Raw genomic sequence first — 55,649 nt, forward strand, 5'->3', positions numbered from 1 at the left:
TCAGGCCGGCTGTCGCGCTGAGCACGTAGCCGCCGAAGCCCACCAGCGTGGCCGCGCAGGCCGCCGCCAGCGCCGGCACCCAGTGCCGTCCCCGGGCCACCCGGCGCCGGTCACCGCCGAAGTGTCCGAGGGTCACCCGTGCGGGTGCTGGTCGGCGGGCCGGTGGTGGGGTGCGGGCCGCCTCGGCCTGGCGCCGAGCCGACTCCTGCGCCAGTGCGGCCTCCAGCCGGCCGGCGACCGCCGCCGGCATGGGTGGGGCGGGTGCGGCGGCGAGGATGCCGGTCACCGAGCGGAGGGCCGCGCTCGACTGCTGGCAGGACGGGCAGTCGGCGACGTGCGTGGCGACCTCGGCGGCCCGCGCCGGTCCGAGCAGGTCCTCGGCCGCGTCGGCCAGGTCGTCGAGGGAGGGATGCTCAGCCATCGAGGTCTCCTCCGGGTCGGGTGCTGGGGGCGGTGCCTGGGTCGGTGGTTCGCCGGTCCGGGGTCATCCGACCAGCCCCCGCACCTTCAGCTGGTCGAGGGTACGTGCGGACCCCCGGTCGAGCTCGGCCTGCGGGGCCCGCGCCAGTATCCAACCGAAAAGGGTCGAGTGGCCGGTCCGCAGCAGGGCCACCGGGGCGACGAAGCTGTGCTCACGGCCGTCGGCGTCGCGGACCACGAGCCGGTACGAGGGCCCGCGCCGGGTCAGGAACTGGCGTACCCGGACCAGCTGTGAGGCGTCGACGGTGTGCATCCGGCGGACCCGGCGGACGGTCAGCCGGGACCCGTCGACGCGCAGGTAGGCGCGGCTGCGGGTCCAGATCAGCGCCACCACCAGGGCCCACAGCGCGACGACGACCGCGACCACGGCCGCCCGGCCCGGGGCGTCGCTGCGCGCGACGCCGGCGACGCAGAGCGCGGCGACCGCGGTGGCCACCAGCGCGGGCGGCTGCCAGGCGTAGGAGAGCACCAGCGGCTGGCCCATCAGGTCCTCCCGCCGGCGGTCGGCGCCAGGTCGGCCAGCAGCGGCACCAGCCGGGCCCGGCCGCGAGCGCAGCGGCTCTTCACCGTGCCGGCGGCGCAGCCGAGAATGAGCGCCGCCTCCTCCACCGAGTAGCCCTGCATGTCGACCAGCACCAGCGCGGCCCGCTGGTCGGGGTTGAGGTGGGCGAGCGCGGCCGAGACGTCACTGCGCTGCTGAGAGGCCAGCACCGGGTCGTCGGGGCTGACGCCGAGGTCGGGGTCGCGGTCGAGGTCCTCGGGCAGCGGCTCGGCGGCCCGGACCTTGAGCGCCCGCAGCCGGTCCAGGCACGCGTTGACCACCACCCGGTGCAGCCAGGTCGTCACCGCCGCGTCGCCCCGGAAGGTCTCCGCCCGCCGGAAGGCCGAGAGGTAGGCGTCCTGCAGGGCGTCAGCGGCGTCTTCGGGATTGCGCATGGTGCGTAGCGCGACCGCCCAGAGCCGGTCGGAATGTCGTCCGACCAGCGTGGTGAACGCGTCCGGGTCACCGGCGACGTGCCGTTGCAGCAGCTCGGCGTCGCTCGGGCCGTCCGCCGGCGGGTCGTCGGGGCCGACCGGGAGCGGGGCGACGGAGGAGATCGGGCGGGAGGGGGCGGTGGGGGGGTGCCCTCCGCTCACCGGCGCACCACGACCTCACTGATCCCGCCGCGGTAGCGTCCGTCCTCCTTCGGCAGGGAGGTCAGGTAGACCAGGACGAACCGCGTGCTGACGGCCTCCTTCGGCGTCAGGCTGGCGGTTCGGCCGGCGTCGGACTGCTTGGCCACCACCTGCCAGTCCCCGTCGGAGCCCAGTGGGGCCTTGGTGGTGCCGGCCGGGTCGTCGTCGGGCACCCGGAGGTCGAGGTCGGTACCGTTCCCGCTCAGCGTCACCGTGACCGAGGTGACCGGCTGCGGCGTGCCCAGGTCCAGCACGAGGCCCACACCGCGCTTGAGTCCGCCGAGCTTCGGGTTGCCGATGTAGGCGACGGTCCGCCACCGGGTGCTCGGGTTGCCGTCGTAGGCGAGCTTCACCTCACCGGGGTTCTCCCGCTTGTCGTCGGCGCCCTGGGGGTCGAAGTCCCGGCCCGCCACGATCGGCACGGTCGTCGGGGTGGACGGCGGTGCGCTGTCGGCCGGCGTGGTCGGCCGGGCGGGGGTGGCCCGCTGACCGGGGTCGGGTGCCGCGCTCAGCTGGTCATCCAGCACCAGTGCCGCCACCAGGCCGATACCGGTGACCAGCACGACCAGCATCACCAGGGCCGCGATCCAGCGGCGCGGCGGGTGCGGTGGCCGGACGCGGTGGGCAGCGGACTGGCTGGGTACCGGGGTCCGGACGGCCGTCGCGGTCGGCGAGGTCGCCGGGGCGGCGTCGGCGGCGGCAGACGTCGGCGGCGTGACGGGACGGCTGACCTGCAGCGGGCCGGCGTCGGCGGCGGCCGTCCGGGCGACGGCGCGACGGACTGCCGTGTCGCCCTCGGCCTCGTCCTGGACGACCGGGTTGGGCTCGGTCGGCTGGTCGAGCAGCGTGGAGACCGGGCCGGTCGGAGCGGGGCGGCTCGCTCCGACTTTGGGGATCGGCTGCCGCAGCCGACGCTCCAGGTCGCCGGACGCGTCCGCGGCACCGAGCACCTTGGTCAGCGCGTTCACCAGCTCGTTCGCCGTGGTGATGGGGGCGGCACGGTGCCGGGGCGGGTCGCCCAGGATCTGGTCGCAGATGGTGTCCAGGGCGGGCGAGACGCCGGCGCGCACCTGGCGCGGCGACATCCAGTGCCGGCCGACGACGGGCGCGTCGGCCAGACTGAACGCCGGGCCGCCGGGCCAGCGGCAGACCAGGGCCGCGTACAGCAGCCGGCCCAGGTCGAGCACGTCGAGCAGCTCGGGGTCGCGGGCCGCCTGCTGCAGCCGGGCGGCCGCCGTCCGGGACGACCGGGCCGGGCGCAGGGTGGCCTCGATCAGCAGGCCGACGATCTTGACGTTGCCGGTGGGGGTGATGATCACGGTCTCGGGGCTGATCCGGCGGTGGTGGAGGCCGAGGCTGTGCACCCCGGACAGCGCGTCGGCGACCTCGCGGAGCACCCAGCCGGCCTCGAGGCCCGACAGCGGCCCGTGGCTGAGGATCGCCTCCAGCGACTGGCCCGTGGCGTACTCGCAGACGATGTAGGAGCCCAGCTCGGGGTCGTCCCCCTGAGCCGCGGCCGTGCGCTGGGGTACGGCGTCCAGTACCCGCAGGAAGCGTGAGTCCGTGGCCACCGAGGCCCGACGGGCGGCGGCCATCAGGTCCGGCTCGGCCTCGTCGCCGGGGGGCAGCAGGTGCACCAGCACGGACCGGGACAGGACCTGGTCGAACGCGCGCCAGGTGATGGCGGGATCGGAGACCGCGAGCAGCTCCTCCAGCCGGTAGCGCGCCGCCAGGACCGTGCCCGCGGGCAGGCTGGCGGCGCGGACGACGGGCGCAGCCGCCACGTCGGTGGCGATCAGCGAAGGCTCCCCCAGGTAAGCCTCGCCGTCTGGGTCCCGACGGAGCACGTCCGTCCGGGTCATCTCGGCCTGAGCCATGCTGTCTGCGCATCCGTTCGTGCCGGTCGGTGGCTGGGTCGCCGGGCCGGCGGTGGGTGGTGGCTCGATCGTAGGTGGCCGCGCACCCCGATCGGCCCCCAAACCGCCGGAGGATGCCGAATCGTGAGGTACCCGGACCCGCCCTCCGCGACGCAGCATGGTCGCGACGATGGCGCTCACCTCGGTGATGTGCAGCAGCCGGGCGGCCACACCGAAGACGACGACGGCGGCGATCCCGGCCACCGCCAGCACCAGGGCCCGGAGCGGCTGGGTGTCGGCGTTGCGGCCCAGCGCCCAGCTGAGCAGCACCGCCACCGCAGCGGCCGGGGTCACCGCCAGCAGCAGCCGGACGCAGTGCTGGACCAGCTCGAACGGCTTCAGCCCCGGCAGCCGGCGGCGCAGCCGGGCCAGCGAGATCGGCACCCCGACGACGTAGGCCAGGGAGTAGGCCAGGCCCAGCGCCGCCGCCACCAGCGACGGTCGGGCGACCAGGGCGACGGCGGAAAGCCCGAAGGCCACGTTGGCCGCGGCGATCACCACCTGCAGGAAGAACGGCGTCCGGGTGTCCTCCAGGGCGTAGAACGCACGCAGACAGAGGTACTGGATGGTGAACGGCACCAGCCCCACGGCCAGGGCCATCAGCGCCCAGCCCACGAAGCGGGCGTCGCCGGCGCCGCGGCCGAAGCCGAACACCAGCTGGGCGATCGGCACCCCGAGGGTGACGAAGGCGACGGCGGCCGGCAGCAGGGCGGTCAGGGCCAGCCGGAGCGCCCGCATCGCCTCCCGGGCCACCCCGTCCAGGTCGCCCGCCGCGGCCAGCGCCGAGGCGGTCGGCAGCATCGCGGTGGCCAGCGAGAGGGTGATGAGGGAGTGCGGCAGGATCCAGACCGCGTAGGCGTTGGAGTAGGACAGCAGGCCGGCGCCCTCGCCCCGGACGGTGGCGCCCGAGGCCAGCTTGGAGACCACGACGACCGCCAGCTGGGTGACCAGCACGTAGCCGAGCGTCCACTTGGCCAGCGTGAAGGTCTTGCCGAGCCCGGTGCCGCGGAAGTCGAAGCGGGGCCGGAAGTGGCACCCCGCCCGGCGGAGGAAGGGGACCAGCACCGCCGCCTGGGCGACGATCCCCAGCGTCGAGCCGAGGCCGAGCAGCAGCTCCTGGCCGGACGTGAAGGCTGCGGCGCTGTCGGTGTGGCCGAAGACGGCGAAGAAGAGTCCGAGCACCGCGATGGAGATGACGTTGTTGGCGATCGGTGCCCACATCATCGGCCCGAAGCGCTCGCGGGCGTTCAGCACCTGACCGGCCAGCACGTGCACGCCGTAGAAGAAGACCTGGGGCATGCAGTAATACCCGAGCATCACCATCGAGTGGTGCTGCGCGGCCAGCGCGGGGGAGCGGTAGCCGTCGGCGGCGTAGAGGTCGATGATCAGCGGCACGGCCAGGGTCAGGCCCACGGTGATCACCCCGAGCGCCAGCAGGCCGGCCGTCATCACCCGGTGCGTGTACGCCTCACCCCCGTCGCGGTCGCCCTTGATCGCCCGGACGATCTGGGGCACGAGCACGGTGTTGAGCACGCCGCCGGCCAGCAGGATGTACATGCTGTTGGGCACGGTGTTGGCGATGGTGAACATGTCGCCCTGCCGGCTCGCGTTGCCGAAGAGGGCGGCCAGCAGCACCATCCGCAGGAAGCCCAGCAGCCGGGAGACCAGCGTCCCGCCGGCCATCAGGGCGCTGGCCGAGACCAGCCGGGAGGTGCGCGTCGGACCGGGCTCCGGCGCGCCCGGCGGTCCACCCTCGACCGGGACGGCGACGGTGGTGGTGTCAGGCATCGACGTTCCCCCGGTCCTCAGGCCGCGTCTCGGCCGTGGAACCCCGCTCGAGAGCGTCGGCGTCGGTCGGCGGGGCCGAGGTCAGGGCCGACGGTGGCCCGGCCTGGCCCTCGGCCTGGGCCTCGGCCGTGGCGGTCCGGGCCCGGCCGACCCGGCGGATCCGCAGCGCCGTCCCGCCCAGGAACACCACCATCGCCGCGCCGGCGATCGCCCAGCCGGTGGTGCCGTTCTGGGTGACGCGGACGTCGATGGTGAGCGGACGACCGACCGGCGTGCCGCTCATCGTCTCCAGCTGCGCGCGGACGGGGACGGTGCCGTTGGCCCGGGCGGTGACCAGGGCGTTCTCGGTCGCGCTCTGCCCGGCGCTCAGCGGGTCGAAGGCGATCGGCTTGATGGTCAGCCGCTGGGGGTTGTCGGAGACGAAGACCAGCCTGAGGTTGACGACGTTGACGTCGTCGTCGTCGGGGTCGACCGGCAGCAGGTTCTTGACCGTGATCGGGAACCTCACGCCCTGCTGAGCGATCGTGCTGACCTTGCGCTGGCTGCGGATCTCCAGCCCGCCGACCAGGACGGCGTCCAGCGCCGACTGCTGCGGAACCAGCAGCAGACGGCGCTGCCGGTCGTCGCCCCGCCACGACGTGCTGGCCGCGGCGGCGACCGCGGCCTGGCCGCTCTCCCGGGCGTCGCCGGGGTGGGCGAGCAGCTCGGCGTAGGTGGTGCTGCTGTGCGCGAAGGTCCGGAGGCTCCTGAGCTGGCCCGCCGTCAGCTCGGCCGCCAGGGCGGCATCGGGGTAGTCGAACGTGGCGTCCCAGGCGGCCGGCGTGCCGTCCAGCAGCGCCCCGAGCGTGCTCGGCGTCACCCACGGGGCCTGGACGCCCGGGTCGTCACCCTGGACCTGCTTGGGGCTGGTGATCAGCCGGACCCGGCCCTGGGTGCTGCTGGAGGTGGCGCTGGCCTGGACCCAGCTGTCGGCCAGGGCCCGCTGCCGGAGCTGGACGGGGGTGGTGCGGGGGTCGGGCCCGGGGCCGCCGCCCCCGGAGGTGGCGCTGCTGTACCGGACGATCGGGGCCGCCTCCCCCGTCGTGCCGTCCGGGGCGGCGAGCAGCGGGTTGTCCTCGGCGACCGAGGCGTCGGAGAGCACGATCGCGGCCGGGTGCAGCCGCTCGGCGGCCTGGACGGTCCCCGCGTCGGCGTAGCCGTTCCCGGGCAGCACCAGCAGCGGCAGGGAGGCGGTGCTGCTCACCCGCCGGCCGGCCTCGACGGCGTCGGTGAGCACATCGGTCTGCCGGGCGTGCACCAGCGCGGCGACGTCGGGAGAGCCGTACAGCAGCCGGAAGCCGTCCCGGGTGGCCTGCACGGAGGCGAAGCGGGCCAGCCACGCGGCCGCGGAGCTGCGGCCGCGTCCGGTGGTGCTGGCGCCGTCCCCCTTCTGGACGGTGTACCCGTCCTTCATCGTGTCCAGCTCCTCGATCAGCGCCGGGTCCACCGCGAAGCTGGTGCCAGGGCTGTCCGCGGCGCTGAGCAGGTCGTCCAGCCGGCCGCCGGCCTCCACCTCGGCGGCCAGGTGGTCATCGACCAGCACCCCGCGACGCATCAGTGACGGGCGTGAGCTGAGCACCACCAGGGACGTCATCTGCAGCCGGCTGGCGGGTGGCTCCTCCAGCACCGGCACGAACGTCCGGGCCCGGCCCACGGCCACCGGCACCCCGTTCTGGAGCACGTGCACGCCCATCAGGTAGATGCCGTCGCTGGGTGAGAGCTGCAGGTCGGCGACCTTGACGCGCAGGGTGAACGCGGCGGAGGCGCCGGCCTCCAGGTAGGGGTCGTCCGGGGCGTAGAGGTCGGTGTAGACCTGCTGCTGGCGGGCCCCGAGGGGGACGTTGGAGTCGGAGTCGAGCGCCTGCTCGATGCCTTCGGCGGTGGTGATCGGGGCCTGGTTGCGCCAGAAGATGGCCTGCAGCCGGTAGAGCCGGTCCTTGGTCACGTTGGTGACGCTGCCCGTCACGGTGATCGTGCTGTCCCGCGTGGGCAGGGCGGGGGTCAGGGAGTCGAGCCGGATCCGGACCAGGGCCTCCGGCTCAGCCGCTGCCGCCGGCGACGCCGGCAGCAGGGTCAGCACGACCGGCGCGGCGACCACCAGCAGCGCCAGCAGCACGCGCAGCACCCTCATGCGCGCAGCCTCCTTCACCTGAGGCATCCTACGGCCGGACACCGTCTGGACCCTCCGTCGCGCTCCCGCCGGTAGAGTGCTTCCACGTGTCTCCGGCGGAACTGAACGCGGCCCTCTCCGAGCTGCTGCGCATCACTCCGGTCGCGGGCCGGCTCGGCCGGCTCTTCGCCGACGCGGGCCACGAGCTCTACCTGGTGGGCGGCAGCGTCCGGGACGCGCTGCTCGCCCGCCTCGGCTCCGACCTCGACTTCACGACCTCCGCCCGACCCGATGAGGTCGAGGCGCTGCTACGTCGCTTCTCACCGGCCGTGTGGACGATCGGCAAGGAGTTCGGCACCATCGGCTGCTCCGTGGAGGCCGACGGCACGAGCTGGGTGGTCGAGGTCACCACCTTCCGCGCCGACGCGTACGCCGCCGACAGCCGCAAGCCGGTGGTCGCGTTCGGCGACACCCTCGCTGAGGACCTGGTCCGCCGCGACTTCACGGTGAACGCGATGGCGGTGTCGTTGCCCCAGCTGCGCTTCTCCGACCCGTACGGCGGCCTGGACGACCTCGAGGCCAAGCGGCTGCGGACGCCGGCGGCCCCCGAGACCTCGTTCAGCGACGACCCGCTGCGGATGATGCGGGCGGCCCGGTTCGCCGCGCAGCTGGGCTTCACGCCGGTACCCGAGGTGGTCGCGGCGATGACGGCGATGGCGGACCGGATCGACATCATCTCCGCCGAGCGGGTGCGCGACGAGCTGAGCAAGACCCTGCTGGCGGACCGGCCCCGCGCCGGGCTCGACCTGCTGGTGGGCACCGGGCTCGCGGACCGGGTGCTGCCCGAGCTGCCCGCGCTGCGGCTGGAGCGCGACGAGCACCACCGGCACAAGGACGTGTACGAGCACAGCCTGACCGTCCTCGAGCAGGCGATCGAGCTGGAGCACCGGTTGACCCCGGCTGAGGCGACCGAACCGGCCGGGCCCGACCTGGTGCTGCGGCTGGCGGCACTGCTGCACGACATCGGCAAGCCCGACACCCGGCGCTTCGAGGCCGGCGGCAAGGTCTCCTTCCACCACCACGACGTGGTCGGGGCCAAGCTCGCCCGCCGGCGGCTGACGGCGCTGCGCTTCTCCAGCGACGACGTCAAGGCCGTGGCCGAGCTGATCACGCTGCACCTGCGCTTCCACGGCTACAAGCCCGGGGACGGTGAGGGTGCGGCGTGGACCGACTCCGCCGTCCGCCGCTACGTCCGCGACGCCGGTGACCAGCTCGAGCGGCTGCACATCCTGACCCGCGCCGACTGCACCACCCGCAACCGGGCCAAGGCCGCCCGGCTGTGGGCGGCCTACGACGACCTGGAGGCCCGGATCGCCGAGCTGGCCGAGTCCGAGGAGCTGGCCGCGCTGCGGCCCGACCTCGACGGACGCCAGATCATGGCGCTGCTCGACATCCCGCCCGGCCCGTTGGTGGGCAAGGCGTACCACTACCTGCTCGAGCTGCGGATCGACGAGGGCCCGCTGGCACCCGAGCAGGCCGAGGCCGCCCTGAGCGTCTGGTGGGCCGAGCAGCAAGCCTGACGGTTTCTGGGTGAGTGAGTGCCGCGACTACGCGGCGCCCACTCACCCAATGTCCCTGAACCCGAAGCCGAGTCACCGAGTGATCGGTGCGGGCCGCTCGGCACGCAGCGACTCGGTGCCCTCGTCCATGCTCAGCCCGCGGCTGACCAGCGCGAAGGCGGCGGCGGTCAGCAGGTAGCAGCCGGCCAGCAGCGCCAGGATCAGCACCGACTTGCCGTCCTCCGGCAGGATGACCGCGCCGATGACGGCGGCCAGCACCAGCGCGACGTTGAAGACCATGTCGTAGAGCACGAAGACGCGGCCCTTCAGCTCGTCAGCGACGTGCGCCTGCACCAGGGTGTCGACGCAGATCTTGACGTTCTGCGCCGTCACGCCGAGGACGAAGGCCGCGACCAGCAGCGGCACCTTCGCATAGATCGCGCCGGGCAGGATCTGGAAGATCGCCGACGCGACCAGGCACAGCACCATCCAGCGGCGGACCCCGAGCCGTGCGGTCACCGGTGGCGTGACGACGGCGGCGACCACGAAGCCCGCGCCGGTGACCACGGCGAGCACGCTGAGGTCCGCCAGGGCCGCGTCCACCTGGTCGAGGGTGTGGAAGTAGTTGCGGTAGACCAGGATCGTGGCCACGGTGACGATGCCGAAGACCACCCGGTGCGCCCCGATGGTCAGCAGCCCGAGCCCGGCTGCGCGCTGGCGGCGCAGGTGCCGGAGTGCTTCGGCCAGACCCGCGAGCACCTCCCGCGCCCGGGTCGGTGCGGTCGAGCCCTGCTCACGCTCGTCCGGACCCAGCTGGTGCCGGCCGATCCGGAGCGCGAGGCTGGCGCTGAGCACGAAGCCACCGGCGGCGACGGCGAACAGGATGGCGTTGGCGCTGTAGTCGGGCATCGAACGGCCGAGCAGCAGCCGCAGGCCGGTCCCGACGCCAACGCCGATCACCGCTCCGGCCGGCCCGATGGTGGGCACCACCGAGTTGGCCACCATGTACTCGTCCTCGTCGATGGTGTGGGGCAGCGAGGCCGAGAGCGCCGCCAGCAGGAAGCGGTTGAGGCTCATGGCCAGCAGCACGCCGCCGTAGAAGAGCGTCTCGACGCCGGGCGTCCGCAGTCCGGTCGCCACCACCGCGGCCAGGCCCAGCGCCAGCACCGAGCGGGTGAAGTCGACCACCACCAGCACCTGACGGCGGGGCACCCGGTCCAGCACCACGCCGACGAACGGCCCGAGGACCGAGAACGGCAGCAGCGTGATCGCCAGCACCACCGCGATCGAGCGGGCGTCGGGCTGCCGCTCGGGGGAGAACAGCACGTAGGAGGCCAGCGCGATCTGCAGCAGCCCGTCGCAGGACTGGGTGGCCACCCGGACCGCGAGCAGCCGGCGGAACAGGCGGTGCCGCCAGAGCCGGCGGAGACTGCGGACGAGCTCCATCGAGGGGACCCGCTAGCCCTTCGGGTACTTCTGCACGTAGTCGTCCATCGTGTCCTTCTGCAGCGCCTTGGCCAGCTCGGCCATCTTCGCGGCGTCCACCACGTCGATGCTCTGTCCGTCGGAGGAGGTGCCGAAACCCGAGAGCGGCGCCTGCAGCAGCTCGATGTTCTGCGACTTCAGCCGCAGCGACAGGGCGGTCTTGCGGATGTCGGCGTCGGTCAGGCTGTTGTCCACGGTCAGGTGCTTGGCGAGGTTGCCGATGAAGGTGGTGAACACGGCGGGGTTGGCCACCACGTCGGCACTGAGGCCCTTGGCCACGATGGCCTTGATCACGTTGCGCTGGTTCTCGGCCCGGTCGAGGTCACCGCCCGGGAGCGCGTGCCGCTCGCGGACGAACCAGAGCGCCTTCTTGCCTGAGATGGTGACCTTGCCCTTGGGGTAGGTGAACCCGTGGGACGTGAAGGCCGTCTTGTTGGTGACGGAGACGCCGCCGAGGTCGTCGGTCAGGCCGATGAAGCCCTCGAAGTCCACCAGCACGACATGGTTCATCCGGACGCCGGTGAGGTCCTCCAGCGTCCGCACCGTCAGGGCCGCGCCGCCGAAAGAGTAGGCGGCGTTGATCTTGTTCTTGCCGTAGCCCGGGATCGAGACGTACATGTCGCGGGGGAAGGAGACGATGTAGGCCTGGTTCCGGGCCTTGTCGAGGTGGACGACCATGATGCTGTCGCTGCGTCCGTTGCCCTCGTTGTCGGGGTCGCGGCTGTCCGAACCCAGCAGCACGTAGTTCAGGGTGCCGGTCTCGGTCGCCGTGCTCGGCCGGGCGGACTCTCCGCTGGCGCTGGGGTTGTCGCTGGGCAGGTCGATGCCCCGGGTGATGTTGGAGGTCAGGCTCCGGTCGATCCGGTAGGCGTACACCGCGGCGGCCCCGACCACCACGACGAGCAGCGCGGCGACCGCGACCAGGACGCGAGGCCAGCGGCGGCGGGCACGGCGACGCGGGCCGACCGGGTCGGGGGCGGCCGAGGAAGGGTCGGCGTCGGACGCCGGCGTGTCAGTCATCGAGGTCCTAGGTGGAGGAGCACAGCGCAGTCTAGAGGCTGCGCCGGGGCGGCGTCGGGCCGTGAGCGACCCGGTGAACGGCACCCCCAGAACGAACCACTGCCCCAGAAGGAGCCCGTCGCGGTGGTCGCGTCGGTCCCGGCGCTACGGTGGGGGCCGTGTCCCGCGCCGAGGAAGCCGCCCGCCGCGCCGAGCTCGCTGCGGCGCAGGAGCGGGGGGAGTCCCAGCGGGCGCAGCTGCTGATCGACGCGTTCGTGCGGGACGCCCAGGCCCGGGGGCTGGCCCCCGAACCGCTCCGCGCCACCCTGTTCACCGGCCAGTCGGTCAAGACCGACAAGGTCGGCTGGTACCTCCGCAAGAACCAGAGCCTGGCGATCGGTCAGGACGGGGGCTACTACGTCCTCACCGTGCCCGGCGGGTTCCGCGAGCGGTTCACCGGCGTCCGGCTGATGCGGAGCCCGCCACCGCTGATCGTGGGCAAGGGGGGCCGCGACGGCGAGTCGGGCTCGCTCAGTGACTTCCTGGCCTGGCGGCTCGCGGCCGGCTGAGGCTCAGATCTCCTCGTCGGTGGTCGCGGACTGCTTGACCTTGACGAAGGCCATGTACTCCTTGACGACCTCGTCGGGGGTGCCCCGCATCATCAGCTGGCCCTTGTTCAGCCAGATGGCGTCGCTGCACATCTCCTTGATACTGCCCAGGCCGTGGCTGACCAGGAACATGGCGCGCGCGCTCTGCCGCAGCTCGGCCATCTTCGCGTTGGCCTTCTCCCGGAACTTCGCGTCGCCGGTGGAGAGGGCCTCGTCGATCATCAGGATGTCGGGCTTCATGTGCACCGCGACGGAGAAGCCGACCCGCGCGGACATGCCGGAGGAGTAGGTACGCATGGGCATGTCGATGAAGTCGCCGAGCTCGGTCCACTCGGCCACGTCGTCGGCCCGCTCCTCGACCTCCCGCCGCGAGAGCCCCGACGCCAGCCCGCCCAGGATGATGTTCTCGCGGCCGGAGAGGTCCTTGTTGAAGCCGACGCCGAGCGCGAGCAGCGTGCTGGCTTTGCCCCAGACCTCGATGGAGCCGCTGGTCGGCGGCAGGATGCCCGCGATCGCGCGCATCAGGGTCGACTTGCCGGCGCCGTTGGAGCCGATGATGCCCAGAGCGGTGCCGTTGCGGATCTCGAAGCTGACGTGCTTGAGGGCCTCGACCTCCCGGACGGCGCGCTGGCCACGGCCGAACCGCACCAGCGCCTGTTTCAGCGTCGGCTTGCGCTCGAAGGTGGTCCGGTAGGTGATCGAGAGGTCGTCGACCCTCACCGCCATCGGACTGAGCGCCGACTGGGTGGAAGTGGTCTCAGGTGAGGCGGACAGCGAACTCACGCTCCCTCGAAATGAAGAACAGGAAGCCGCCGGCGGCCGCGGCCACGGCCCACGCGGCGGCGGTCACCCACATGTACAGCGGGGGGACCTGGCCCTCCTGCACGGACTCGGCGTAGCCGCCCAGCATCGAGTACAGGGGGTTGACCTGGATCAGGGTCAGCGCGGCCTTGGAGAACTTGGTGACGCTGTCGGGCAGCCACAGCACCGGAGACAGGTACATCCAGATGCGGACGAAGTAGGGCAGGAAGCTGGACGTGTCGCGGAAGTAGACCTGCAGGGTGGCGAAGAAGGCGGCCAGGCCCATCGAGAACAAGATCATGCAGCCCAGGAAGTAGATCGACAGCAGCATCGTCCAGCTCCACTGCCGAGGCATCAAGATGATGTGGAAGACAAAGTAGAGCGGGATCGTGGGCAGGAAGCTGAAGAAGGCGGTCCGGACGGCCGAGAGCGGGATCAGCAGCCGGGGGAACGCGGTGTTGATCAGCAGCTTGCCCGAGGTGGTCACCGACTTCGAGCCGGTGTTGATCGAGGTCGACACCAGGTGGAAGGCGAAGAGCGCCAGCAACAGGTGGGTGAAGAACGACGGGTCGTGCCGGTTGCGGATGATCGTCACCAGCAGGTAGTAGACCGCCGCCAGCAGCAGCGGGTTCAGGATCAACCAGGCCTGGCCGAAGAAGGTCGAGGTGTTCGCGCTGCGCATCGAGGACTTGCTCAGCTCGGTGGCGAACTCGCGGCGGGCCCAGAGCTCTCGGAAGTACCGGACCAGCGGGGGCAGCCCGGCCCGGTGGGGGCCGTAGTGGTGGTAGATCGGCTCGAAGTCCGACTCGCTCTCACGGAGAGCCGTCATGGCAGCACCGGGTTCATGGGCGTTCCTGCTCGTTCGGAGTTCTGTGCGGGTCCCGTGCGCGGGTCGGGTCGGTGGCACAGTCTGCCACGGTCAGAGCCTCCGGCCCGCTCACCCGGACGGGTGGCCGCCGCCACGCGCCGTAGGCAGCCGGGTGTCGGGCCTCGGGTCGGGCAGGGCGTCGAGCGCGGTCTCAGCCCCGGCGCCGGGCCGGGAGTCCTGCCGTCGGCGGCCGGTCCGGCGTGAGGGTTGCCGCCCGAGCCGGCGGGTCAGCACCAGCAGCACCACGACCGCGAGCGCCGCCAGCAGGAAGCTGATCGCCAGCAGGGGCAGCAGCACCCGGTCCTCGCCCTGGATCCGAGCTTGCCCGGGGTCGCTCGGCAGGTAGCGGACGGGCACCGGGTCGCCGACGCGCAACCGCTGCCGGTAGCGGCCGTGGGCGGCGGTGTAGGTGTAGGTCCGTCCCCCGACCGTGTAGCGGACCGTCGGCGCGGTGGGCATGGTGCGCACCGTCGGGCTCGGCTCGCGGGCCGAGCCGGCCGCCGCCCGCGGGACCAGCTCGACCACCGTCCCGGTGGTGGTGGCGGCGTGAGCGACGAAGTCGGCGTTGCGGGCCGAGTAGGCCGCGAAGAGCACGCCTGTGGCCAGCAGGTACACGCAGATGACAAGGGCCAGCACCCGGGGGAACCGCAGCCACGTCACGGCGCCATCGTAGGCCGCGGCCACGCCGTGGCGGGACCCCGAAAACGAGAAGTCCCGGCTGCCGGTGGGCCTTTGGTCCCGCATTCCCGCGGGCCTAGGTCACCCGGCGTCCAGGGCCTTCGGGCACGTAATCCGCGCTCGGCCGGGCGAAGGTCCCGAGTGCCCCGACAGGCATTGCCACCGCCCGAAGGCCCGAACGACGCTGGGGGCACTCGGGGTTCGACCGCTCAGCACCCAGCCAGACCGTCAGACGCAGTTCGACACCGCCGGCTCCACGGGCCGGCCCGGAATCCCCCGAGGTACGAGATGAACAAGACCGCCCTCCTGGCCGCGAGCGCCGCCACCGTCGCCCTGATCGCCAGCGCCGGCGCCGGCACCCAGGTCGCCGTCGCCTCGCCGTCGGCGGCCTGCGCCTCCCTGAAGGACGCGGTCTACCAGGCCACGAGCCCCAGCGGGTCCAGCCTCTTCACCCCCTGGAGCTCCGAGGCCACGCAGGCCGTCAAGGCCGGCTACACCGCGAAGGGCACGGCGTTCCTCGCCTCCGACAGCGCGGCCCCCGGCCTGCTCGGCGTGCACCGCCTCTACTCGGGCAAGACCGCCGACTTCCTCTACACCACCAGCACCAAGGAGGTGGCGTCGGCGAAGAAGATCTACGGCTACGTCGACCAGGGCGTCCGCTTCTACGTCGCGCCCGCCGGCTCGGGCTGTACCGAGCAGATGGCGCGGCTGGTCAAGGGGACCCAGCACCGGCTCGCGGCTGATGGTGCCGCCAAGGCCGCGCTGACCTCGGCCGGCTGGAAGGCGGAGAAGGTCTCCTTCTTCGTCGCCCCGGTCGCGGTGACGGACCCGCCCCCGATCCAGCCGCCCCCCTCGACGCCCCCGTCGACGCCCCCCTCGACGCAGCCGAGCACCTTCACCTTCGCGGTGGTGCCGGACACCCAGCTCGAGGTGCTGAAGGACAACGACGTCCGGCTGGCCGCGCGCAACCGCTGGCTGGACACCCAGGACGTCTCATTCGTCGCCCAGACCGGTGACCTCGTCAACTGGGACACCGACACCCACGACCAGTACCAGCGAGCCAAGGCCGGCATGAACGTGCTGACCGAGAACAAGATCCCCTACACCGTGGCCGTGGGTAACCACGACACCGAGGCCACCGGCGTCGGCGGCAGCGCCCGGGGCGGCAAGACCTGGGAACAGATCCGCGACACGACGACGCTCAACCACTACTTCTCCGCCTCCGACTTCGGTGACGTCGGCGGGGCCTTCGAGCCGGGCAAGATCGACAACGTCTACGCCACCTACACCGCCGGCAACGAGAAGTGGATGGTTCTCACCCTGGAGTTCTGTGCCCGCAAGTCGGTCATCGAGTGGGCCCGCGACGTGGTGGCCTCGCACCCGGACTACAACGTGATCATCTCCACCCACTACTTCCTGAACGGCAACGGGACGATCGGGGACAACAACCAGGGCTACGGCGCCACCTCACCCCAGTACGTCTACGACCACCTGGTCAGCCAGTACGCCAACGTCAAGATGGTCTTCTCCGGCCACGTCGGCTACGCCCGCAAGTCCCGGGTCGACACCGGGGTGCACGGCAACAAGATCCACTCCTTCCTGACCACCTTCCACGAGGGCAGGACCAACCCGGTCCGGATGATCACCGTCGACACCGCCAAGGACACCGTCTCCTCCACCATCTACGCCCCCTTCACCAACCGGACCTGGCACGAGTACGACGAGAAGGTCACCGACATGAGGTTCAACTGACCTGATCAAGCGCACAAGCGACGACCCCCACCCCGCAGCGGCAGGCCACCCGGCCTGCCGCTGCGGTGTGCGCCTGTCTCGTGAGGCCCGCCGGGGTGCGGGGCCGTGACATAAAGTCAGGCTCATGACCGACGCGCCCCCCGAGAACGTGGCGGGCGCCCCGGCGGAGCCCTCGGACGGCGTGCTGACCCGGATCGCGAGGCTGCTGGCGCCCTACCAGGCCAAGATGATCCTGGTCGGGGTGGCCGTCGTCGGCTCGGCGGTGCTCACCTCGGTGGCGCCCTTCCTGACCCGGGCCGTCTTCGACGACGCGCTGTTCCCCGTGGACGGCTCCGCGGCGCACCTGGGGCTGCTGGGCTGGCTGGTGCTGGGGCTCTGTGTGATCCCGCTGATGACAGCCCTGATCGGCATCGGCCAGAACCTGCTCACCGCCACCATCGGCAACTCGGCCATGGCCGACCTGCGCAGCACCCTGTTCGCACACCTGCAGAAGATGGAGCTCGCGTTCTTCACCGCGACGAAGACGGGCGCGATCCAGTCGCGGCTGGCCAACGACGTGAGCGGCGTCCGGACCGTCCTCACCGACACCGCGACGACGATCCTGCAGAACTCGGTGACCGTGCTCGCGGCGTTCGTCTCGATGCTGCTGCTCTCGTGGAAGCTGACCATCCTGACCCTGGTCCTGATGCCGATCTTCGTCTTCGTCCAGGTACGGGTGGGGCGGCGCCGGCAGCGGCTGGCCCGGCGCACGCAGGAGTCGCTGTCGGAGATGACCGCGATCACCGAGGAGGCGCTCTCGGTCTCGGGCATCTTGTTGGCCAAGGTGTTCCACCGGGCCGACTCCGAGGTGGCGCGCTACCGCGAGGAGAACGCCCGCCAGACCAAGCTGCAGGTCGAGCAGGCGATGACCGGCCGAACCTTCTTCGCCCTGGTGCAGACGTTCTTCGCCATCACCCCGGCCCTGATCTACCTCTTTGCGGGTTTCATGATCACCGGCCGGCTGGGCGGCGGCGCGGGGCTCACCGCCGGCACGCTGGTGGCCTTCACCACGCTGCAGGCCCGGCTGCAGATGCCGTTGATCCAGCTGATGCGGGTGACCCTGGACGTGCAGACCTCCCTCGCGCTGTTCCGCCGGATCTTCGAGTACCTGGACCTGGAGCCCGCGATCGCCGAGCGTCCCGGGGCCGTCGCGCTCACGACCAGCAGCCAGGGCGGGTCGGTGGAGTTCCGCGACGTCTGGTTCCGCTACCCGGAGCCGCGCGAGCTCAGCGGTGGCCGGGCCGGCGGCCGCCGCTTCTCCCCCGGTGCCGGTTCGGAGCCGGAGCCCGTCGAGGAGGAGCGCCAGGTGGGCGACGGCTGGACGCTCCGGCACCTCAGCCTGACGGTGCGGCCCGGTCAGCTCGCGGCGATCGTCGGGCCCTCGGGGTCGGGCAAGACGACGATGACCTACCTGGTGCCGCGCTTCTACGACGTCACCGAGGGCGCGGTGCTGATCGACGGCGTCGACGTCCGCGAGGCCACGCTCGGCTCGATCGCCGAGACCGTGGGCATGGTGACCCAGGAGCCCTACCTGTTCCACGGCACGGTCTACGACAACATCGCCTACGCCCGGCCGGACGCGACCGAGGCCGAGGTGCACCAGGCCGCCCGGGACGCCAACATCCACGACCGGATCCAGAGCTTCGCCGGCGGCTACGACACGGTCACCGGTGAGCGCGGCTACCGGTTGTCCGGCGGGGAGAAGCAGCGGCTGGCCATTGCGCGCGTCTTCTTGATGAACCCGCGGGTGCTCATCCTCGACGAGGCCACCTCCGCGCTGGACACCGAGACCGAGCGGCTGGTGCAGGACGCGCTGGAACGCGCCACCCAGGGCCGGACCACCATCGCCATCGCCCACCGGCTCTCCACCATCCAGAACGCCGACGTCATCTTCGGTCTGGAGGAGGGCGAGCTGGTCGAGCAAGGCAGCCACGCCGAGCTGCTGGCGCTCGGCGGGCTGTACTCGCGCCTCTACACCGAGCAGTTCGGCGCCGGCTCCGTCGAGGCCCGCTTTGCCGACGGCGTCCGCTACAGCGACGGCAAGACCGTCTGCGACGCCCGCGGCCGGGTCCGCGCGGACGTCGCCGTCTGACCCGTTCCCTTGCGACGTGCCAGCGCCGGTGGTCGTCCGGCAACCACCGACGCTGACCGGTCGGAGATCAGGCAGGCGTGAGGACGTCGTCCCACGTGCCCCGCGTGTAAGCGGCGGGGTAGGGGGCCTCGCGCCAGGTCAGGCCCAGCTCGGCCGCGGCGCGCAGCGGCCAGGACGGCTCCCGCAGGGCGGCCCGGGCCAGCAGCACGACGTCGGCCTCCCCGGCGCCGAGCACCTCCTCGGCCTGCTGCGGGGTGGCGATCAGCCCGACCGCTCCGGTCGGCAGGCCCGCTTCGGCGCGGATGGTGGCGGCGAAGGGGACCTGGTAGTTCGGGCCGACCGGGATGTCGGCCGGCACGTTGCCGCCGGTGGAGGTGTCGACCAGGTCGACGCCGTGCTCCTTGAGCAGGGCCGACAGCCGGACCGAGTCCGCGAGGGCCCAGCCCCCGTCGGTCCAGTCGGTGGCCGACAGCCGCACCAGTACCGGCTTGCCCACGGGCCAGACGGCGCGGACGGCGTCGACGACCTCGATCAGGAATCGGGTGCGGTTCTCGAAGCCGCCGCCGTAGCCGTCGGTACGCAGGTTCGACAGCGGGGACAGGAACTCGTGCACCAGGTAGCCGTGCGCGCCGTGGATCTCGACGACGTCGAAGCCGGCCTCGTCGGCGCGGCACGCGGCCGCCGCGAAGGCTCCGACCGTGGCGGCGATCTCGGCGACCGTCATCTCCTGCGGGTCGGCCAGCCCGGGAAAGGGGGTGGCTGAGGGGCCGACGGGCGTCCAGCCGCCGAGCTCGACGGGAACGGGGCCGGTCGGCTCCCCAGGAAAGCCCCGGTAGGTCGAGCCCTTGCGGCCGGCGTGGGCGAGCTGGACCCCGATCGCCGCGCCCTGGGCGTGCACGAAGTCGACGACCCGCGCCCAGGCGTCGCGCTGGGTGTCGTCCCACAGACCAGTGTCCTGCGGGCTGATCCGACCCTCCGGCACCACGGCGGTGGCCTCGGTGAGGATCAGCCCGAAGCCACCCTGGGCCCGGGAACCGAGGTGCACCAGGTGCCAGTCGGTGGGGACGCCGTCCTCGGCGGTGACCGAGTACTGGCACATCGGGGCCAGCCAGACCCGGTTGGCAACGGTGAGGTCGCGGAGCGTCAGGGGTTCGAAGAGCAGGGCCATACTGAGCCGAACCGACCCGCGCGGACGGCGATTCCGCCGCCCTTGGGTGGTTCCGCTCACACTCCTACGCTCGGTGGCATGGTCGACGACGCTGCCCCGTACCCGGATGACCGCGAGCGCGACGACCTGATGAGCCGCTACCGCCAGCTGGTGCTGCGCGAGCTGCCCCGCCGGGCCGCGGCCGAGCGGTGGGTCGTGCGGTCCGACCACTGCTTCGGCCGGATCGTCCTCGACCACACGGTGGGCCGGTGCTGGTACGACGTCCTGGACCGCACCCGCTCGCCCGCCTTCGCCCAGCTCGACGACGCCCAGCTGCGGTACGCCGTCGAGCTCGCGATGAGGATCGAGGCTGAGGGCGACCTGCTGCTGCGCCGCCTCAACCGCCAGAGCCTGGCCTGGCGCGGCCACCTCGACCCCGCGCGTTGATCCTGTCCGCGCCGCGTCCTGAGCCTGTCGAAGGCCTCGAAGAGGTTGCGCTCACCGGACGGGACCGGACCGGACGGGCGAAGCCTCAGTCCTGAGGGGTGAGCTTGCGCCGCATGGTGACGGTGTCGTCGGTCCAGAGAGCGGCGTCGGTGCGCGCGACGACCACGGTGTCGTCGAGGCGGGCGGTCCGTACCCGGACGTCGCCCCGTCGCGCCAGCCGGCGCAGCTCAGCCCGGACCAGGTCGGCCTCGGCGTCCACGGGCACCCGGCGTACGGCCTGACCGTCTGCGACGCAGCCGGCCAGCAGCTCGGCCGCGAGCTCGGAAGCGTCCATGGGTCGAGCATGGCACGTGCCGCGCCGGCGGGCTGGAGCCATCGGACAACACCTCAGCGAGCAGGACAACACCAGAGGCGGGTCATACAACACGGTGGCCAACACCGGCTCGCAATCCTCGATCCAACGGATCGAGGAGGCGGACATGACAGGCAGCGGTACCAGCGTCGGCGAGGCGCCCTGGCGGATCGTCGACCGACTGAACGCGGACTGGCAGGAGATCCTCGAGAGCGACGGCAGTGGTCAGGGGGTGCTGGTCAGCCGAGCCAGTCGGGGCTGCGACGTGACCTTGCACGCGCTGCTGAGCGCCGCTCAACACGGTGACGCGATGGCGGCCCGGACGGTGCTGCAGTCGATGCTCGGGCGCCTCGTCCAGATGGCGTCCCGTGACCGGCGATCGCCGGTCGACGTCTACGTCGCCGCCGCCTGGTGCGTCCTCGCCCGCTACCCGCTGAGGGCACGCCCGGTCCGGATCGCCGCGAACCTGGCTCTCGACACCCTCAAGGCGGTGAGGCAGGAGGCGTACGGCCGGGGTGGAGCCACGCTCTGGCTGGCCGGCGTAGAGCTCGAGCAGCTGGTCGAGCAGGAGGCGCAGCGGCGTGAGCTCGACCACGGGGTCGCAGCGGGCCTGGACGCGGTCAGCCTGATCGAGGCCGGACGGCGTCTACGGCTGCTCGACGAGCCCTCCGGTCTGCTGCTCGAAACGGTGTATGTCCGGGGCCTCAGCGGCGCCGAGGCGGCTCGGCGCCACGGATCCACGGCAGGCTCGGTCCGGGTGCGCTGCAGCCGCGCCCTCCAGGTGCTGGCCGACCACGCCGACGAGCTGGCCGGCGCGGCCTGACCGGGGGCGAGAACTGGTGGGGTGAATGACATCGGTGGCATTTCCGCGAAGGAAGAGAGATGGGACGCAAGATGCCCGAATGGCAGTACGAATCCCCTCGTTCGGGCGACAGAACCGCTGTTTCCGGGCCATGCTGATCCCCCGTGTGCGGGGGCACCGGTGGCTGACCGAGGTGGTCGCCGACCCCTGCCTGCTTCCTCGCCGGCAGCGTCGCCGGCTCGATCGCCTCGCCCTCGGGGGTTTCGTGATCGTGGCACCGATCCCGAAAGGACACCGGATGAATCTCAAGACCCTGACCCGCACCGTGGTCGGCCTGCTCCTGCTGCTCCGCGCTCCGGCCGCCCGCGACGAGCGGGGCCTCAGCCAGTCGACCGAGAACGCGATCCTGCTGGCCGGGGCGGTGACCGTCGCCGTCATCGTGCTCGGCGTGATCACCGCCTACGTCACGAGCCACCTGCCGAAGTAGCGGTGCCGCTCCCGTCCCGGGACCAGCGAGGCCTGAGCGAGAGCATCCAGCTCGCCGTGGTCTGGCCGGTCCTCTTGCTCGTGACCCTCGGCATCATCCAGGCCGGGATCTGGCTGCATGCCCGCAACGTGGCTGAACGCGCGGCTGCGGCGGTGGTCGACGTGGCCCGCGGCACCGACGGCAGCTCAGGCGCCGCGGCCGAGCTGGGGGAGGACCTCGCCCGCGCCGGCGGCCTGACCGGAGTCACGGTGACGGTCGTGCGCGGTCCTGCGCAGGTCTCTGCCCGGGTGAGCGGCGATGCGCCTCTGATGCTCGATCTCGGCCTGGGCAAGATCAGCGAGACGGCCGCCGCGCCGCTCGAGAGGGTGACGGCTCCGTGACCGGTCGGCTCGGACGCCACGGCGAGCGGGGCTCTGCCACCATCGAGCTCACCCTGCTGGTCCCGGCCCTGGTGCTGGTGCTCGGCATGCTGGTCGCCGGTGGGCGGCTCTGGTTCGCCCGCACTGCCGTGACCGAGGCCGCGCAGTCCGGGGCCCGGGCGGCGTCGCTGGCCCGGACCTCCGGCGCGGCGGCCACCGACGGCCGCGAGGCCGCCCGGGCGTCGCTCGCCACGGCCGGCCTGCGCTGCGACCAGACGTCGGTCGAGATCCGGACGGCCGGCTTCGCCGTACCGGTCGGTACCCCGGCCACGGTCGGCTCGACCGTCCGGTGCCGGGTGCCGCTGGCCGACATCGCCCTGCCCGGGCTGCCCGGTTCCGTGCTGCTGACCGGCGACGGCGCGGCCGCGCTCGACACCTACCGGAGCCGGTGATGACTGCTCCTCCCCGCGACGAACGGGGTCAGACGACCACGCTCTACATACTCCTGCTGATGGGCGCGATCTTCCTGGTGGCCGGGCTCGTGATCGATGGCGGCCAGAAGGTCACCGCAGCCACCCTGGCCGAGTCGGCCGCAGCGGGGGCCGCGCGTGCCGCGGGCAATGCCGCCGCCACCCAACAGCTCGGCGGTCGCGATCCGGCCGCCGCGGCGGTGCTGGCCGCCAAGGCCTACCTGGCGGGCCAACCGTCGGTCAGCGGATCCGTCCAGGTCTCCGCCGGGGTCGTCACCGTGACCACGTCCTCCTCGGCCGACACCGTCTTCCTGAGCGTCATCGGTCTGGACAGCGTGACCGGCACCGGCTCAGCCGAGGCCGACATCGTCGCCACCGGTGGCACCCGATGACCACATCCCAGACCGCTCGACCCCAGACCGCTCAACCCCAGACGAGGTCCTCATGAGCATCGACACCGACGCACGGCCGGGAGCCGGCCGGAGCCCGGCCCTGGACGCTGACCCCGCGGCCCCTCCGGCGACCGAGCTGCCCCGGCTGGCCGGCCGCCGGGACCCGAAATGGATCGCGCTCGGCGTGGTCGCGCTCTGCCTCGGCGCGCTGCTGTCCTACGTCGTCTACGCGAACGTCGCCTCCGAGACCACGGTCGTGTCGGTCGCGCGGACCGTCTACCGCGGCGAGGTCCTCGAGGCCGACGACCTGACCACCGTTCGGCTGCAAGGCGGCGCGCTGCCGGACGCGGTCCCGGCCAGCGGGCTCGACGGACTGGTCGGCCAGCGGGCGGTGTACGACCTACCGTCCGGCAGCGTCGTCGCCGCCACGTCGGTGGCCGCGACGGCGCTGCCCGCCGATGGCCGGTCCGTCGTCGGCATCCTCCTTCCCGGCGGCCACGCACCGCAGGGCCTGCTGCTCCCCTCGTCGCCGGTCCGGCTGGTCGCGCTGCCGCCCGCGTCGAGCAGCACGGCGGCCAAGGACCAGCTGGCCGGCAAGACCTACGCGGCCCGGGTGGTCGACACCGCGCCCGCTCCGGACGGCACCTCGACCATGGTCGACGTGGACGTGCCGCAGGCACAGGCGGCCACGGTCGCGCTGCTCGCCGCCTCGCAGCGGCTGGCCGTCGTCCGCGACGCGGGGCGCTGACCGGATGGCCATCCTGCTGCTCGCGTCCGCCAACGGCGCGCCGGGCGTCACCACGCTCGCCGTCGGGTTGGCGCTCTGCTGGCCCCGACCGGTGCTGCTGGCCGACTGCGACCCCGGTGCCCACCAGGCCGTGCTTGCGGGCTACCTGACCGGCCGGTCCGCCCATGGCAAGGGCCTGCTGCGGGTCGCCGAGGCGCACCGTGACCGCCGTCCGCTGCGGGAGGTCGTGATCGACCAGTGCCTCCCCCTGGTCGACGGGGAAGGCGACCGGCGGCTCTTCCTGCCCGGCTTCACCAAGCCCACCAGCGCGGCGCACTTCGCCGGCGTCTGGGAGGAGCTGGCCGACACCTTCGACCGGCTGGCCGACGTCGACGTCGACGTACTGGTCGACCTCGGGCGGATCGGGCCGCTGGGCCTCCCACCCGCCCTGCTGGAACGCAGTGCCCTCAACCTGCTGGTGCTGCGGTCCGACCTGCGCTCGGTGCTCTCGGCCCGGGTGCACCTGCCGGCGCTGACCGAGCTGCGCACGGCCGCCGCGTCGCCGAGCCGGCCCGGGCTGGTCCTGGTGGGTCCCGGTCAGCCGTACCAGGCCGCCGAGATCAGCAAGGCCCTCGGACCGACGGTGCTCGCCCAGCTGCCGCACGACCCGGCCGCCGCCGCCCACTTCTCCGACGGTGCCCCGCAGCACCGCAAGTTCGAGGCCGCGCCGCTGCTCCGCGGGCTCCGGCACGCCGCCTCCACCCTCGCCGACTCGCTGCAGCGCTCGACCGAGCTGGTGAGGAGCTGAGATGGAGGACACCGCGGTCGCCCCACCCGACCTCGACGGGGTCCCGGTCCTCGCCGACTACGACGACGACTCCCCGTCCGGCCCGACCGCTCCGGCTCACGGGGCCAGGCCGGGGCTGAGGATCGGCGTCGGTCCGGCCGAGGGCTTCGGCAACTACCCCCGCGAACGCCTCGCGGCCCGCCTGGGTGCCGGTCCGGAGGGGTTGGAATGGGCCCAGGTCGCCGAGCTGCGACGCCGCGCGTCGGAGGTGATCACCGAGGAGAGCGAGCGGTCCCAGCAGGCGACGGGACGGCCGTTGGCCGGCGACGACCGGCTGCTGCTGGGCCGGTCGGTGATCCGACGCGTTGTCGGTGACCACGTCCGCGCGCTGCACCGCGAGGGCGCGGAGCTCTGGTCGCCGGAGGCCGAGCAGACCTACGTGGCCGCCGTCGAGGACTCGGTCTTCGGCTACGGCCGGCTGCAGCCCCTGCTGGAGATGGCCACGGTGGAGAACATCGAGATCCACGGCTGGGACTCCGTCTTCGTCCAGTACGGCGACGGGCGGCGGGAGCGGATGCCACCGGTCGCCGACAGCGACGACGAGCTCGTCGAGGCCATCCGGTTCCTCGGTCAGAACAGTCAGCCCGCGCGGCCGTTCGACGACACCCACCCCTCGATGACGCTCGCGCTGGGCGAGCGCTTCCGGCTGCACGCCATCGGTTTCGGCCTGTCCTACCGGCCCAGCGTCGTCATCCGGCAGCACACGCTGACCGACGTCTCGCTGGCCGACCTCGCCGCCGGTGGGTTGATGCCGGTCGAGGTGGCGGAGTTCCTGGACGCGGCCATCCTGGCGCGGCGGTCGATGGTGATCTCCGGCGACCAGGGAGCGGGCAAGACCACCCTGCTGCGCGCGCTCATCAACGCCATCCCGGCGCACGAGCGCTTCGGCACCCTGGAGACCGACTACGAGCTGATGACCCACCTGCAGCCCGGCCGGGAGAACATCCTGGCCCTGCAGGCGCGGACCGGGCACGGCGAGACCAGCGGCGGCACCCGGGTCGGTGAGGTGACGATCTCAGACCTGATGCCCGAGGCCCTGCGGCAGAACCTGTCCCGGCTGGTGGTCGGGGAGGTCCGCGGCGGCGAGGCCGCCGCCATGTTCGAGGCGATGCAAGCCGGCACGGGCACGTTGTCCACGACCCACTCGCACTCGGCCGAGTCGACCATCGACCGGCTGGCCTCGCGGGTGGCCCAGGGCGGGGTGCTGACGATCGACGAGGCGTACCGCCAGATCGCCAACAACATCCACCTCCTCGTGTACGTCCGGCTGCTGGACGAGACATGGAAGGGCGGCGTCCGACGGCGTTTCGTCTCCGAGATCCGCCAGGTCACCCGGGCCACCGAGAACGGCCGGCCGGTCACGCACCTCACCTACACCGCCACCGGTACGCCCTCCCAGGCGGCGGGCTTCTACCCCGACGCCGGGTTCGCCCGCGAGCTCGAGCCGTTCCGGCGGGCCCTGCCGCGGGCCGGAGCCAGTCTCCGCGGCACCGCGCCCCGCCCCCGACGCCGAGGCTCCTCGTGACCGCGCTCGCGGTCGCGGCCGGCTTGCTGCTGGTGGCCGGGGTGTGGGCTCTGGTCGCCGGCCTGCAGCGTCGGACGCCCCAGCCATCGAACCGCTCGCGACGGACCGCGACGGCCGCCGAGCTCTGGGCCCGCCTCAGCCGGCGACCGGCCGGGCCGCGGGGCCGACGGCGTGACCTGCTGCTCGCGGGCAGTCTGCTGGTCGGGCTGGCCACCGCAGCCGTCACGGGCTGGGTGATCGCCCTCGTGGTGGTCCCGGCCCTGGTCCTGGGACTGCCCTACCTGCTCAGCGCCCCGCAGCCGCGGGACGTGGCTCTGCTCGAGGCCCTGGACCGATGGGTCCGAGGACTGAGCGCCACCCTCGGCACCGGTCGGTCGGTGACCGACGCGATCCGCGTCTCCCGTCGGACCGCGCCGCCGCTGCTGGCCGAGGAGATCGGCCTGCTCGTCGCGCGGCTCAACAACCGTTGGGAGACCCGCGAGGCACTGCTGCGGATGGCCGACGAGCTGGACTCACCCGACGCCGACGCCGTGCTGGCCGCGCTGATGCTCTCGGCCAATCGGGGCGCGAACGGCGCGTCGGTGACCATGGAGGCCTTGGCGGACTCCATTCAGGCCTCGCTCAAGGGCCGCCGCGCGATCGAGGTGGAACGGGCCAAGCCCTTCGTCGTGGTCCGCCAGGTCACGGTGATCTCGGTGGTCACGCTGGCTCTGACCTTCGTCGTGTCCCCCTCGTTCTTCTCCCCGTACCGGACCCCGACCGGGCAGCTGGTGCTGTCCGCGCTGCTGGTGGCCTACATCGGCTCGCTGCTGCTGATGCGGCGCAAGGCTCAGCAGCGGCCGCGGCCGCGCGTCCTGGTCGGAGCCTCGCGGTGACGTTCGCCCTGGTGCTGGCCGCCGGGGCGCTGGTCGCAGCGGGGCTGGTGGCCCTGGTCGTGACCTTTGCCCCCGCGACGCCGGATCTGGCGGCTGCGCTGGCCCGGGCGGGCGGTGGGGAGCCGTTGCGCGACCGGAGCCGCGACACCGGCCCACTCACCAGTCGGTCCGAGCGGCTGGGCGCTGCCCTCTACCGGCGCAGCCCCTTTCCCCTGTCGGAGCAGCAGCGGCGGGCGTTGCAGCTGCAGAACACCTCGATCGCGGAGTTCTACGCCGACAAGGCGGTGATGGCGATCATCGGGGCTCTGCTCCCTGCGGTCGCCGGCGGCACGCTCGGGCTGGTCACTGGCTCGTTCAGCGCGTGGCCGGCTGCGGTCTCGCTGCTCGGCGTGGTGATCGGCTTCTTCACGCCCGACCTGATGCTGCGCCGCCGGACGATCGCCGTCTGCGCCGGGGCGATGGAGGCCCTGCTGCTCTACCTCGACCTGGTCACGCTCGAACGGCTCACCAACGCCTCGGCACCCCAGGCCCTGGCCAATGCGGCCCGACTCAGCGAGACCCCCCTCTTCGTCCAGATCCGTCTCGCCCTGGAGCGCGCCCGGCTGGAGCAGCAGGCCCCGTACGCCGAGCTGCGGCGGCTGGCGGCCCAGCTGGACCTGCCCGAGCTCAGCGACGTGGCCGACGTGATGCAGCTCGACGAGACCGGGGCCGCGCTGTCCGGCACGCTCCGGGCGCGGGTGCGGGAGCTCCGCGACGCCCACCTCACCGCCGAGCAGATCCTCGCGGGGGCGGAGGCAGAGGGCATGACGATCTACATGACGCTGCCGGCCATGATCTTCGGCCTGATCTTCCTGGTCGCCGCGATGTTGAAGATCTTCCTTGTCTAGCGACGGACAACACCGGCCACGTACGGACAACACGTCGAGGTTCCGGTGGCGGGCCCGCCTCGGCCAGGCTGGGGCCGACGCGTGAAAGGGGGGCGGCCGTTGTCCCGGGTGTGGCGAAGTGGTGGTGCCCTCGTGGTGCTGGCGACCCTGCTGGTCGGCGTGCCGATGGCGCTGGTCCGGCTCGGGGGTCCGCTGCTGCCGGTCGACCCCGGCTGGGGCGCTCTGGTCCGTGCCCTGACGCGGCCCGACGACGGCTCCATCGTCCTGGCGCTGATCACCGTGGTCGGCTGGCTGGCCTGGGCGGTCTTCGCGCTCTCGGTCCTCACCGAGCTGGTGAGGGTGATCTCCCGCTCGCGGATCCGGATCCGGCTGCCGGGTCTGGCCGGTCCGCAACGGGTGGCGGCCGGGCTGATTCTTGCGGTGCTGGCCTTGTCCGCGGCGCCCGCCGTCTCGGGCGCCGTGCCGCTGGCCCCGGCTGCGCAGGCCGAGACGATCCACCCGAGTCGAGCCCCCGTCCGGCCCGGCGCAGCACCGGCGCGAGCGATGAGGACGGTCACCGCCCCGGCGCCGACCGAGCCCACCCGGACGCACATGGTCGAGCCGGGAGACGATCTCTGGAGCCTCGCCCAGCACTACTACGGGGACGGGCAGCAGTGGCGGCTCATCGCCCGGGCCAACCCCGACCTGCTGACGGGCGGTCCGGACCGGCTCACCGTGGGCTGGCGGCTCTCGGTGCCCGAGCTCCACAGCCCTGCCGACGCCGACGGGACCGGCGGCAGTGCGCGGACCGTGACCGTCCGACCGGGTGAGACGCTGTCCGAGATCGCCGACCGCGAGCTCGGCTCCACCGACCGCTGGCCCGAGATCTACCACGCCAACCGGGCTCAGCTCGACGACCCGGACGAGCTCGTGGCCGGCATCCGGCTGGCGCTGCCCGCGGCGAAGGCCACGACACCCGTCGCGCCTTCCCGGGGCGGCGACACGCGGGGCCCGGCGCCGGCCCCCGTCCGCCCGAAGAGCGATCCGGCCCCCACCCCGCCCTCACCCAGGACCGCCCCACCCACCACGGCTCCCGCCACTGTTCCACCCACCACCGCTCCACCCACCGCGGAGCCCGAGGCGACGGCAGCGGCTCCAGCAGCACCAGCACCGGTCGAGGAGCACGTCACCGCGGCCGACGCGGTGCTGCCGCTCGCGGGGATCGGCGGGCTGCTCGCGGCCGGACTGGTGGCGGGGCTGCTCCGTCGCCGTGGGCTCCAGCTCCAGGCGCGTCCGGTAGGCCGTCGGATCGTCCATCCGCCGGCGTCGACGCAACGCCTGGAGGTGGCGCTCGGCCGGCGGCAGCGGCCGCTCACCCTGCGGACGCTCGACCAGGCGCTGCGGGCCATCGGTGCCCACTGCCGGGCGCAGCAGCTGCCCCTGCCGGCGCTCCGGCTGGTGCTCGTCGGTGAGGAGCAGATCGAGCTGGTGATGGCCGAGGCGGACGGCCCCGCGCCGGTCCCGTTCCGGGTCGAGGGCCGGTCCTGGCGGCTGGACGCCGGCGACGCCGGCTACCTGCGCTCGGTGCCGGGGGCCGACGAGGCACTGCGGCCCTGGCCCAGCCTGGTGACCCTGGGCCGCGACGCCCGGGACCGCCAGGTGCTCGTCGACCTCGAGGGTCTCGGACTGCTGCAGCTCGAGGCCGAGAACGAGGCGGCGGCCGGGGTGTTGGCGGCCCTGACGGTGGACCTCTCCTTCTCGCCGTGGGCAGAGGAGATCATCGTCACGACGGTCGGCGGTTCGGACCGGCTGCCGGCTGCGCTCGGGCGTCACGACGTGACGCACACCAGCGACGTCGACCACCTCCTGGCCCGGCTGGAACGGCGGGCGGCCGAGCAGCGCCGGCACCAGCCGCACCCGGTCCTGGGCCAGCACCGGTTGGATCCCGACCTCGCCGACCCGTGGACGCCCGAGGTGGTCCTGGTGCACGACCCGGTGACGGCGGACCAGCGGCGACGCCTCCAGCAGGTCGTCCTCGACGAGCCACGGGTGACGATCGCCGCCGTGGTGGTCGGCCACGACGCCGGCGCACCCTGGACGCTGCGGTGGGAGGCGGGAGCCCGCGGCGCCGTGCTGTTGCCTGACGACCTCCCGCTGCGGCCGGCGCGGCTGGAGCCCGACGAGGCCGAGGCGGTGCTCCAGCTGGTCGAGGGGACGGGGCGGACCGACACCACCCCGGCGCCCTGGTGGGCGGGGCAGGTGGTCGAACCGGAGCGGCCGCCCGACAACGTCACCTACCTGGGCTCCAGGTTCGGCGAGGAGACAGCAACGACGGAGGATGGGGGCGAGGTGGCGGCACAGGCGGCGAGGCGGATCGATGGTGCGGACGCCGTCGACCACCCCACGCTGCTGCTCCTGGGGCCGGTCGAGCTGCTGGGTGCGACCGGGCCGCTGCCGCCGCGAGCCGCCAAGCAGTGCCTCGAGTACTGCGCCTGGCTGCTCGAGCACCCCGGCCGCACCGCCCAGGGGATGGCGGCCGCGCTGGCCGTCGCCGAGGGCACCCGGCGCTCGAACATGAGCCGGCTCCGCAGCTGGCTGGGCGAGGGCGGGGACGGTCGCGCCTACCTGCCGGACGCCTACACCGGCCGGATCGCCCTGCACCCCTCGGTCAGCTCGGACTGGCAGCGGTTGCAGATCCTCACCGCGACCGGGGTCGACCGCGCCGGTGACGACGCGCTGCGGGCGGCGCTGCAGCTCGTCCGCGGAGCTCCGCTCGCCGACGCGGCGCCCGGCCAGTGGCACTGGGCGGAGGAGCTGCGGACCGACATGATCTCCTGCGTCCGCGACGTCGGGGTCGAGCTGACCCGGCGGGCGCTCGACCAGGGGGACCTCGACCTGGCCCGGTGGGCGGCCGCCCGGGCCCTGGTGGCCGCACCGGGGGACGAGCAGCTGCTGACGGCGCGGATCAGGACGGAGCACCTCGCGGGCAACCCGGCCGAGACCGAACGCCTCACCCTGCAGCTGGCGGCGCAGGCCCGACGCCTCGGTGTCGACCTCGACGAGCAGACCGTCGTGCTGCTGCAGGAGGTGGTCGAGGGCCGGGTCCGGGCCCGGTTGGCCTGACCAGCCCCCGGACGGTCGGTGCCCTGCTCGAGACCCAGACCTTCGGCGCGCCCTCGTGACGTTGCGGTCGCGGTGCCGTGGCCCCGGCTGACTCGGTCTCAGCGGAACCGGCGCAGCCGGAGGCTGTTGCTGACCACGAACAGCGAGCTCAGCGCCATCGCCGCGCCGGCGTAGAGCGGGTTCAGCAGCCCGGACGCGGCCAGCGGGATCGCGGCGACGTTATAGGCGAAGGCCCAGAACAGGTTGCCCTTGATCGTCCGCAGCGTGGCCCGGGCCAGCCCGACCGCCTCGGCGGCCGCCCGCAGGTCGCCGCGGACCAGGGTCAGGTCGCTGGCCTGGATGGCTGCGTCCGTCCCGGTACCGAGGGCGATGCCGAGGTCGGCCTGGGCCAGGGCGGCGGCGTCGTTGACCCCGTCGCCCACCATGGCCACCCGGTGCCCGGCGGCCTGCAGCCGGCGCACCTCGGCCACCTTGCCCTCGGGCCGGACGCCGGCGACGACCTCCTCGATCCCCACCTCGGCGGCGACCGCCTCGGCCGCCGCGCGGTGATCTCCGGTGAGCAGCACCGGCCGCAGACCCAGGGCGCGGAAGCTGCCCACGGCCTCCGCCGAGGTCGGCTTCAGGGTGTCCGCGACGGCCAGCACGCCGCGGGCGGCCCCGTCCCAGCCCACCAGCACGGCCGTCCGTCCCGCCGCCTGGACCCCCGCGTACGCCGCCGCCGCCTCAGCCCCGACGACCAGCCCCTCGCCGAGCAGCAGCTCCGGCTGCCCCACCACCACCGACGTGTCCGACTCTGCGGGGGCTCTAGCCATCTGCGCGTCGGACAGCTCGGCCAGCACGCCGAGCCCGGGGAGGTTGGTGAGGGTGCGGACCACCGGCAGCGGTCCTTGCATGGCCGCGTGCGCGGCGATGGCCCGGGCGATCGGGTGCTCGGACCCGGACTCGGCTGCCCCGGCGAGCCGCAGCACGTCGGCCTCGCGGGCGTCGACCGCGATCACGTCGACGACGCTCATCCGGCCCTCGGTGACCGTGCCGGTCTTGTCGAGCACGACCGTGTCGATCCGAGAAGAGGACTCCAGCACCTCCGGGCCGCGGATGACGATCCCGAGCTGCGCTCCCCTTCCGGTGCCGACCAGGAGTGCGGTCGGCGTGGCCAGGCCCAGTGCGCACGGGCAGGCGATGATCAGCACGGCCACGGCGGCGCTGAACGCGGTGGACGCTCCGGACCCGGACAGCAGCCAGCCGGCCAGGGTGAGCAGCGCCAACCCCATCACCACCGGGACGAAGACACTCGAGATCCGGTCCGCCAGCCGCTGCACCGCGGCCTTGCCGCTCTGCGCCGCCTCGACGAGCCGGGCGATCTGCGCCAGCTGGCTGTCGGCGCCGACGTGGGTGGCCGCGACCTCGAGTCGGCCGTAGGTGTTCAGGCAGCCACCCACGACGGCGTCGCCGACGCCCAGCTCGACCGGAACGACCTCGCCGGTGACCATCGAGGTGTCGGCGGCGCTCCGGCCGGCCAGCACCTGGCCGTCGGCGGCGAAGGTCTCGCCGGGCCGGACCACGAACCGGTCGCCGGTCCGCAGGGTGGCCGCGGGAACTCGTTGCTCCACCCCGTCGTGCAGCACGGTCGCCTCGGCCGGGGTGAGCTCCAGCAGCGCGCGGACGGCGGCTCCGGCCCGGCGCTTGGCCCGGGCTTCCAGGTAGCGGCCAAGCAGGACCAGCGTCGTGACGCCGGCGGCCACCTCGAGGTAGAGGTGTCCCGTTCCCGCCAGCAGGGCGTAGATCGACCAGATCGTCGCGGCCAGAGTACCCAGCGAGATCAGGGTGTCCATCGTGGTGCTGCCGTGCCGCAGGTTGAGCGCGGCGCCGCGATGGAACGGCCAGCCGGCCCAGCCGACGACCCCCAGGGTCAGCAGCAGCGCGAGCCAGGTCGAGCCGGGGAAGGCGGCGGCCGGCACCATGCCCAGGACCACCACCGGGGCGGCCAGGACGCCGGCGACGAGCGTCCGCCGACGCAGTGCCCGCAGCGAGGCCCCAGGGTCGCGATCCTCGGGCACGGACCGTGACGCGCCGTAGCCGGTGCGCTCGATGGTGGCGATCAGGTCCGTCGCGTCGACGCCGGCCGGTGCGTGCACGGTCGCCCGTTCCGTGGCGTAGTTGACGTCTGCGTGCACGCCGTCCATCCGGTTGAGCTTTTTCTCGATCCGCGCGGCGCAGGAGGCGCAGGTCATCCCGGTGACGTCGAGCTCGACCAGCTGACGTGCCGCGGGCCCAGCGGTGCTGGTGCGTACCGGGACGGTGGGGGCCATCTCAGTCCTCGACGAGGGCGTAGCCGGCCTCGTCCACGGCCGAGGCCACCGCGGTCCGCGACACCTCGGGTCCGCTGGTGACCCGCAGCAGACCGCGGGACAGGTCGACCTGGACGCCCGTCACGCCGGACACCGCCTCCACCTCGGCGGTGACGGCGGAGACGCAGTGCTGGCAGGTCATGCCCTGCACGCGGTACTCGGCGTGGCGGACGGGCAGGTCTTCGGAGGACATCGGGTGGGGCCTTTCGAGCTCAGGAGCGGACGAGACGGGCGATGGCGGCCGAGGCCTCCGCCAGCTTGGCGTCGGCCTCGTCACCTCCCCGGGAGAGGGCACCGGCCACGCAGTGCGCCAGGTGTTCGTCGAGCAGCCCCAGAGCCACCGACTGCAGGGCGCTGGTCATCGCCGACACCTGGGTCAAGATGTCGATGCAGTACTTCTCCTCCTCGACCATCTTCTGCAACCCCCGGGCCTGACCCTCGATCCGTCGCAGCCGACGCAGGTGGTCGCCCTTGTGGGCGATGTACCCGTGAGGTGCGGGCGAGGTCTCCGTGGGGAGCGGAGTCTCCGTGGGGAGTGGCGTCTCAGTAGGGAGTGAAGTCGACACCATCCCAGTGTACCCCCCCGGGGTATAAGGGACGTCACTCGAAGCGGCCTCTGGTCAGGCGTTCTGCTGCTGAGCGACCCTCAGTCTTCTGTCCACAGCCGGTCGTTCAGGCTGTGGACATAGCCGCCCGGCAGCGGCCTGTCAAGCGCCGCTCGCCGAGCCAGACGGCGTCACAATTTCCTGGCGGCGACTTTCCTCCACCGACGAGCCGCGGCATCTTCCCTGGTCAGAGAAAGATTCAGGCAGCGCCTCGCGCGCTGTCCCCAGCTCGTCCCCGACCTCTGCACAGGCCGCCCGCGTGTCCCCCACAGATACTCCTCGGTTGTGCACAACCCCTGTGGACAGAGGTCTTGGAGGGTCCGGCCGCGCGGCGTAACGTGTCCGAAGATCTCGCCGGGGGGCCGAGGGCACCGGAAATGTCAGCGGTGCAATTTAGAGTGCGAGGACGTGGAATCTCCATGCCGCCACGTCCCGGTCGTGCGACCCCTGGCACCGGTCGGAACGGGGCGACCCACCAGAGAAGGAGTGTGGAGCGGCGTGAGTCTGGCCGAGGTCATGACACCGTACCGGGACGAGGCGCCGCGAGGTTCCGGCCCGGCGCCGGACCGGGTGCCACCCCAGGATATGGACGCCGAGCAGTGCGTGCTCGGCGCCATGCTGATGAGCAAGGACGCGATCGCCGACGTGGTCGAGGTCCTGCGGGGCAGCGACTTCTACCGGCCCGCCCACGAACAGGTCTACGACGCGGTCCTGGACCTCTACGGACGCGGCGAGCCGGCCGACGCGATCACCGTGTCCGCCGAGCTCGGCAAGCGCGGCCAGCTGGTCCGCCTCGGTGGCGCCCCCTACCTGCACACCCTGCTGTCCGCGGTACCGGTGGCCGCGAACGCCGGCTACTACGCCGAGATCGTCCGCGAGAAGGCCATTCTGCGGAGGCTGGTCGACGCCTCCATCCGGATCGGCCAGCTCTCCTACGCCGGCGAGGGCGACGTGGACGGGATCGTCGACCAGGCCCAGGCTGCGGTCTACGCCGTCACCGACCGCAGCGCAGCGGAGGACTACAAGCCGCTCTCGGAGCTGATGCAGCCCACCCTCGACGAGATGGAGGCCATCAGCTCCCGCGGCGGCAACCTGGGCGGCGTCCCCACCGGCTTCGCCGAGCTCGACGACCTCACCAACGGCCTGCACCCCGGCCAGATGGTGATCGTGGCGGCTCGACCCGGAATGGGCAAGAGCACCCTGGCGCTGGACCTGGCTCGGTCGGCGTCGATCAAGCACGGCTTGACGTCGGTGATCTTCAGCCTCGAGATGAGCCAGATCGAGATCACCATGCGACTGCTGTCGGCGGAGGCCTCGATCCCGCTGTCCCACATCCGCGGCGGCCGGATGAGTGACGACGACTGGAGCCGGGTCGCGACCAAGATGGGACAGGTCTCCGAGGCGCCGATGTTCATCGACGACTCGCCCAACCTGACCATGGTGGAGATCCGGGCCAAGGCGCGGCGGCTGAAGCAACGCCACGACCTCAAGCTCGTGGTGATCGACTACATCCAGCTGATGACCTCGGGCAAGAAGGTCGAGTCGCGTCAGCTGGAGGTCAGCGAGTTCTCCCGCCAGCTCAAGCTGCTGGCGAAGGAGCTCGAGGTGCCCGTGGTCGCCCTCTCCCAGCTGAACCGTGGCCCCGAGCAGCGCACCGACAAGAAGCCGATGCTCTCCGACCTCCGCGAGTCCGGATCGCTCGAGCAGGATGCCGATATGGTGGTGCTGCTCAACCGGCCCGACATCCACGACAAGGAGTCCGACCGCGCCGGCGAGGCCGACATCGACGTGGCCAAGCACCGCAACGGGCCGACGAAGACCATCACCGTCGCCTTCCAGGGCCACTACTCCCGCTTCACCGACATGCAGCACTGAGCGTGGCCGCTGACCAGGCGGAGGTGGTGTTGCGTGCGTGGACGCTCGACGACGCGGTCGACCTCCGAGCGGCCGTCCGGAGCAGCGACGACCTGGACCGCCAGTTCGGCGGGCTCGACCTCACCGACGAGGCGGCCTGCACGCAGTTCCTCGCAGACCATCTGGCGCCCCCCAGCGTGACCGAACGGCACTTCGCCGTCGCCGTCGACGGCTGGGCGGTCGGCAACGTCAGCGTCGCCCAGATCGAGCACCGGCACAGCACCGCCTGGCTGTCCTACTGGTTGGCCGGCCCGGTCCGTGGCCGCGGGATCGCCACCCGAGCCCTGGCCACGGCGGCGGTCTGGGCCTTCGCCGAGCTGCGACTGATCCGCCTCGAGCTCGGCCACCGCACGGACAACCCGGCCTCGTGCGGGGTGGCGCTCCGGGCCGGCTTCGCCGCCGAGGGGGTCGAGCGCTCGAAGCTGGCCTACGGCGATCTCCGCTACGACGTCGAGACCCACGCCCGGCTGCTCGACGACCCCGCCCCCGACGTCGTGCTGTTGCCCGTCCGGGACTGAGGGCCCTCAGCGCCGTCGTGCGCCGAGAGACAGCCGGGTGAGCAGCCGCTGGTGGCCGACCGGCAGCAGCCGGGACAGCAGGTCGAGCGCCGTCGCGGTCCGCGTGATCAGCACCCGGGGCCGACGGTGCTGGACGCCGTCCAGGATCTCGGCCGCCGCCCGGTCGGCCGGGTAGGTCAGCAGCTTCGCCATCCGTGCCTTGCCGGCCTCGGCCTGGGCGGGTGACGCCGCGGCGGCGATGCGCGCCGTCTCGGCGATCCGGGTGCGGATGCCGCCGGGGTGGACGGTGGTCACGCCGACGCCGCAGCGTTCCAGCTCACCGCCGAGGGCCTGGCTGAAGCCGCGGAGCGCGAACTTGCTGGCCGCGTAGGCGGTCTGACCGGCCGGGGCCACCAGCCCGTACAGGCTGGAGAGGTTCACGATGTGGCTGCCCGGTGAGGCCAGGAGCGCAGGCAGCAGGGCGTGGGTCAGGGCTACCGGGGCGGCGAAGTTGACCTGCAGCACCCAGTCGAACTCGGTCATGGTCAGCTGGTCGAACCGGCCGGCGAGAGCCACGCCCGCGTTGTTGACCAGCAGCGTCGGCCGCGGGTGCTCGGCCAGGATCCAGTCGGCGAGCGCGGTGACCTGCTCGGGCTCGGCCAGGTCGACCACGCGCGAGCTGACGTCGAGCGCGGGGTGGGCGGCCCGGATGGCAGCCACGACGGCGGCCAACCGGTCGGCGTCACGGTCGACGAGCACCAGGGCGCTGCCGCGGTCGGCGAGCAGCCGGGCCAGCTGTTCGCCCATTCCGCCCGCGGCTCCCGTGACCACGGCCGTCCCGCCGGCGAAGACGTACGGCGCCAGCCGGGTCACGGGGCCACCTCGAAGGCCATGTCGGCGCCGATCCGGGCGCGCCGCATCCGCAGCGTGTCCAGCAGGTAGTTCTGCGGCACGGTCCAGGGGTCGGTCGAACCCTGGACGGGCAGGTTCGCCGCCCGCTGCACGTAACCGGAGCTCAGCGGCATCACGGGCTTCTCCTCCAGACCGGGCGGTCGGACGGGGTGCCCGAAGGCAAGTGCGTGCCGGTCGAGGTAGCGCAGGTAGCGGCAGACGTAGCGGCTGGAGAGGTCGGCGCGCAACGTCCAGGAGGCGTTCACGTAGCCGATGGCGACGGCGAAGTTGGGCACGCCGTCCAGCATCAGGCCCCGGTAGACCGCCCGCTCGGGCAGCACCACCGGCACCCCGTCGACCTCGAGGTCGAAGCCGCTGAGCAGCTTCATCACCAGGCCGGTCGCGGTGACGATGAGGTCGGCCGCCAACACCCGACCCGACGCCAGCCGGATCCCGTCCGGGACGAGACGGTCGATCCGGTCCGTGACCACCTCGACCTCACCGCGGACGACGGCCTTCAGCAGGTCGCTGTCGGGGATCACGCAGAGCCGTTGGTCCCACGGGTCGTAGCTCGGTGTGAAGTGCTCGGCGGCGTAAGCCGCGCCCATCCGGCCGACTACCGGCTTGCTCAGGTACGACCGGGCCAGGTCGGGCCGCCGTCGCGTCAGCTGGTAGAAGCCCTGGGTGATGGCCAGGTGCCGGGCGCGGATCAGCCGGTGGGCCAGCTTCGGGGGCAGCCGCCGCTTGATCCGCTGCGTGAGCGGGTCGTTCTGGCGCTGGGAGACGACCCAGGTGGGGGTGCGCTGCAGCATCGTCACGTGGGCGCCGTCGCGGGCCAGGGCCGGCACCAGGGTCATGGCCGTCGCCCCCGACCCGATGACCACGACCCGTCGGCCGCGGGTGGTGAGGCCCTCCGGCCACGACTGCGGATGCACCACCTCACCGGTGAAGTCGGCCGCGCCGGGGAAGTGTGGGGTGTAGCCGCCGGTGTAGTCGTAGTAGCCCGAGCAGGCGTACAGGAAGCGGCACGACCAGGTCTCGACCAGGCCGCCCCGCTCCGCGGTGACCGTCCAGCGTCCGGTCGCCGATGACCAGGCGGCGTGCCGGACGCGGGTGCCGAACCGGATCTGCCGGTCGATGCCGTTCTCGGCCGCCACCTGCTCCAGGTAGCGGCGGATGCTCTCGCCGTCGGCCAGCGTCTGCTCGCCGTCCCACGGCCGGAAGGGGTAGCAGAAGGTGTAGACGTCGGAGTCGGAGCGGACGCCGGGGTAGCGGAACAGGTCCCAGGTGCCGCCGACCGCGTCCCGGCCCTCCAGCACCGCGTAGCTGTGGTCGGGGCACTCGGTCTGCAGCCGGTACGCCGCGCCGATGCCCGAGACGCCTGCCCCGACCACCAGGACGTCGACGTCGTGAGTCATGAAGACAGTCTGCCCTCGGCGGAGAGAGGACCGTGGTGGCGGCCGGGCCCTCGGGATCCCCCCGGTTCTACCCCGGAGTTTGCGCTCCGACGCCCCGGGTCACCCGTCGTCGCGACGAGGCGCCGACTAGATTCGGTACCCACCCGCTCGCATCGGCGACGGGGTGCTGAGGAGGACGACATGGGTTTGGTTCGTGGGCTCGTCAAGGGTGCCATCGTCGCGAAGGTGATCCAGGTGGCGCAGCGCGAGCTGTCCAAGCCGGAGAACCAGCGCAAGATCAAGGACGGACTGTCCAAGCTGGCCGGTTCCCGGAAGAAGTAGTGGTCGCCCTGGTCCTGTCCTCGTAGCTGAAGCTCGCCAGCGCCAGGACCAGGCCGAGCACCCCCAGTCCGAGTCCCATCCAGCTGGGGGCGAGGTAGCCGTAGCCGGCGGCGATCACCAGGCCGCCCAGTGCGGCACCGAGGCTGTTGGCCACGTTGAGTGCCGAGTGCACCAGCGCGGCCCCGAGCAGCTGGGCGTCGCCGGAGACGGCGATCAGCCGCGCCTGCACGGCGGGGATGAGCAGCATGTTCGCCGCCCCGACCGCGAAGGCCCCCGCGAAGACGCCCCACCGCGTGCCGCCGAGCAGCGCCATTCCCGCGAGCGCGGCCAGGAACACCGGGAAACCGAGCAGCACCGTCCGTCGCAGGTTCCGGTCCGCGGCCCAGCCGCCGACCAGGTTGCCGCCGACCATGCCGACACCGAAGCACGCGAGCACCCAGGGCACCGCCCGCGCCGGCAGCCCGGCCTCGACCACGACGACCTGCGCGATGTAGGTGTAGACCGCGAAGAACCCGCCGAAGCCGATGGCGCCGACACCCATCATCAGCCACAGCTGCGGCAGCCGGAACACCCGCAGCTCGGTGCGCACCGACGCCTGGGCCGGGGCCGGCTGGCGAGGGACGGCGAGCACGATCGCCACCAGCGTCAAGACGAAGAGCCCGGCCACCACGAGGTAGGCGGTGCGCCAGCCCGCCAGCTGCCCGACCCAGGTGATCACCGGCACGCCGACCACGTTGGCCAGCGTCAGGCCGCTGAGCACGAAGGCGATCCCCTTGCCCTGGTTTCCCGGACCCATCAGCCGCCCGGCCACCAGCGCCGCCGTCCCGAAGTAGGCGCCGTGCGGCAGCGCGGCGACGAAGCGGGCCAGCAGCACCAGGCCGAAGCTGGGTAGGACCGCCGACGCGACGGTGCCCCCGGCCAGGACGGCCATCAGCAGCAGCAGCAGGGTCTTGCGGGGCAGCCGGACGGAGAGGATCGCGAAGACGGGTGCGCCGACCACCACGCCCAGCGCGTAAGCGCTGATCAGCCAGCCGGCGCGCGCGACCGCGGCGGCCGGATCAGCGGTGACGAGCCCGGGAAGCAGGTCGCGCGCGAGGTCCGGCAGCAGGCCCATGGCCACGAACTCGGTGGCCCCGATACCGAAACCGCCCAGCGCGAGGGCCAGCAGGGCCAGCCGACGGCGGGCGGCAGACAGTGGGGGAGGGCCCTGCTCCGTCACGGCCGACGGGGCGGCCGTAGCGGGGGCGGTGGACGAGGGCGTCATGGTCGACCTTCGCGAGCGGGTGGAGTACCGGACAAGGTCGGCGGTGTCCTCGTCGCTGGCAACCGCGCGGATGGCCGGTGCATTCCCGGCAGGCCATCGCGCGACAGACCGTGAACGAAGGGGGCGACCACCCCTCCTTCGTCTACGATCTGTCCACACGTCGACGCAGAGGGGCCGGCCATGGTTGTCCGACCGAAGTTCGCAGGACTGACGGTACTGGTTCTGCTGACGGCAGGGTGCGCCGTGAGCGACCTCACCGGATCCACCGGTCCGCTGCCGTCGGCGTCGGGTCCGGCCAGCGCGCCGGCGGACCCAGCCGGGACCACCACGACGACGCCGACGGCCACCACGAAGAAGTCGGCACAGCCGAAGCCGAAGCCCAAGCCGAAAAGCGACCCGGCCCCGGCGGCGCTGCTCAGCTCAGGGGACTCCGGTACCAAGGTCCGCCAGCTGCAGCACCGTCTCCGCCAGCTCGACTGGTACGCCGGCAGCATCACCGGCCGCTACCGCGCCTCGACGGTCAAGGCGGTGGTCGGCTTCCAGAAGAAGCGGGACCTCGACGCCACCGGCGCGGTCGACCAGGCCACCTGGTCGGCGCTGGTCAAGCGCACGCGGACGCCGACCGACGACCAGCTGCACAACCGCCTGACGCCCGGTCCCGCCCTGATGCGCTCCGCCTCCTCGGGTGACCGGGTGCGCGAGCTGCAGGCCCGGCTCAAGCAGATCGCCTGGTTTCCCGGTTCGGTCACCGGGACCTACGGCTCGGTCACCGTCGCCGCGGTCCGCGGCTTCCAGGGCAAGCGCGCGATCCCGGTCACCGGCGAGGTGGACCAGCGCACCTGGGACCGGCTGACCGCGATGACCCGGACGCCCACCTCGGACCAGCTGCACAACCGGGCACCGAAGGCGACCACCGCCGGGCTGGACTCCCGCTGCCTGACCGGACGGGCGATGTGTGTCAGCAAGACCAAGAACACCCTGGTCTGGGTGATCGATGGGCACGCCCAGCTGCGGACCGACGTCCGCTTCGGCTCCGCCGAGCTCCCGACCCGCGAGGGCGCGTTCCGGGTGGGCTGGAAGTCCCGCTACCACGTCTCGACGATCTACCACACCTCCATGCCGTACGCGATGTTCTTCAGCGGCGGTCAGGCCGTGCACTACTCCTCCGACTTCGCCGCCCGTGGCTACAACGGGGCCTCGCACGGGTGTGTGAACGTGAGGAACATGGCTGCGATCCAGACGCTCTTCGCCCAGGTCCGGGTGGGCGACAAGGTGATCGTCTACCGCTGACACCAGCGGTCAGACCCAGATGGCGCAGGCCACTCCGTCCGGCATCGGCTCGGGTGGGTCAGGCAACGACCTCGCCGTTCCTGCGGCCCAGCGCAGCATCGTCCACGCCGCTGCTCCGGCGTCGAGAACGTCGTCGACGCCCGCCCGGCCGGGGTCGGGGCCCAGGTCGCCGTCGATCGTGATCCCCGCCGTGGCCAGCCGGCGCCGGCGTTCCACCGCCCCGGCCCAGGTCTTCTTGCCGTGCCGCATCGGCGCACCGGCCAAAGTGGCGAAGCTCAGCTCCGGGTGCACCTCGATTACCGGTATTCCCGTGGTTCGCCACCACCAGTCCACCTCGCGAATCTTGGTGACCAGTCCGTACGCCTGACGGGAGAGACCCTGCCCGGTCGCGGTCCGGTGCGCCGCGGTCGCCGCCGCGTAGTCGTCGGCCTCGACGGCCGCGCGGACGGGGGCCAGGAAGATCGACGCTCGGCGAGCGCCCAGCGCGGCGCGGGCGACGAGGTCGGCCTAGCGGGGACCCTGGTCGGACAGGCCGATCGGCATGTCCACCCCCAGAGCGGCCACGGGCCCGTCGGCGGTGACCCGCTCGAGCAGCCCGGCCAGCGTCGCAGCGGCGTAGACGCGCGCTCGGTCGGGATCTGGCGCCACTGCGACCCAGCCGTCGGGGCAGCCATCGACCCCGAGTACCCGTCCGGGGGGCGACATCCCGGGTCAGCGGGCCGTCAGGACCAGCGGGCCGTCGGGGGTGACGGCGATGGTGTGCTCGGAGTGGGCGCCGCGGGAGCCGTCCCGGCTGCGCAGCGTCCAGCCGTCGGGGTCGGTGTAGATCTTGTCGGTCGACTCGCAGAACCAGGGCTCGATCGCGATCACCAGTCCGGGCCGCAGCGGCAGACCTCGGCCGCGGCGACCGTCGTTGGGAACGTGCGGATCGCCGTGCATCGTCCGGCCGACGCCGTGGCCGCCGAAGTCGGTGTTGATCTTGTAGCCGGCCTGGGTGGCGACCCGGGCGATCGCGAACGAGATGTCGCCGATCTTGTTGCCGGGCTGGGCCGCCTCGATCCCGGCGAGCAGGGCCCGCTCGGTGGTCGCGATCAGCTCGAGGTCCTCGTTCCGAGGGGTGCCCACCGCCACCGTGAGTGCGGAGTCGGAGACCCAGCCGTCGACGGAGGCGGCGAAGTCGACGCTGAGCACGTCACCGTCCACCAGCGTGTAGTCGTGCGGCAGACCGTGCAGCACGGCGTCGTTGACCGACGTGCACAGGACCTTGCCGAACGGGCTGGCCCCGAACGAGGGGTGGTAGTCGATGTAGCAGGAGACCGCACCCCGGTCGGTGATCATCCGGTGCGCCAGCTCGTCGAGCTCCAGCAGGTTCACCCCGACGTCGGCGGCGTCGCGCAACGCGTCCAGCACGTCCGCCACGAAGCGTCCGGCCGGCCGCATCTGCTCGATCTCGGTCGGGGTTCGGTACTCGATCACCGCCCCAGTCTGCCAGCCCGCTCGACCCGGACCCGGCTGGTCACGACCCGAGCGTGCAGTCCACGACGATCGGCGCGTGGTCGGAGGGCAGCTTGCCCTTGCGCGCCTCCCGGTCGACGTAGGCGTCGTCGACCCGGATGCCGTCGCTGGCCAGCACGTAGTCGATCCGCATCCCCTGGTCGGAGTGGAACCGACCGGCGCGGTAGTCCCAGTAGGTGTACGGCCGGTCGTTCTTGCCCGGGCGGGCGACCACGTCGGTCAGGCCGGCCGCGACCAGGGCGTCCATCGCCGACCGTTCTTCGGGGGTGACGTGGGTCGAACCGACGAACAGCCGCGGGTCCCAGACGTCGGCGTCGGTCCGGGCGACGTTGAAGTCGCCCATCAGCACCTGCGGCGTCCCGACCGGCACCTGGTCCAGCGAGGCGCGCAGGGCGGCGAACCACGCGAGCTTGTACGGGTACTGCGGGTCCTCGACCGCCCGTCCGTTCGGGACGTAGACACTCGTCACCCGCAGGCCTCCGCACTCCGCCGACGCGTACCGCGGCTCGGTCATCCCCGGCAGGGCGCTGGAGACCGGTTCCAGGCCGACCCGGGACAGGATGGCGACCCCGTTCCACCTGCCGTCTCCGACGTGCATCACCTCATAGCCCGCCGCCGCCACCTCGGCGTGCGGGAAGCTCGCGTCGGCGCACTTGGTCTCCTGCAGCGCGGCGACATCGGGCTGCCGGGTCTCGAGCCAGTCCAGCAGCCGGGGCAGTCGGGCGCCGATCGAGTTGACGTTCCAGGTCGCGATGCGCATCCGACCATCCTCCCAGCCGACCCGGCGGGCTCCCCCTCAGGCCGGGCTGGGGTCCGGCCCAAGAACGAGCGACAGGTCGACCTGTGCGCCGGGGACGGCCGGCCCGTAGAGGTAGCCCTGCCCGTGGGTCGCCCCCAGGCCGGCCAGCGTCTCGGCCTGGCTGGCCCGTTCGACGCCCTCCACGACCACGTCCAGCCCGAGGTCGCGACCCAGCGTGACCAGCCCGGCCACGAACCGGCGGGCGACCGGGCTCGAGTCGACCGCCCGGGTGAAGCCCGGGCTGATCTTCACCGACTCGAGAGTGATGGACTGCAGGTGCTCCAGCGAGGAGTGGCCGGCCCCGAAGTCCTCCAGCGACAGTCCCACGCCGGCCTCGACCAGCCGAAGGCAGACGCGCCTCGCCGAGTCCAGGTCGCTCAGCAGCGCGTCCTCGGTGATCTCCAGCGTCAGGCGGGTGTGGTCCAGTCCGTGCCGCTCCAGCGCCGCGGAGACGCGGTCCGGGAAGGTGAGGTCGCTCAGCTGCGGAGCCGACACGTGCACGGCGACCCGCGGCTCCCGTCCCCCGGACGAGGGCCAGCCGGCGATCTGCCCGCACCCGAGGTCGAGCACCAGATCGGTCAGGCTGCCCATCTGACCGCTGCGCAGGGCGAGTGGCACGAAGACCTCCGGGCTGATGTGGGCCCGCCCGTGCTGCCAGCGGGCCAGGCACTCCACTCCCGTGAGCCGGCCGGTCGCCAGGTGCCGGATCGGCTGGTAGGCGGCGCCGATCTGGTGGTCGGCGATCGCGTGCCTGAGCGGTTCCCGCAGCTGCAGGTCGTGGGTCTCCGCCAACCGCATGGCCGAGCGGTGGACCGACACCCGCCCTCGACCGGTCCGCTTCGCGGTGTGCAGCGCGACGTCCGCGCGGGCCAGCAGGGCGCCGGCGCTGAAGGAGCGGTCGGCCGGCTCCACCGGCGCCACGCCGACGCTCACGCTGACCCGCGCCGCCGTCCCGGCCAGGTCGTAGGGCTCGCCGAGGGCGGCAACGAGCCGCTCGGCCAGGACCGCGGCGGCCGGCCGGTATTCGGTCAGGTCGTCCCGCTCGACCAGGATGGCGAACTCGTCGGCGGCGATCCGGGCCACCGTGTCGCTCGCCGGCAGGACGAGCCGCAGCCGCTCCGCCACGGCCACCAGGAGCCGGTCGGCGAGCGCGGGACCCAACGACTCGTTCACGCCGCGGAAGTCGTCGACGTCCAGGATCATCACGGCCAGTGGCCGGAAGTCGACGTGCCTGAGCCCCAGCTTGTGGCCGAGCCGTTCGGCGAAGAACGTCCGGGTAGGCAGGCCGGTCAGCTGGTCGTGCAGCGACCGCCAGGTCCGGGCGACGTCGCGGGCGTCGGCCTCGGCCTGCAACCGCTCGCGGGCCAGGATCTCCCCGAGGACGCCGGCCAGCGACTGGAGCTCGTGCTCGTGCTCGGTCATGCTGGCCGGCTGGGCCTCGGGGTCGAGACCACAGATGGTGCCGTAGAGCCGTCCGCTACCCCCCTGGATCGGGATGCCGACATACGCGCCGATGTCGTGCGTGCGGACGGCACCGGCCGCCGCGTACAGCGGGACAGCCATCGCGTCCGGCGCGATCTGCGGGGCATCCCCGGTGACCGCGTACTGGCAGAAGGACTCTCCCGACCACGAGTGCGAGTCGCCCGGCTCGAGCCCGTAGGCGTTGTCGTGCAGGTGCACGTAGACCTGCCGATCCCGTTCGGCATCGTAGAAGCTGACCATCCAGAGGCCCAGCGGGATGGTGGCCTCGAGGTGGTCCAGGACCGCCTCGCACGCCTGGTTGAACGGCATCTGCGGAGTGATGCCCGCCAACCCGGCGCGCGGCCCCACCACGGAGGACCCGCTCACGCCGCCGACAGATCGACCTCGTCGGCCGGCAACGGCCGGGCGAACAGCTGGCCCTGGGCGTAGGTCGCGCCGAGGTCGCGCAGCACCTCGGCCTGGCTCTCGCGCTCCACCCCCTCCACGACCACCCGCAGGCCGAGGTCATGGCCGAGCGCCAGCAGCGCCTGCAGGAACCGCTGCGTCCGCGGGTTGGTGTCCACGTCGGCGACGAAGCCGCGGTCGATCTTCACGGCGTCGAGCGGGACCGAGCGCAGGTGCAGCAGTGAGGAGTACCCGGTGCCGAAGTCGTCCAGCGCCAGCTGGAAGCCGGCGTCGTGCAGCTGCTCGGCCACCGTCTGGGCGGTCTCGAGGTCGCCGACCAGCGCTTCCTCGGTGATCTCGAGCACGAGGCTGCGCGGGTGCAGCCGGGCCTGGCGGACCTGAGCGGCAATCCGCGCGGGAAAGGTCCGGTCGGTCAACAAGCCCGGCGGGACGTCCACGGCGACCCGCAGCCGGTGGTGGCCCTGGTCCTGCCAGCGCCGCAGCTGGCTGCAGGTCTGCTCGACCATCGACGCGGTCAGGGCCGGCAGCAGGTTGCTCCGGGCGGCCAGCGGGATGAAGAACTCCGGGTCGACCGGTGTCCCCTCGTGGCTCCAGCGGGCCAGGCAGTCCAGGCCGTCGATCAGCAGGGTGTCCAGGGCGACGACGGGTTCGTAGTAGGCCTGGACCTGTCGACCCGCAATGGCCGCGCGGAGGGGCTCCCGCATCCGGAGGTCGCGCGCCTCCGGCAGCTGCATCTCCGCGTCGTACGTCGCGGCGCGGGACTTGCCCGAGCGCTTGGCGGCGTAGAGCGCGACATCGGCGTGGGTGAGCAGCGCGGCGGCGCTCGCCGCGCCCGTCTCGGCGTCGAGAGCGGCGACCCCCACGCTCAGCCCGACGTCCACCCGCTGACCGTGGAGCAGGAACGGTTCGCCGAGCGCCTCCAGCATCCGGTCCGCCACCGCCGTCGGAGGCCCCGGCTGCTGCTCGAAGCTCCCCTGCTCGAGGAGCACGGCGAACTCGTCCCCGCCGAGCCGGGCCAGCGTGTCGCCGGAGCGGACGACCCCGCGCAGGCGTTCGGCCAGCCGGACCAGCAGCTCGTCGCCGCCGGCGTGGCCGAAGGTGTCGTTGACGGCCTTGAAGTCGTCGACGTCCAGGGTCAGCACCGCCAGCGGCCGGTGGTCGCGCTGGTGCAGGTCGAGCGCATGGGCCAGCCGGTCGTTGAAGAGCGCCCGGTTGGGCAGGCCCGTCAGCTCGTCGTGGAAGGCTCGCCACCGCAGGGTCGCCGCCCGGGCCTCGGCCTCGGCCTGCAGCCGGTGCCCGAGGAGGATCTGACCGAGGAGGCTGGCCAGCAGACCCAGCAGAGGTGCGTGCTGCTCCAGCAGGTGGGCCGGATAGATCTCGGGGTCGGTGCCGCAGAGCGTGCCGAACAGGGTCCCGTTCCCGGCCTGGATCGGGACCCCGACGTAGGCGCCGATGTCGAGGTGGTGGGCCCGCTCGACCGCCGCGTACTGGGGGACGGCCATCGCGTCGGGGGCGACCATGGGTGCCGCCCCGGTGACCATGTGCTGGCAGAACGACTCCGACCAGGCGATGAAGTCGCCGTCCCCGTACTTTCCCTGCTGGTCGCGCACGTGCAGGTAGACCTGCCGGTCCCCGTCGCGGTCGTATTCGGTGACCGACCAGAAGTTCAGCGGCAACAGCTGGTTCAGGTAGTCCAGCACCTTCTCCGACGCCTGGTCGAAGGTCATCGCGCTCATGGCCAGGACGGCCATCTCGTCGGTGGTGAGAGTGGACATGCAACTCCGTTCGTCGAGGTCCAGACCTCCGGACCACTCCGACGCACCGGGGCCGGTGCGCAGCTCCCTCACCCCGCGGTTGCCCGATCAGGATAGGGGCTGGGGACCGATCAGGTCAGTCAGCAGAGCGCACAGGTTCTCCGGGAACACGATCTCGGCCGTGACGGCGAGCTCGGCCAGCGACCACCACCGGTACGCCGAGACCGAGCGCTGCTCGACGTCGGTCCAGCCGGAGGTGTCGACGGTGTCGGAGTCCACGCGGGCCAGGTAGAAGTCTTCGGACTGCCGGAAGCGCCCGCCCTCGAAGTCGAACTCGGCCGTCCGGTGCAGCACCACCGGCCCCAGGTCGGCCGGCAGCACGAGTCCGGCTTCCTCGAAAGCCTCCCGGCGGGCGGCGTCGGCGGTCGACTCCCCGTTCTCACATCCTCCGCCGACGGTGAACCACCAGCTACCGTCCTGCGGTCGGGCGGGGTCGCAGCCCCGCAGCAGGAGCACCGCGTCCCCGTGCACGGCCAGGACGCGGCCGGCCCTGCGCTCCTGCACCCCTCGGCCCGGAGTCAGACGGAGACCTTGAGGGAGTGGTAGCCGGTGGCCCCGTCGGGCGCGGGGGGTGCCTCGGCGGCGATCTGCAGGTTGCCCTCGGTGTCGTAGGCGCGGACGGTCAGCGTGTGGTCGCCGCTCATGGCCATCCAGTCGTACTTCCACTGCCGCCAGGTGTCGGTGCTGGTGACCTCGGCCAGCTGGGCCTCGTGCCACTCACCGTCGACGCCGACCTCGACCCTGCTGATGCCGTCGTGCTGGGCCCACGCGACACCAGCCACCACGACAGGGCCCGCCGACACCTTCCGCCGGGGGACGTCGATCCGCGAGGCGAGCTTGACCGGACCCTTGGCCGACCAGCCCAATGGGGTCCAGTAGCCCTGGTCGGCGGCGAAGGTGGTGACCTTCAGCTGGGTCACCCACTTCGTGGCCGAGACGTAGCCGTACAGCCCGGGCACCACCATCCGCACCGGGAAACCGTGCTCCAGCGGCAGCGGGTCGCCGTTCATCCCGACGGCCAGCAGCGCCTCCCGGTCCGGGTCGGTGAGGGCGCTGAGCGGGCTGCCGGCGGTGAACCCGTCCTGACTGGTCGAGAGCACCATGTCCGCGCCGGCCGTTGGCTTGGCCCGGGCGAGGAGGTCCCGGATCGGGTAGCCCAGCCAGCGGGCGTTGCCGATCAGGTCGCCGCCGACGGTGTTCGAGACGCAGGTCAGGGTGGTCACGTGCTCGACCAGAGGCAGGGCGGTCAGCTCGGCGTAGCTGATCGTCACCGGCGTCTCCACCATGCCCGTGATCGAGAGGCTCCAGTCGGCCGGGTCGATCACGGGAACCTGCAGCGCGGTGTCGATCCGGTAGAAGTCGTCGTTGGCGGTCAGGTACGGGCTCAGGCCCTCGATGCCGAAGTCCGCTCCCGCCGGTACGGGCGCCGGTTTGGTGGTCGCGGGCAGCCGGATCGCCTCCCGCGCCGCGCTGACCCGGTTGGCCGCGCTGACCAGCGCCTGCCCGGCCACGGCCGCCACCACGGCCAGCCCGCCGGCCACCGCCGTCCAGCGCAGGAAGCTGCGGCGCTCGACCGACCGTGGTCCGGCCTCGGCCGTGCGGGTGCTCGGAGACCGCCACAGCGCCAGCCGTTCCACCAGGGAGCGCAGCAGCAGGTAGCCGAAGACCATCCCGATCACGGTGGGCAGGAAGGCGGTCAGCTCGCCGTTCGCGCGCGTCCCGACCGCCAGCAGGCCGATCACCGCGACGAGGGCGAAGACCGCCGCGCCGCCCAGCCGCCGCCGGTACTCGGCCTGCCCGGCGAGGGCACAGAGAACCAGCACCCCCGCGGTGATGATCACCAGCAGGATGGGCTTGTCTGCGGTCCCGAGGGTGTCCTTGCCGAAGTTGACGAGCGCTGCGGGCAGATGGGCGATGATCAGCTCGCCGACGGCCGAGACCGGGGAGCCGGCCGGGCCGGTCAGCCAGGCGGCGAGGTTCGCCAGACCCAGCCCCGCCACCCCCGCGACCAGGCCCGCCAGCCAGGCCCAACGGCGGGCGGTACGGGTGCCCGCGGTGGCGGCGGACGAGGCGCGCTGGTGCATACATCCATATTGCTCCCCGCGGGGAACCAGCGACGCCGAACGACGCGTGAGGTCACTTGACCTCGCTCGCAGCGGTCGCGGCACAACCGGAACGTGCTCGTCACACGACCGACCCCGGAACGATTGCCAAACCCGGGCCGGGATCCCTATGTTATACGTATGCACCTGACGCCAGCGGACAAGAACCGGGTCTCGGGGACGTTCTCCGTGGTTCGTGAGCCGAACCGGCCGGACGTGGCCGCCCAGTCGGATCCGCAGGTGATCGCGACTGTCTCGACCATGCTGAGCGAGATCGAGCACACAGGCCTCGCGGGCGTCCGGCGCTACGCCGAGCGTCTGGACGGCTGGACGGGCGGAGAGGACTTCGAGATCCCGTCCGACTCGGTCGAGGCGCTCACCTCCGGGCTGCCGGTGGACCTGCAGGCCGCTCTGGACGCCGGCGCCGAACGCACCCGGCGGTTCGCGGGGATGCAGCGTGCCCACCTGACCGACTTCGAGGACGAGGTCATCCCGGGGGTGGTCTGCGGCCAGAAGTACGTGCCGGTGGGCAACGTCGGCGCCTACCTGCCCGCCGGCCGCTTCCCCCTGCTGGCCAGCGCCTTCATGACCATCGGCGTCGCCCGCGCCGCCGGGGTGCCGAACGTCGTCTCGGCCACGCCGCCCTCCCACCAGGGCACCGCCCACCCCGCCGTCCTCTACGCCGCGCGGGCCTCCGGGGCTGAGCGCATCTTCGCCCTCGGCGGGGTCCAGGCGCTCGCCGCGATGGCCTTCGGGCTGCTCGACGGTGTGGCCGCCGACATGATCGTCGGTGCGGGAAACGCGTACGTGGCCGAGGCCAAGCGTCAGTTGTACGGGAAAGTCGGCATTGACGTCCTCGCCGGACCGTCCGAGGTCGCCGTCATCGCCGACGAGACCGCGTCCGCCGCCATGGTCGCCGCCGACCTCCTCGCTCAGGCCGAGCACGGGCCCACCACCCCGGCCTGCCTGGTCACCACGTCGGAGTCCCTCGCCGCCGCGGTGGAGATCGAGGTCGCCCGCCAGCTCGAGGGCCTGGCCACCCGCGAGATCGCCGGCGCGGCCTGGGGTGACTGGGGCTCGATCTACGTGGCCGACTCGGCCAAGACGGCGATCGAGATCATGGACCTGCTGGCGCCGGAGCACCTGGAGATCCTGACCGCCGACCCCGACTTCTACCTGGACAACCTGCGGAACTACGGCTCGCTGTTCCTGGGCGAGTGGTCCACTGTCGCGTACGCCGACAAGGGCATGTCCGGTACCAACCACGTGTTGCCGACCGCCCGCGGCGCCCGGTACACCGCAGGCCTGTCGGTGACCGGCTACCTGAAGCAGCTGACCTACCAGAGGGCCACCCGTGCGGCCACCGGGGCCCAGGCCGGCCCGGTGGTCACGATCGCCGACTTCGAGGGCATGCCGGGCCACCGCGACAGCGCCCAGCTGCGCCTCGACCTGATCGCCGCCGACCCTACGTGACGCATACGTATACCTGATTGCTGTGCCGGCTTAGCTCGACCCCGCTCGTTCGACCCCGCTCCGCTCGTTCACCACCCGCCGAAGAAGAGGTCCCATGCCCGTTCCCCGCCCGTTCCGTCTGCTGGCCGTCGGCCTGCTCTCCATCTCCCTGGTCGGCCTCACCGCATGCGGTGCGGGATCGCGTACCGGGGCGGCGACCGCCACGAAGGTCGCCTGCGACTTCACCAACCCGGCCTCGCCGACGACGGTCAACGTCCTGGCCTACAACTCCTCGGCCGTTGACCCGTTCTCCAACACCATGGTCTCCAGCTGCACCCACGACAACCTGACGGTCAAGCACGACCCGATCGACTTCGCGGGCCAGCTGGAGAAGACCACCGCCACGCTGGCAGGGGACTCCGGGACCTACGACGTCGTCGAGACCTACACGTACGCGATTCCGGACCTGGCCTCGCGCGGCAAGCTGGCGCCCCTGGACGACCTGTTCGCCAAGTACAAGGACAAGTACACCCTCGGCGAGCTGGACCCGAACACCGTGAAGTCCATGACCTACGACGGCAAGATCTACGGGCTGCCGATGCAGTCCCAGCTGCTGACGATGGTCTACCGCAAGGACCTGTTCGACAAGTCCGGCCTGACCCCGCCAACCACCTTCGAGGAGCTGCGGACCGACGCGAAGAAGCTGCAGGACGCCGAAGGGATGAAGTACCCGATCGCACTGCCCCTGCTCAGCACCGCCGACCTCGACACCGCGTTCGCCGCCACCCTCGGCTCCCAGGACAGCGCCTTCTTCGTCAACCCGGACACCAAGAAGCCGAACTTCGACCAAGAGCCGACGGCGAAGGCGCTGGAGCAGCTCACGTCGCTGCTGCCCTACATGGACCCACAGGTCACGACCTTCGACCAGCCCAAGGTCCAGCAGCAGCTGTACAACGGCAAGGCCGCGGTCGGGATCATGTTCTCCGGCCGGATGAGCGACATGGTCAACCAGAAGAACACCAAGCTGTACGACAAGTTCGCCTTCGCGGCCCCGCCCGCGGTGTTCAAGGGCGGCAAGGCCTACAGCACGGTCTCCACCGACGGCTGGTCCATCCCGTTCAACACCAAGGTCGACAAGGACCTGCTCTTCCAGCTGTTGGCCGCCTCGGTGAGCAAGGAGGCCTCCCAGGCCTCGGTGCCGGCCGCCTTCCCGGCTCGGACGACCGTCGACCAGAGCTCGTCGCCGTACGCGGCGGCGGCGAAGGAGTCGCTGGCCAAGGGCCCGACGAAGGAGATCCAGCCCTACGTGCCGGCGGTGAGCGAGGCCATCCGGCCGGTGCTGGCCAACTACATGGCCGGCAAGATCGACGTGCCCACAGCGCAGCAGCAGATGCAGGCCGCGGCCGAGAAGGTCATGGCTGCTCAGAAGTAGGTGGCCGGGGTGGGGGTCCGTGCTCGGGCCCCCACCCCGCCCGACCGTCAACTGCCGTTCCCGGTCACGGACCACCCCGGCCCCTGCGACCACCACCTGACGAGGAAGCGATGCCATGAAACGACGGCAGTTCTGGGCGCTGGTCGCACCGAGCGTGGTGGTGATGTTCGGTTTCATGCTGGTGCCCCTCTACCGGACGTTGCGGTGGAGCTTCGAGAAGGTCAACTACGGCGAGGCCGGCAGCTTCATCGGGTGGGCGAACTACCGGACGGCGCTGAGCGATCCGCGGCTGGGGCATGCGGTGGCGTTCACCGTCGCCCTGACCGTGACCGTCGGTGCGGTCTGTATCGTCCTCGGCTACATCCTGGCCACGCTGGTGAACCGGCTCGGTCGGATGCGGCCCTTCGTGCTGGGCATCCTGCTCATCTCCTACGTCTCCCCGCAGGTGGTCGGGGCCGTCGCCTTCTCCTGGCTCTTCGACTCCAACTTCGGCGGCATCGTCAACTACCTGCTCAACGCGGTCAGCGGCGGGGCCTTCGGTGAGCCGCTCTGGTTCACCGCCACCTGGCCCAACCGGTTGATCATCGGGCTGAACATCATCTGGTTCATGCTGCCCTTCGCGATGCTGTTGATCTTGGCCGGACTGCAAGGCGTCTCGGCGGAGATGATGGAGGCGGCCGAGATCGACGGCGCCTCGCCCCTGCAACGGCACCTGTTCGTGATCATCCCGAGCATCCGTGGCGTGCTGGGCTTCGTGGTCTTGATCTTGACCATGGACGTCATCCGCGTCTTCGACTCGCTGATACCCCTGGCGCCTCAGTCGCTGACCAACGGCAACGAGTCGTTGATGGTCTACATCTACCGGATCGCCTTCAGCGAGGCCTCGCGCAACCTGGGCCTCGGCAGCGCGGTCAGCGTGCTCACGATCATCCTCATCCTGATCCTGCTGTTCCCCTCCATCCGCAGCATCGTGAAAGAGGCCCGTGCATGAACTGTGTGGATGGTCGCGCTCCGCGCTCGGCGGTCCTGGGCTCCGCCCGATCTCGCTCGTTCGTCCCGGTTCCGGACGACGGTGTCCTGCGCGGCGCCAGTATGGCGCGTCGTCCGGAACCGCTCCTCACTCCCGAGAGGCTCCGCCCATGACCGTGCTCGATGGTCGCGCTCCGCGCTCCGCGGTCATGGGCTCCGCCCGATCTCGCTCATTCGTCCCGGTTCCGGACGACGGTGTCCTGCGCGGCGCCAGTATGGCGCGTCGTCCGGAACCGCTCCTCACTCCCGAGAGGCTCCGCCCATGACCGTTGAGATCCCGGCCTCCGACACCCGCTCCTCGCGGCCCGCCGTGGCGGTCGCGGACGACGTCAGCCAGCCGCGCCCGCGGCTGCGCTCGTCCCGGGTCGCCGTGGTCTCGGGGATCCTGCTGACCATCACCTGTGTACTGATGGTGTTCCCGTTCCTGTGGGCGGCGCTGTCGAGCACCAAGCCCACCGACGTCGCCTTCGCCAACCCCCCGGTGTTCCGCTACACGCCGACCTTCACTGCCTACGTGGACCTGTGGCAGACCACCGACTTCTACCTCTACCTGACCAACACCCTCGTGGTCGCGGTGATCAGCACCCTGGTGGCGCTGGTCATCGGCGTGCCGTGTGCGTACGCGCTGTCGCGCTACGGCGGGGTCGCCTCGGTCGCCCTGCTGGTGCTGGCCCTGGTCTTCCGGGCCCTGCCGCGGTTCGCCGTCGTGCTGCCGATGTACGACATCACCCGGAGCCTGGGGATCTACGACACCACCTACGCCATGGCCGGGGCCTTGATCATCATCAACCAGCCGTTCACGATCTGGCTGCTGCGCAACTTCTTCGCCGACATCCCGAAGGAGCTGGACGAGGCGGCGATGGTCGACGGCTGCACCCGGGTGGGCGTGCTGACCCGCATCATGGTCCCGCTGATGGGTCCGGGCATCCTGACGGCCGGCATCTTCGTGTTCCTGTTCGCTTTCCAGGAGTACCTGACGGCGGCGGTGCTCACCGACACCTCGTCGAAGACCGTGCCGGTCTTCATCGCCACCCAGCTCGGCCAGAACCTGCCGTTGCTGCAGCAGGCGTCCGCGGCGACCGTGCTGTTGACCCTGCCGGTGATCGGCATCGCCTTCATCGCCCAGAAGTATCTCGTCGCCGGCCTCGCCTCCGGCGCCGTCAAGGGGTGAGCGAGCCGCTCGTCCTGCTGCCGGGGATGGGCTGCTCGGCCGACCTGTGGGCCGACCTCGACCTGGACGCCGAGCCGCTGACCCCGGTGCTCGAGGAGCCGGACCTCGACGCCGAGGTCGGTCGGCTGCTGGCGTCGCTGCCGCGACGGTTCGCGCTCGCCGGGCTTTCCCTGGGCGCGATCGTGGCGATGGCCCTGGTGCGCCGCGCGCCCGAGCGGGTCAGCCGACTCTGCCTGATGTCCACCAACCCGTACGGACCGACGCCGGAGCAGCTCGCCGGCTGGGCCGAGCAGCGGCGGACGCTGGCCGCCGGCTCGGCCCGCGGCCTCCAGACCTCGCTGCTGCCCCTTCTCGTGCAACGCGCGACCCTCCACGAGCGCGTGCTGGCCATGGCCGACGACACCGGTGAGGCCCGCTACGACGCCCAGCTGCGGCTGCAGGCCACCCGGGTCGACGAGCGCCCGGGCCTCGCGCGGATCAGCTGCCCGACCCTCGTGATCGCCGCCGGCGACGACCGTCTCTGCCCGGTCGCGCGGCACGAGGAGATCGCCCGCCTCGTCCCCGGCGCCAAGCTGGTGGTCCTCCCCGGCTGCGCCCACCTCTCCCCGCTCGAGCAGCCCGTCCTGGTGAGCGGGCACCTCCGGCAGTGGCTGGCCTGAGGTCGTGCGTTACGCCAACTACCTTGACAGGCATAGTACCCGGACGTAGCGTTCTCTCCGGAGGTACGCGATGAGCACGAGCAAGATCACGTCCGATCTGCTGCGGGGCAACACCGACACGATGGTGCTGCGGCTGCTGGCCGAGGCCGACCGCTACGGCTACGAGATCGTCAAGCTGGTCGCCGAGCGTTCGGGCGGGGACTACGAGCTCAAGGAAGCCACCATGTACTCCAGCGTCCGGCGCCTGGAGGCCGAGGGCGACATCGCCTGGTACTGGGGGGATGAGTCCCAGGGCGGACGGCGCAAGTACTTCCGGATCACCGACCGCGGTCGGGCGACCTACGAGTCGAACAAGAGCAACTGGGAGTACGCGAAGCGCGTGCTCGACACCCTGCTGTGAACCAGCACAGCGCAGTGAGGAGACAGAGATGA

Annotated in this window: 51 protein-coding genes and 1 pseudogene (2 of these 52 running past the window's edge); 27 read left to right on the forward strand and 25 right to left on the reverse strand. The window is 72.2% G+C overall.

The features are described from left to right. The 5 genes from ACFE7W_RS09100 to ACFE7W_RS09120 form a co-directional block, all read right to left on the reverse strand. Window positions 1-421 carry the 5' portion of a hypothetical protein gene (locus ACFE7W_RS09100; RefSeq protein ID WP_375424444.1) on the reverse strand. Its footprint begins 287 nt before the window's first position, so 421 of the gene's 708 nt are visible here — the first part of the coding sequence; its start codon is at window positions 419-421; its stop codon lies off the left edge, out of view. A 63-nt stretch (window positions 422-484) separates the two neighbouring features. After that, the gene (locus ACFE7W_RS09105; RefSeq protein WP_375424445.1) at window positions 485-964 is read right to left on the reverse strand and encodes a hypothetical protein; all 480 of its coding nucleotides are present in this window, start codon (window positions 962-964) and stop codon (window positions 485-487) included. Beyond that, window positions 964-1,617 carry an RNA polymerase sigma factor SigM gene (gene sigM / locus ACFE7W_RS09110; RefSeq protein ID WP_375424446.1) on the reverse strand — a complete coding sequence of 218 codons (654 nt, stop codon included), beginning with the start codon at window positions 1,615-1,617 and terminating at the stop codon, window positions 964-966. The genes ACFE7W_RS09105 and sigM overlap by 1 nt, the downstream gene beginning before the upstream one ends. Next, complete coding sequence (gene murJ, locus ACFE7W_RS09115) at window positions 1,614-5,360, reverse strand: murein biosynthesis integral membrane protein MurJ (protein WP_375424447.1); 3,747 nt, start codon at window positions 5,358-5,360, stop codon at window positions 1,614-1,616. The genes sigM and murJ overlap by 4 nt, the downstream gene beginning before the upstream one ends. Beyond that, complete coding sequence (locus ACFE7W_RS09120) at window positions 5,353-7,530, reverse strand: hypothetical protein (protein ID WP_375424448.1); 2,178 nt, start codon at window positions 7,528-7,530, stop codon at window positions 5,353-5,355. Before ACFE7W_RS09120 ends, murJ begins: the two co-directional genes overlap by 8 nt. 86 nt (window positions 7,531-7,616) lie before the next feature. Here ACFE7W_RS09120 and ACFE7W_RS09125 point away from each other — a divergent pair, with 86 nt between their 5' ends. Beyond that, entirely contained in the window at window positions 7,617-9,089 is a 1,473-nt protein-coding gene (locus ACFE7W_RS09125) for a CCA tRNA nucleotidyltransferase (protein ID WP_375424449.1), read from the forward strand. A 72-nt stretch (window positions 9,090-9,161) separates the two neighbouring features. Here ACFE7W_RS09125 and ACFE7W_RS09130 read toward each other — a convergent pair whose 3' ends face one another. Together ACFE7W_RS09130 and ACFE7W_RS09135 are read right to left on the reverse strand one after the other, a co-directional pair. Beyond that, window positions 9,162-10,514, reverse strand: coding sequence for an MFS transporter (locus tag ACFE7W_RS09130; RefSeq protein WP_375424450.1), 1,353 nt, complete (start codon window positions 10,512-10,514; stop codon window positions 9,162-9,164). 12 nt (window positions 10,515-10,526) lie between these two features. Next, a complete protein-coding gene (locus ACFE7W_RS09135) occupies window positions 10,527-11,573 on the reverse strand; it encodes an LCP family protein (RefSeq protein ID WP_375424451.1) in 1,047 nt (348 codons plus the stop codon). Between the two features lie 158 nt (window positions 11,574-11,731). Between ACFE7W_RS09135 and ACFE7W_RS09140 the strand changes: the two genes are divergently transcribed. Further along, window positions 11,732-12,121, forward strand: a complete 390-nt coding sequence (locus ACFE7W_RS09140; RefSeq protein ID WP_375424452.1) for a hypothetical protein — start codon at window positions 11,732-11,734, stop codon at window positions 12,119-12,121. 3 nt (window positions 12,122-12,124) lie between these two features. Here the strand turns inward: ACFE7W_RS09140 and ACFE7W_RS09145 are convergent, their stop codons facing one another. The 3 genes from ACFE7W_RS09145 to ACFE7W_RS09155 all read right to left on the reverse strand — a co-directional run bounded on the left by ACFE7W_RS09145 (window position 12,125) and on the right by ACFE7W_RS09155 (window position 14,489). After that, window positions 12,125-12,886 (reverse strand): ABC transporter ATP-binding protein, encoded by a 762-nt coding sequence (locus tag ACFE7W_RS09145; protein ID WP_375424453.1) that lies wholly within the window; start codon window positions 12,884-12,886, stop codon window positions 12,125-12,127. Between the two features lie 31 nt (window positions 12,887-12,917). After that, window positions 12,918-13,790: an ABC transporter permease gene (locus ACFE7W_RS09150; RefSeq protein WP_375424454.1), complete on the reverse strand. Its 873-nt coding sequence runs from the start codon at window positions 13,788-13,790 to the stop codon at window positions 12,918-12,920. Window positions 13,791-13,898: 108 nt separating this feature from the next. Further along, the gene (locus tag ACFE7W_RS09155) at window positions 13,899-14,489 is read right to left on the reverse strand and encodes a DUF3592 domain-containing protein (protein WP_375424455.1); all 591 of its coding nucleotides are present in this window, start codon (window positions 14,487-14,489) and stop codon (window positions 13,899-13,901) included. Window positions 14,490-14,795: 306 nt separating this feature from the next. On the opposite strand from ACFE7W_RS09155, the gene ACFE7W_RS09160 reads away from it, so the two are divergent. Together ACFE7W_RS09160 and ACFE7W_RS09165 are read left to right on the forward strand one after the other, a co-directional pair. Further along, on the forward strand, window positions 14,796-16,259 hold the full coding sequence (locus ACFE7W_RS09160; RefSeq protein WP_375424456.1) for a metallophosphoesterase: 1,464 nt from the start codon (window positions 14,796-14,798) through the stop codon (window positions 16,257-16,259). A gap of 124 nt (window positions 16,260-16,383) precedes the next feature. After that, window positions 16,384-18,390, forward strand: a complete 2,007-nt coding sequence (locus tag ACFE7W_RS09165; protein WP_375424457.1) for an ABC transporter ATP-binding protein — start codon at window positions 16,384-16,386, stop codon at window positions 18,388-18,390. Between the two features lie 67 nt (window positions 18,391-18,457). Here ACFE7W_RS09165 and ACFE7W_RS09170 read toward each other — a convergent pair whose 3' ends face one another. Continuing rightward, window positions 18,458-19,558, reverse strand: coding sequence for an NADH:flavin oxidoreductase/NADH oxidase (locus tag ACFE7W_RS09170; RefSeq protein ID WP_375424458.1), 1,101 nt, complete (start codon window positions 19,556-19,558; stop codon window positions 18,458-18,460). Window positions 19,559-19,636: 78 nt separating this feature from the next. On the opposite strand from ACFE7W_RS09170, the gene ACFE7W_RS09175 reads away from it, so the two are divergent. Continuing rightward, window positions 19,637-19,984 carry a hypothetical protein gene (locus tag ACFE7W_RS09175; RefSeq protein ID WP_375424459.1) on the forward strand — a complete coding sequence of 116 codons (348 nt, stop codon included), beginning with the start codon at window positions 19,637-19,639 and terminating at the stop codon, window positions 19,982-19,984. An 85-nt stretch (window positions 19,985-20,069) separates the two neighbouring features. Here the strand turns inward: ACFE7W_RS09175 and ACFE7W_RS09180 are convergent, their stop codons facing one another. Next, the gene (locus ACFE7W_RS09180; RefSeq protein WP_375424460.1) at window positions 20,070-20,318 is read right to left on the reverse strand and encodes a hypothetical protein; all 249 of its coding nucleotides are present in this window, start codon (window positions 20,316-20,318) and stop codon (window positions 20,070-20,072) included. 145 nt (window positions 20,319-20,463) lie between these two features. Between ACFE7W_RS09180 and ACFE7W_RS09185 the strand changes: the two genes are divergently transcribed. The 11 genes from ACFE7W_RS09185 to ACFE7W_RS09235 all read left to right on the forward strand — a co-directional run bounded on the left by ACFE7W_RS09185 (window position 20,464) and on the right by ACFE7W_RS09235 (window position 30,809). Continuing rightward, window positions 20,464-21,159 (forward strand): RNA polymerase sigma factor, encoded by a 696-nt coding sequence (locus ACFE7W_RS09185; RefSeq protein ID WP_375424461.1) that lies wholly within the window; start codon window positions 20,464-20,466, stop codon window positions 21,157-21,159. 277 nt (window positions 21,160-21,436) lie between these two features. Beyond that, window positions 21,437-21,625: a hypothetical protein gene (locus ACFE7W_RS09190; protein ID WP_375424462.1), complete on the forward strand. Its 189-nt coding sequence runs from the start codon at window positions 21,437-21,439 to the stop codon at window positions 21,623-21,625. Window positions 21,626-21,627: 2 nt separating this feature from the next. Next, window positions 21,628-22,005 (forward strand): TadE/TadG family type IV pilus assembly protein, encoded by a 378-nt coding sequence (locus tag ACFE7W_RS09195; protein ID WP_375424463.1) that lies wholly within the window; start codon window positions 21,628-21,630, stop codon window positions 22,003-22,005. Continuing rightward, the gene (locus ACFE7W_RS09200; RefSeq protein WP_375424464.1) at window positions 22,002-22,436 is read left to right on the forward strand and encodes a TadE/TadG family type IV pilus assembly protein; all 435 of its coding nucleotides are present in this window, start codon (window positions 22,002-22,004) and stop codon (window positions 22,434-22,436) included. Before ACFE7W_RS09195 ends, ACFE7W_RS09200 begins: the two co-directional genes overlap by 4 nt. Then, window positions 22,436-22,846 (forward strand): pilus assembly protein TadE, encoded by a 411-nt coding sequence (locus tag ACFE7W_RS09205; protein WP_375424465.1) that lies wholly within the window; start codon window positions 22,436-22,438, stop codon window positions 22,844-22,846. The genes ACFE7W_RS09200 and ACFE7W_RS09205 overlap by 1 nt, the downstream gene beginning before the upstream one ends. Before the next feature lie 52 nt (window positions 22,847-22,898). Then, on the forward strand, window positions 22,899-23,594 hold the full coding sequence (locus ACFE7W_RS09210) for an SAF domain-containing protein (protein WP_375424466.1): 696 nt from the start codon (window positions 22,899-22,901) through the stop codon (window positions 23,592-23,594). Window positions 23,595-23,598: 4 nt separating this feature from the next. Continuing rightward, complete coding sequence (locus ACFE7W_RS09215) at window positions 23,599-24,381, forward strand: hypothetical protein (protein ID WP_375424467.1); 783 nt, start codon at window positions 23,599-23,601, stop codon at window positions 24,379-24,381. A 1-nt stretch (window position 24,382) separates the two neighbouring features. Continuing rightward, window positions 24,383-25,945, forward strand: coding sequence for a CpaF family protein (locus ACFE7W_RS09220; RefSeq protein WP_375424468.1), 1,563 nt, complete (start codon window positions 24,383-24,385; stop codon window positions 25,943-25,945). Next, a complete protein-coding gene (locus tag ACFE7W_RS09225; RefSeq protein WP_375424469.1) occupies window positions 25,942-26,820 on the forward strand; it encodes a type II secretion system F family protein in 879 nt (292 codons plus the stop codon). The genes ACFE7W_RS09220 and ACFE7W_RS09225 overlap by 4 nt, the downstream gene beginning before the upstream one ends. Beyond that, window positions 26,817-27,707 (forward strand): hypothetical protein, encoded by an 891-nt coding sequence (locus ACFE7W_RS09230; RefSeq protein ID WP_375424470.1) that lies wholly within the window; start codon window positions 26,817-26,819, stop codon window positions 27,705-27,707. Before ACFE7W_RS09225 ends, ACFE7W_RS09230 begins: the two co-directional genes overlap by 4 nt. 132 nt (window positions 27,708-27,839) lie before the next feature. Next, on the forward strand, window positions 27,840-30,809 hold the full coding sequence (locus ACFE7W_RS09235; RefSeq protein ID WP_375424471.1) for a LysM peptidoglycan-binding domain-containing protein: 2,970 nt from the start codon (window positions 27,840-27,842) through the stop codon (window positions 30,807-30,809). A gap of 98 nt (window positions 30,810-30,907) precedes the next feature. Here ACFE7W_RS09235 and ACFE7W_RS09240 read toward each other — a convergent pair whose 3' ends face one another. From ACFE7W_RS09240 to ACFE7W_RS09250, 3 genes are read right to left on the reverse strand one after another with little or no spacing between them, the layout of a single operon-like run. Then, a complete protein-coding gene (locus tag ACFE7W_RS09240; RefSeq protein ID WP_375424472.1) occupies window positions 30,908-33,118 on the reverse strand; it encodes a heavy metal translocating P-type ATPase in 2,211 nt (736 codons plus the stop codon). Window position 33,119: 1 nt separating this feature from the next. Then, window positions 33,120-33,350, reverse strand: a complete 231-nt coding sequence (locus tag ACFE7W_RS09245) for a heavy-metal-associated domain-containing protein (protein ID WP_375424473.1) — start codon at window positions 33,348-33,350, stop codon at window positions 33,120-33,122. 19 nt (window positions 33,351-33,369) lie between these two features. Beyond that, a complete protein-coding gene (locus ACFE7W_RS09250) occupies window positions 33,370-33,726 on the reverse strand; it encodes a metal-sensitive transcriptional regulator (RefSeq protein WP_375424474.1) in 357 nt (118 codons plus the stop codon). A 552-nt stretch (window positions 33,727-34,278) separates the two neighbouring features. Between ACFE7W_RS09250 and dnaB the strand changes: the two genes are divergently transcribed. After that, entirely contained in the window at window positions 34,279-35,637 is a 1,359-nt protein-coding gene (gene dnaB / locus ACFE7W_RS09255) for a replicative DNA helicase (RefSeq protein WP_375424860.1), read from the forward strand. 2 nt (window positions 35,638-35,639) lie between these two features. Continuing rightward, entirely contained in the window at window positions 35,640-36,194 is a 555-nt protein-coding gene (locus tag ACFE7W_RS09260) for a GNAT family N-acetyltransferase (RefSeq protein WP_375424475.1), read from the forward strand. 6 nt (window positions 36,195-36,200) lie between these two features. On the opposite strand, the gene ACFE7W_RS09265 is transcribed toward ACFE7W_RS09260, so the two are convergent. Both ACFE7W_RS09265 and ACFE7W_RS09270 read right to left on the reverse strand, forming a co-directional pair. Then, on the reverse strand, window positions 36,201-37,046 hold the full coding sequence (locus tag ACFE7W_RS09265) for an SDR family NAD(P)-dependent oxidoreductase (RefSeq protein ID WP_375424476.1): 846 nt from the start codon (window positions 37,044-37,046) through the stop codon (window positions 36,201-36,203). After that, complete coding sequence (locus ACFE7W_RS09270) at window positions 37,043-38,482, reverse strand: flavin-containing monooxygenase (protein ID WP_375424477.1); 1,440 nt, start codon at window positions 38,480-38,482, stop codon at window positions 37,043-37,045. The genes ACFE7W_RS09265 and ACFE7W_RS09270 overlap by 4 nt, the downstream gene beginning before the upstream one ends. A 180-nt stretch (window positions 38,483-38,662) precedes the next feature. On the opposite strand from ACFE7W_RS09270, the gene ACFE7W_RS09275 reads away from it, so the two are divergent. Beyond that, complete coding sequence (locus tag ACFE7W_RS09275) at window positions 38,663-38,803, forward strand: hypothetical protein (RefSeq protein ID WP_375424478.1); 141 nt, start codon at window positions 38,663-38,665, stop codon at window positions 38,801-38,803. On the opposite strand, the gene ACFE7W_RS09280 is transcribed toward ACFE7W_RS09275, so the two are convergent. Continuing rightward, a complete protein-coding gene (locus ACFE7W_RS09280) occupies window positions 38,760-40,067 on the reverse strand; it encodes an MFS transporter (RefSeq protein WP_375424479.1) in 1,308 nt (435 codons plus the stop codon). The two genes, ACFE7W_RS09275 and ACFE7W_RS09280, sit on opposite strands and share 44 nt — an antisense overlap. 243 nt (window positions 40,068-40,310) lie before the next feature. Here ACFE7W_RS09280 and ACFE7W_RS09285 point away from each other — a divergent pair, with 243 nt between their 5' ends. Then, complete coding sequence (locus ACFE7W_RS09285) at window positions 40,311-41,357, forward strand: peptidoglycan-binding protein (protein WP_375424480.1); 1,047 nt, start codon at window positions 40,311-40,313, stop codon at window positions 41,355-41,357. Window positions 41,358-41,366: 9 nt separating this feature from the next. Here the strand turns inward: ACFE7W_RS09285 and ACFE7W_RS09290 are convergent. From ACFE7W_RS09290 to ACFE7W_RS09320, 7 genes and pseudogenes are all read right to left on the reverse strand, one after another. Then, window positions 41,367-42,062: pseudogene (locus ACFE7W_RS09290) on the reverse strand (DUF429 domain-containing protein). A 6-nt stretch (window positions 42,063-42,068) separates the two neighbouring features. After that, window positions 42,069-42,833, reverse strand: a complete 765-nt coding sequence (gene map, locus ACFE7W_RS09295) for a type I methionyl aminopeptidase (protein WP_375424481.1) — start codon at window positions 42,831-42,833, stop codon at window positions 42,069-42,071. A 40-nt stretch (window positions 42,834-42,873) separates the two neighbouring features. Then, complete coding sequence (locus ACFE7W_RS09300; protein ID WP_375424482.1) at window positions 42,874-43,632, reverse strand: exodeoxyribonuclease III; 759 nt, start codon at window positions 43,630-43,632, stop codon at window positions 42,874-42,876. Window positions 43,633-43,668: 36 nt separating this feature from the next. Further along, window positions 43,669-45,519: an EAL domain-containing protein gene (locus tag ACFE7W_RS09305; protein WP_375424483.1), complete on the reverse strand. Its 1,851-nt coding sequence runs from the start codon at window positions 45,517-45,519 to the stop codon at window positions 43,669-43,671. Then, window positions 45,516-47,333, reverse strand: a complete 1,818-nt coding sequence (locus ACFE7W_RS09310; protein WP_375424484.1) for an EAL domain-containing protein — start codon at window positions 47,331-47,333, stop codon at window positions 45,516-45,518. The genes ACFE7W_RS09305 and ACFE7W_RS09310 overlap by 4 nt, the downstream gene beginning before the upstream one ends. Window positions 47,334-47,420: 87 nt before the next feature. Further along, window positions 47,421-47,876, reverse strand: coding sequence for an NUDIX hydrolase (locus ACFE7W_RS09315; RefSeq protein ID WP_375424485.1), 456 nt, complete (start codon window positions 47,874-47,876; stop codon window positions 47,421-47,423). 14 nt (window positions 47,877-47,890) lie between these two features. Further along, window positions 47,891-49,456: a molybdopterin-dependent oxidoreductase gene (locus ACFE7W_RS09320; RefSeq protein ID WP_375424486.1), complete on the reverse strand. Its 1,566-nt coding sequence runs from the start codon at window positions 49,454-49,456 to the stop codon at window positions 47,891-47,893. Window positions 49,457-49,615: 159 nt separating this feature from the next. Between ACFE7W_RS09320 and hisD the strand changes: the two genes are divergently transcribed. From hisD to ACFE7W_RS09355, 7 genes are all read left to right on the forward strand, one after another. Further along, the gene (gene hisD, locus ACFE7W_RS09325; RefSeq protein ID WP_375424487.1) at window positions 49,616-50,947 is read left to right on the forward strand and encodes a histidinol dehydrogenase; all 1,332 of its coding nucleotides are present in this window, start codon (window positions 49,616-49,618) and stop codon (window positions 50,945-50,947) included. Window positions 50,948-51,041: 94 nt separating this feature from the next. Continuing rightward, complete coding sequence (locus ACFE7W_RS09330; protein ID WP_375424488.1) at window positions 51,042-52,358, forward strand: ABC transporter substrate-binding protein; 1,317 nt, start codon at window positions 51,042-51,044, stop codon at window positions 52,356-52,358. Between the two features lie 115 nt (window positions 52,359-52,473). Beyond that, complete coding sequence (locus ACFE7W_RS09335; RefSeq protein WP_375424489.1) at window positions 52,474-53,349, forward strand: carbohydrate ABC transporter permease; 876 nt, start codon at window positions 52,474-52,476, stop codon at window positions 53,347-53,349. 300 nt (window positions 53,350-53,649) lie between these two features. Further along, window positions 53,650-54,558, forward strand: coding sequence for a carbohydrate ABC transporter permease (locus ACFE7W_RS09340; RefSeq protein ID WP_375424490.1), 909 nt, complete (start codon window positions 53,650-53,652; stop codon window positions 54,556-54,558). Next, a complete protein-coding gene (locus ACFE7W_RS09345) occupies window positions 54,555-55,217 on the forward strand; it encodes an alpha/beta fold hydrolase (RefSeq protein ID WP_375424491.1) in 663 nt (220 codons plus the stop codon). The genes ACFE7W_RS09340 and ACFE7W_RS09345 overlap by 4 nt, the downstream gene beginning before the upstream one ends. A 70-nt stretch (window positions 55,218-55,287) precedes the next feature. Then, window positions 55,288-55,617: a PadR family transcriptional regulator gene (locus tag ACFE7W_RS09350; protein ID WP_375424492.1), complete on the forward strand. Its 330-nt coding sequence runs from the start codon at window positions 55,288-55,290 to the stop codon at window positions 55,615-55,617. A gap of 28 nt (window positions 55,618-55,645) precedes the next feature. Next, window positions 55,646-55,649 carry the 5' portion of a pentapeptide repeat-containing protein gene (locus ACFE7W_RS09355; RefSeq protein WP_375424493.1) on the forward strand. 833 nt of this gene lie beyond the right edge of the window, so only the first 4 of its 837 coding nucleotides appear in the window; it begins with the start codon at window positions 55,646-55,648; its stop codon lies off the right edge, out of view.

The sequence above is a fragment of the uncultured Friedmanniella sp. genome (genome assembly GCF_964244285.1).
GTDB lineage: Bacteria > Actinomycetota > Actinomycetes > Propionibacteriales > Propionibacteriaceae > Microlunatus.

What these genes read in the sequence shown, in the direction of transcription:
- ACFE7W_RS09105 (WP_375424445.1), bottom strand. Translation starts at nt 964, where the DNA reads ATGGGCCAGCCGCTGGTGCTCTCCTACGCCTGGCAGCCGCCCGCGCTG.
- murJ (WP_375424447.1), bottom strand. Translation starts at nt 5,360, where the DNA reads ATGCCTGACACCACCACCGTCGCCGTCCCGGTCGAGGGTGGACCGCCG.
- ACFE7W_RS09120 (WP_375424448.1), bottom strand. Translation starts at nt 7,530, where the DNA reads ATGAGGGTGCTGCGCGTGCTGCTGGCGCTGCTGGTGGTCGCCGCGCCG.
- ACFE7W_RS09130 (WP_375424450.1), bottom strand. Translation starts at nt 10,514, where the DNA reads ATGGAGCTCGTCCGCAGTCTCCGCCGGCTCTGGCGGCACCGCCTGTTC.
- ACFE7W_RS09135 (WP_375424451.1), bottom strand. Translation starts at nt 11,573, where the DNA reads ATGACTGACACGCCGGCGTCCGACGCCGACCCTTCCTCGGCCGCCCCC.
- ACFE7W_RS09145 (WP_375424453.1), bottom strand. Translation starts at nt 12,886, where the DNA reads ATGGCGGTGAGGGTCGACGACCTCTCGATCACCTACCGGACCACCTTC.
- ACFE7W_RS09150 (WP_375424454.1), bottom strand. Translation starts at nt 13,790, where the DNA reads ATGACGGCTCTCCGTGAGAGCGAGTCGGACTTCGAGCCGATCTACCAC.
- ACFE7W_RS09160 (WP_375424456.1), top strand. Translation starts at nt 14,796, where the DNA reads ATGAACAAGACCGCCCTCCTGGCCGCGAGCGCCGCCACCGTCGCCCTG.
- ACFE7W_RS09165 (WP_375424457.1), top strand. Translation starts at nt 16,384, where the DNA reads ATGACCGACGCGCCCCCCGAGAACGTGGCGGGCGCCCCGGCGGAGCCC.
- ACFE7W_RS09170 (WP_375424458.1), bottom strand. Translation starts at nt 19,558, where the DNA reads ATGGCCCTGCTCTTCGAACCCCTGACGCTCCGCGACCTCACCGTTGCC.
- ACFE7W_RS09175 (WP_375424459.1), top strand. Translation starts at nt 19,637, where the DNA reads ATGGTCGACGACGCTGCCCCGTACCCGGATGACCGCGAGCGCGACGAC.
- ACFE7W_RS09180 (WP_375424460.1), bottom strand. Translation starts at nt 20,318, where the DNA reads ATGGACGCTTCCGAGCTCGCGGCCGAGCTGCTGGCCGGCTGCGTCGCA.
- ACFE7W_RS09185 (WP_375424461.1), top strand. Translation starts at nt 20,464, where the DNA reads ATGACAGGCAGCGGTACCAGCGTCGGCGAGGCGCCCTGGCGGATCGTC.
- ACFE7W_RS09190 (WP_375424462.1), top strand. Translation starts at nt 21,437, where the DNA reads ATGAATCTCAAGACCCTGACCCGCACCGTGGTCGGCCTGCTCCTGCTG.
- ACFE7W_RS09205 (WP_375424465.1), top strand. Translation starts at nt 22,436, where the DNA reads ATGACTGCTCCTCCCCGCGACGAACGGGGTCAGACGACCACGCTCTAC.
- ACFE7W_RS09210 (WP_375424466.1), top strand. Translation starts at nt 22,899, where the DNA reads ATGAGCATCGACACCGACGCACGGCCGGGAGCCGGCCGGAGCCCGGCC.
- ACFE7W_RS09215 (WP_375424467.1), top strand. Translation starts at nt 23,599, where the DNA reads ATGGCCATCCTGCTGCTCGCGTCCGCCAACGGCGCGCCGGGCGTCACC.
- ACFE7W_RS09220 (WP_375424468.1), top strand. Translation starts at nt 24,383, where the DNA reads ATGGAGGACACCGCGGTCGCCCCACCCGACCTCGACGGGGTCCCGGTC.
- ACFE7W_RS09240 (WP_375424472.1), bottom strand. Translation starts at nt 33,118, where the DNA reads ATGGCCCCCACCGTCCCGGTACGCACCAGCACCGCTGGGCCCGCGGCA.
- ACFE7W_RS09245 (WP_375424473.1), bottom strand. Translation starts at nt 33,350, where the DNA reads ATGTCCTCCGAAGACCTGCCCGTCCGCCACGCCGAGTACCGCGTGCAG.
- ACFE7W_RS09250 (WP_375424474.1), bottom strand. Translation starts at nt 33,726, where the DNA reads ATGGTGTCGACTTCACTCCCTACTGAGACGCCACTCCCCACGGAGACT.
- dnaB (WP_375424860.1), top strand. Translation starts at nt 34,279, where the DNA reads ATGACACCGTACCGGGACGAGGCGCCGCGAGGTTCCGGCCCGGCGCCG.
- ACFE7W_RS09270 (WP_375424477.1), bottom strand. Translation starts at nt 38,482, where the DNA reads ATGACTCACGACGTCGACGTCCTGGTGGTCGGGGCAGGCGTCTCGGGC.
- ACFE7W_RS09275 (WP_375424478.1), top strand. Translation starts at nt 38,663, where the DNA reads ATGGGTTTGGTTCGTGGGCTCGTCAAGGGTGCCATCGTCGCGAAGGTG.
- ACFE7W_RS09280 (WP_375424479.1), bottom strand. Translation starts at nt 40,067, where the DNA reads ATGACGCCCTCGTCCACCGCCCCCGCTACGGCCGCCCCGTCGGCCGTG.
- ACFE7W_RS09300 (WP_375424482.1), bottom strand. Translation starts at nt 43,632, where the DNA reads ATGCGCATCGCGACCTGGAACGTCAACTCGATCGGCGCCCGACTGCCC.
- ACFE7W_RS09310 (WP_375424484.1), bottom strand. Translation starts at nt 47,333, where the DNA reads ATGTCCACTCTCACCACCGACGAGATGGCCGTCCTGGCCATGAGCGCG.
- ACFE7W_RS09320 (WP_375424486.1), bottom strand. Translation starts at nt 49,456, where the DNA reads ATGCACCAGCGCGCCTCGTCCGCCGCCACCGCGGGCACCCGTACCGCC.
- hisD (WP_375424487.1), top strand. Translation starts at nt 49,616, where the DNA reads ATGCACCTGACGCCAGCGGACAAGAACCGGGTCTCGGGGACGTTCTCC.
- ACFE7W_RS09330 (WP_375424488.1), top strand. Translation starts at nt 51,042, where the DNA reads ATGCCCGTTCCCCGCCCGTTCCGTCTGCTGGCCGTCGGCCTGCTCTCC.
- ACFE7W_RS09335 (WP_375424489.1), top strand. Translation starts at nt 52,474, where the DNA reads ATGAAACGACGGCAGTTCTGGGCGCTGGTCGCACCGAGCGTGGTGGTG.
- ACFE7W_RS09340 (WP_375424490.1), top strand. Translation starts at nt 53,650, where the DNA reads ATGACCGTTGAGATCCCGGCCTCCGACACCCGCTCCTCGCGGCCCGCC.
- ACFE7W_RS09350 (WP_375424492.1), top strand. Translation starts at nt 55,288, where the DNA reads ATGAGCACGAGCAAGATCACGTCCGATCTGCTGCGGGGCAACACCGAC.